Origin of the sequence: Coleofasciculus sp. G3-WIS-01, assembly GCF_040223135.1 — a bacterium.
In the GTDB taxonomy this organism is placed as follows: domain Bacteria; phylum Cyanobacteriota; class Cyanobacteriia; order Cyanobacteriales; family Coleofasciculaceae; genus Coleofasciculus.
On the sequence record NZ_JAVJZI010000188.1, the window covers coordinates 1 to 57671 of the forward strand.

At 45.1% G+C, this 57671-nt stretch carries 50 protein-coding genes, 1 other RNA gene and 1 pseudogene (1 of these 52 running past the window's edge); 26 read left to right on the forward strand and 26 right to left on the reverse strand.

Translation table 11 applies throughout. The features are described 5' to 3' along the window. Both RIM23_RS19350 and RIM23_RS19355 read left to right on the forward strand, forming a co-directional pair. On the forward strand, positions 1-515 hold a 515-nt coding region (locus RIM23_RS19350), incomplete at its 5' end, for an RNA-guided endonuclease InsQ/TnpB family protein (protein ID WP_446368760.1). Between the two features lie 325 nt (positions 516-840). Beyond that, on the forward strand, positions 841-2673 hold the full coding sequence (locus tag RIM23_RS19355; protein ID WP_446368761.1) for an aspartate kinase: 1833 nt from the start codon (positions 841-843) through the stop codon (positions 2671-2673). Between the two features lie 96 nt (positions 2674-2769). Here the strand turns inward: RIM23_RS19355 and RIM23_RS19360 are convergent, their stop codons facing one another. From RIM23_RS19360 to RIM23_RS19370, 3 genes are all read right to left on the reverse strand, one after another. After that, entirely contained in the window at positions 2770-3108 is a 339-nt protein-coding gene (locus RIM23_RS19360) for a type II toxin-antitoxin system PemK/MazF family toxin (RefSeq protein ID WP_446368762.1), read from the reverse strand. Next, positions 3095-3316: a toxin-antitoxin system, antitoxin component, Xre family protein gene (locus tag RIM23_RS19365; RefSeq protein WP_446358599.1), complete on the reverse strand. Its 222-nt coding sequence runs from the start codon at positions 3314-3316 to the stop codon at positions 3095-3097. The genes RIM23_RS19360 and RIM23_RS19365 overlap by 14 nt, the downstream gene beginning before the upstream one ends. A 182-nt stretch (positions 3317-3498) precedes the next feature. Then, entirely contained in the window at positions 3499-4788 is a 1290-nt protein-coding gene (locus tag RIM23_RS19370) for a TetR family transcriptional regulator (RefSeq protein WP_446368763.1), read from the reverse strand. Between the two features lie 106 nt (positions 4789-4894). Between RIM23_RS19370 and RIM23_RS19375 the strand changes: the two genes are divergently transcribed. Further along, complete coding sequence (locus tag RIM23_RS19375) at positions 4895-5743, forward strand: acyl-CoA desaturase (RefSeq protein WP_446368764.1); 849 nt, start codon at positions 4895-4897, stop codon at positions 5741-5743. Between the two features lie 383 nt (positions 5744-6126). Here the strand turns inward: RIM23_RS19375 and RIM23_RS19380 are convergent, their stop codons facing one another. After that, positions 6127-7605 (reverse strand): hypothetical protein, encoded by a 1479-nt coding sequence (locus RIM23_RS19380; RefSeq protein ID WP_446368765.1) that lies wholly within the window; start codon positions 7603-7605, stop codon positions 6127-6129. Between the two features lie 201 nt (positions 7606-7806). Further along, the gene (locus RIM23_RS19385; protein ID WP_446368766.1) at positions 7807-9444 is read right to left on the reverse strand and encodes an iron uptake porin; all 1638 of its coding nucleotides are present in this window, start codon (positions 9442-9444) and stop codon (positions 7807-7809) included. Between the two features lie 142 nt (positions 9445-9586). On the opposite strand from RIM23_RS19385, the gene RIM23_RS19390 reads away from it, so the two are divergent. The 5 genes from RIM23_RS19390 (at position 9587) to RIM23_RS19410 (ending at position 12998) form a co-directional block, all read left to right on the forward strand. Further along, positions 9587-10462 (forward strand): ABC transporter ATP-binding protein, encoded by an 876-nt coding sequence (locus RIM23_RS19390; protein WP_446368767.1) that lies wholly within the window; start codon positions 9587-9589, stop codon positions 10460-10462. A 182-nt stretch (positions 10463-10644) separates the two neighbouring features. Further along, entirely contained in the window at positions 10645-11136 is a 492-nt protein-coding gene (gene scpB / locus RIM23_RS19395) for an SMC-Scp complex subunit ScpB (RefSeq protein WP_446368768.1), read from the forward strand. Between the two features lie 148 nt (positions 11137-11284). Then, complete coding sequence (locus tag RIM23_RS19400; RefSeq protein ID WP_446335419.1) at positions 11285-11638, forward strand: DUF760 domain-containing protein; 354 nt, start codon at positions 11285-11287, stop codon at positions 11636-11638. 181 nt (positions 11639-11819) lie between these two features. Further along, positions 11820-12164, forward strand: coding sequence for a TMEM14 family protein (locus RIM23_RS19405; RefSeq protein WP_446368769.1), 345 nt, complete (start codon positions 11820-11822; stop codon positions 12162-12164). A 54-nt stretch (positions 12165-12218) separates the two neighbouring features. Beyond that, positions 12219-12998, forward strand: a complete 780-nt coding sequence (locus RIM23_RS19410; RefSeq protein ID WP_446368770.1) for a hypothetical protein — start codon at positions 12219-12221, stop codon at positions 12996-12998. 153 nt (positions 12999-13151) lie between these two features. On the opposite strand, the gene RIM23_RS19415 is transcribed toward RIM23_RS19410, so the two are convergent. From RIM23_RS19415 to ssrS, 3 genes are all read right to left on the reverse strand, one after another. Then, positions 13152-13358, reverse strand: coding sequence for a hypothetical protein (locus RIM23_RS19415; RefSeq protein WP_446358613.1), 207 nt, complete (start codon positions 13356-13358; stop codon positions 13152-13154). Between the two features lie 221 nt (positions 13359-13579). Next, positions 13580-14896, reverse strand: coding sequence for a DNA cytosine methyltransferase (locus RIM23_RS19420; RefSeq protein ID WP_446368771.1), 1317 nt, complete (start codon positions 14894-14896; stop codon positions 13580-13582). A 149-nt stretch (positions 14897-15045) separates the two neighbouring features. Continuing rightward, a non-coding RNA gene (gene ssrS / locus RIM23_RS19425) (6S RNA) lies at positions 15046-15228 on the reverse strand. 148 nt (positions 15229-15376) lie between these two features. Between ssrS and RIM23_RS19430 the strand changes: the two genes are divergently transcribed. Then, on the forward strand, positions 15377-16279 hold the full coding sequence (locus RIM23_RS19430) for a pentapeptide repeat-containing protein (protein ID WP_446368772.1): 903 nt from the start codon (positions 15377-15379) through the stop codon (positions 16277-16279). On the opposite strand, the gene RIM23_RS19435 is transcribed toward RIM23_RS19430, so the two are convergent. Beyond that, the gene (locus RIM23_RS19435) at positions 16271-17416 is read right to left on the reverse strand and encodes a 5-(carboxyamino)imidazole ribonucleotide synthase (protein WP_446368773.1); all 1146 of its coding nucleotides are present in this window, start codon (positions 17414-17416) and stop codon (positions 16271-16273) included. The two genes, RIM23_RS19430 and RIM23_RS19435, sit on opposite strands and share 9 nt — an antisense overlap. A gap of 103 nt (positions 17417-17519) precedes the next feature. Here RIM23_RS19435 and RIM23_RS19440 point away from each other — a divergent pair, with 103 nt between their 5' ends. From RIM23_RS19440 to hisS, 4 genes are all read left to right on the forward strand, one after another. Next, positions 17520-18344, forward strand: coding sequence for an inositol monophosphatase family protein (locus RIM23_RS19440; RefSeq protein ID WP_446368774.1), 825 nt, complete (start codon positions 17520-17522; stop codon positions 18342-18344). Positions 18345-18623: 279 nt separating this feature from the next. Beyond that, positions 18624-19577, forward strand: a complete 954-nt coding sequence (locus RIM23_RS19445) for a J domain-containing protein (RefSeq protein WP_446368775.1) — start codon at positions 18624-18626, stop codon at positions 19575-19577. Between the two features lie 290 nt (positions 19578-19867). Then, positions 19868-20833 carry an L-histidine N(alpha)-methyltransferase gene (gene egtD / locus RIM23_RS19450; RefSeq protein ID WP_446368776.1) on the forward strand — a complete coding sequence of 322 codons (966 nt, stop codon included), beginning with the start codon at positions 19868-19870 and terminating at the stop codon, positions 20831-20833. 130 nt (positions 20834-20963) lie between these two features. Beyond that, the gene (gene hisS, locus RIM23_RS19455) at positions 20964-22352 is read left to right on the forward strand and encodes a histidine--tRNA ligase (RefSeq protein WP_446368777.1); all 1389 of its coding nucleotides are present in this window, start codon (positions 20964-20966) and stop codon (positions 22350-22352) included. Positions 22353-22504: 152 nt separating this feature from the next. On the opposite strand, the gene RIM23_RS19460 is transcribed toward hisS, so the two are convergent. Further along, positions 22505-23041: a peptidoglycan-binding domain-containing protein gene (locus tag RIM23_RS19460; RefSeq protein ID WP_446368778.1), complete on the reverse strand. Its 537-nt coding sequence runs from the start codon at positions 23039-23041 to the stop codon at positions 22505-22507. Between the two features lie 564 nt (positions 23042-23605). On the opposite strand from RIM23_RS19460, the gene RIM23_RS19465 reads away from it, so the two are divergent. The 4 genes from RIM23_RS19465 (at position 23606) to RIM23_RS19480 (ending at position 29490) form a co-directional block, all read left to right on the forward strand. Further along, positions 23606-24535, forward strand: a complete 930-nt coding sequence (locus tag RIM23_RS19465) for a hypothetical protein (protein WP_446368779.1) — start codon at positions 23606-23608, stop codon at positions 24533-24535. Positions 24536-24556: 21 nt separating this feature from the next. After that, positions 24557-25477, forward strand: a complete 921-nt coding sequence (locus RIM23_RS19470; protein WP_446368780.1) for a DUF1822 family protein — start codon at positions 24557-24559, stop codon at positions 25475-25477. Between the two features lie 24 nt (positions 25478-25501). Further along, positions 25502-27742 carry a substrate-binding domain-containing protein gene (locus tag RIM23_RS19475; protein ID WP_446368781.1) on the forward strand — a complete coding sequence of 747 codons (2241 nt, stop codon included), beginning with the start codon at positions 25502-25504 and terminating at the stop codon, positions 27740-27742. A 416-nt stretch (positions 27743-28158) separates the two neighbouring features. Continuing rightward, a complete protein-coding gene (locus tag RIM23_RS19480; protein ID WP_446368782.1) occupies positions 28159-29490 on the forward strand; it encodes an RNA-guided endonuclease InsQ/TnpB family protein in 1332 nt (443 codons plus the stop codon). On the opposite strand, the gene RIM23_RS19485 is transcribed toward RIM23_RS19480, so the two are convergent. The 8 genes from RIM23_RS19485 to RIM23_RS19520 form a co-directional block, all read right to left on the reverse strand. After that, positions 29430-29915: a chemotaxis protein CheW gene (locus RIM23_RS19485; protein WP_446368783.1), complete on the reverse strand. Its 486-nt coding sequence runs from the start codon at positions 29913-29915 to the stop codon at positions 29430-29432. The two genes, RIM23_RS19480 and RIM23_RS19485, sit on opposite strands and share 61 nt — an antisense overlap. A 341-nt stretch (positions 29916-30256) precedes the next feature. Then, positions 30257-33691 carry a response regulator gene (locus RIM23_RS19490; RefSeq protein ID WP_446368784.1) on the reverse strand — a complete coding sequence of 1145 codons (3435 nt, stop codon included), beginning with the start codon at positions 33689-33691 and terminating at the stop codon, positions 30257-30259. Positions 33692-33894: 203 nt separating this feature from the next. Next, complete coding sequence (locus tag RIM23_RS19495; protein WP_446368785.1) at positions 33895-36765, reverse strand: methyl-accepting chemotaxis protein; 2871 nt, start codon at positions 36763-36765, stop codon at positions 33895-33897. 241 nt (positions 36766-37006) lie between these two features. Further along, positions 37007-37579, reverse strand: coding sequence for a chemotaxis protein CheW (locus RIM23_RS19500; RefSeq protein ID WP_446368786.1), 573 nt, complete (start codon positions 37577-37579; stop codon positions 37007-37009). A 110-nt stretch (positions 37580-37689) separates the two neighbouring features. Next, entirely contained in the window at positions 37690-38055 is a 366-nt protein-coding gene (locus tag RIM23_RS19505; protein WP_446368787.1) for a response regulator transcription factor, read from the reverse strand. Positions 38056-38158: 103 nt separating this feature from the next. Beyond that, positions 38159-39523 carry a response regulator gene (locus RIM23_RS19510; RefSeq protein ID WP_446368788.1) on the reverse strand — a complete coding sequence of 455 codons (1365 nt, stop codon included), beginning with the start codon at positions 39521-39523 and terminating at the stop codon, positions 38159-38161. 734 nt (positions 39524-40257) lie between these two features. Next, positions 40258-40878: a 4Fe-4S single cluster domain-containing protein gene (locus tag RIM23_RS19515; protein ID WP_446368789.1), complete on the reverse strand. Its 621-nt coding sequence runs from the start codon at positions 40876-40878 to the stop codon at positions 40258-40260. 341 nt (positions 40879-41219) lie between these two features. Further along, positions 41220-42020 (reverse strand): radical SAM protein, encoded by an 801-nt coding sequence (locus tag RIM23_RS19520; RefSeq protein WP_446368790.1) that lies wholly within the window; start codon positions 42018-42020, stop codon positions 41220-41222. A 165-nt stretch (positions 42021-42185) separates the two neighbouring features. On the opposite strand from RIM23_RS19520, the gene infC (RIM23_RS19525) reads away from it, so the two are divergent. Together infC (RIM23_RS19525) and infC (RIM23_RS19530) are read left to right on the forward strand one after the other, a co-directional pair. Then, complete coding sequence (gene infC, locus RIM23_RS19525; RefSeq protein WP_446368806.1) at positions 42186-42677, forward strand: translation initiation factor IF-3; 492 nt, start codon at positions 42186-42188, stop codon at positions 42675-42677. Between the two features lie 191 nt (positions 42678-42868). After that, complete coding sequence (gene infC, locus RIM23_RS19530) at positions 42869-43360, forward strand: translation initiation factor IF-3 (RefSeq protein ID WP_446368807.1); 492 nt, start codon at positions 42869-42871, stop codon at positions 43358-43360. Between the two features lie 563 nt (positions 43361-43923). On the opposite strand, the pseudogene RIM23_RS19535 reads toward infC (RIM23_RS19530), so the two are convergent. From RIM23_RS19535 to RIM23_RS19550, 4 genes and pseudogenes are all read right to left on the reverse strand, one after another. After that, positions 43924-43989, reverse strand: a pseudogene (locus RIM23_RS19535) (ParA family protein); the annotation flags it as partial. A 225-nt stretch (positions 43990-44214) separates the two neighbouring features. Next, a complete protein-coding gene (locus tag RIM23_RS19540) occupies positions 44215-44592 on the reverse strand; it encodes a hypothetical protein (protein ID WP_446358656.1) in 378 nt (125 codons plus the stop codon). Further along, entirely contained in the window at positions 44564-45151 is a 588-nt protein-coding gene (locus RIM23_RS19545) for a Panacea domain-containing protein (RefSeq protein WP_446358658.1), read from the reverse strand. The genes RIM23_RS19540 and RIM23_RS19545 overlap by 29 nt, the downstream gene beginning before the upstream one ends. A 217-nt stretch (positions 45152-45368) precedes the next feature. Next, positions 45369-46679 carry an NAD(P)/FAD-dependent oxidoreductase gene (locus RIM23_RS19550; RefSeq protein ID WP_446368791.1) on the reverse strand — a complete coding sequence of 437 codons (1311 nt, stop codon included), beginning with the start codon at positions 46677-46679 and terminating at the stop codon, positions 45369-45371. 354 nt (positions 46680-47033) lie between these two features. Here RIM23_RS19550 and petC point away from each other — a divergent pair, with 354 nt between their 5' ends. The 6 genes from petC to RIM23_RS19580 all read left to right on the forward strand — a co-directional run bounded on the left by petC (position 47034) and on the right by RIM23_RS19580 (position 52005). Further along, positions 47034-47567: a cytochrome b6-f complex iron-sulfur subunit gene (petC, locus tag RIM23_RS19555; RefSeq protein ID WP_446368792.1), complete on the forward strand. Its 534-nt coding sequence runs from the start codon at positions 47034-47036 to the stop codon at positions 47565-47567. A 236-nt stretch (positions 47568-47803) separates the two neighbouring features. Beyond that, positions 47804-48181, forward strand: coding sequence for a rhodanese-like domain-containing protein (locus tag RIM23_RS19560; RefSeq protein WP_446368793.1), 378 nt, complete (start codon positions 47804-47806; stop codon positions 48179-48181). 77 nt (positions 48182-48258) lie between these two features. Beyond that, complete coding sequence (locus RIM23_RS19565; protein ID WP_446368794.1) at positions 48259-48945, forward strand: class I SAM-dependent methyltransferase; 687 nt, start codon at positions 48259-48261, stop codon at positions 48943-48945. Positions 48946-49104: 159 nt separating this feature from the next. Then, positions 49105-50103 carry an NAD(P)/FAD-dependent oxidoreductase gene (locus tag RIM23_RS19570; RefSeq protein ID WP_446368795.1) on the forward strand — a complete coding sequence of 333 codons (999 nt, stop codon included), beginning with the start codon at positions 49105-49107 and terminating at the stop codon, positions 50101-50103. A 348-nt stretch (positions 50104-50451) separates the two neighbouring features. Then, entirely contained in the window at positions 50452-50946 is a 495-nt protein-coding gene (locus RIM23_RS19575; protein WP_446338550.1) for a rhodanese-like domain-containing protein, read from the forward strand. A gap of 216 nt (positions 50947-51162) precedes the next feature. After that, positions 51163-52005 carry a fatty acid desaturase gene (locus RIM23_RS19580; protein WP_446368796.1) on the forward strand — a complete coding sequence of 281 codons (843 nt, stop codon included), beginning with the start codon at positions 51163-51165 and terminating at the stop codon, positions 52003-52005. Between the two features lie 139 nt (positions 52006-52144). On the opposite strand, the gene ureG is transcribed toward RIM23_RS19580, so the two are convergent. Further along, on the reverse strand, positions 52145-52747 hold the full coding sequence (ureG, locus tag RIM23_RS19585; RefSeq protein WP_446368797.1) for an urease accessory protein UreG: 603 nt from the start codon (positions 52745-52747) through the stop codon (positions 52145-52147). 78 nt (positions 52748-52825) lie between these two features. Here ureG and RIM23_RS19590 point away from each other — a divergent pair, with 78 nt between their 5' ends. Continuing rightward, positions 52826-53329, forward strand: coding sequence for a DUF29 domain-containing protein (locus tag RIM23_RS19590; protein WP_446368798.1), 504 nt, complete (start codon positions 52826-52828; stop codon positions 53327-53329). 139 nt (positions 53330-53468) lie between these two features. On the opposite strand, the gene RIM23_RS19595 is transcribed toward RIM23_RS19590, so the two are convergent. The 3 genes from RIM23_RS19595 to RIM23_RS19605 form a co-directional block, all read right to left on the reverse strand. After that, positions 53469-54365: an ion channel gene (locus tag RIM23_RS19595; RefSeq protein ID WP_446368799.1), complete on the reverse strand. Its 897-nt coding sequence runs from the start codon at positions 54363-54365 to the stop codon at positions 53469-53471. 467 nt (positions 54366-54832) lie between these two features. Next, positions 54833-57292 carry a glucosylglycerol hydrolase gene (gene gghA, locus RIM23_RS19600; RefSeq protein WP_446368800.1) on the reverse strand — a complete coding sequence of 820 codons (2460 nt, stop codon included), beginning with the start codon at positions 57290-57292 and terminating at the stop codon, positions 54833-54835. Positions 57293-57469: 177 nt separating this feature from the next. Further along, on the reverse strand, positions 57470-57671 hold the final stretch of the coding sequence (locus tag RIM23_RS19605) for an LmeA family phospholipid-binding protein (RefSeq protein ID WP_446368801.1). 629 nt of this gene lie beyond the right edge of the window; only the last 202 of its 831 coding nucleotides appear in the window; the start codon falls outside the window, past its right edge; it ends in the stop codon at positions 57470-57472.

Sequence of the window (57671 nt, forward strand, 5' to 3'; positions counted from 1 at the left end):
AGAAGAAAGGGTCTAAAAATTGGCGCAAACTTAACCAAAAGATTGCTAGATTACACCAAGGAATTCACGACACTCGAAAAGACTTTCATTTTAAACTAGCTCATCACCTAGTCCAAAATGCCGGAATGGTATTTGTTGAAGATCTTAAATTCAAGACTTGGGCGAAAGGGATGCTAGGAAAACATACCTTGGATGCTGGCTTTGGTCAGTTTATTAATATTTTGCAATGGGTTTGTTGGAAAGAACAAGTTTACTTTGCCAAGGTAAACGCTGATTATACGTCGCAGCAATGTCCTCGTTGTAAAACACACACAGGCAAGAAGGATTTATCAGTAAGAATTCACAGTTGCCATGAGTGCGGATATACAACGGATAGAGATGTAGCTGCGGCACAAGTTGTGATGATTCGAGGTGTAGGTGCGACTGGGCAAGCCGTACCTGAAATTGCCTGGCCAGACGTCCTGCCGGGGGTCATTGACCTAGGTAAGTGTCCGCGAACCAGGAAATCTCCGTAGCGATACTGGGAATCCCCAACTTCAACGAAGTAAGTTGGGGAGGATGTCAAAAACCCGCTTATGTAACCGTCGCTACAGAAGGCGAGGGATTTTGTGAGTTAGTAGAGTACCTGAACCAGTTCATGTAGAGACGTGCCATGGCACGTCTGGGTGTAGGGAAAGCAGGGGCAGCAACAAAGAAATGACCAATGACGAATGACCAATGACGAATGTCTGCTAATGTAGTTACTTGATTAATAATTGATGCCTTTTAGCGACCTGGCTCAAATTCACGCCTCAAGGGTTGACAACAAAGGCGTCGAAAAAAGGTGTAGGAGTAACATCTATGGTGCTGGTTGTCCAAAAATATGGTGGAACCTCGGTTGGCTCAGTTGAGCGGATTCAAACCGTTGCCCAACGACTCTTAAACACAGTTCAAGCGGGTAACTCGTTAGTCGTCGTCGTGTCAGCGATGGGTAAAACGACTGATGGGTTAGTTAAACTGGCTCACGAAATTTCAGCCAATCCCAGCCGTCGGGAAATGGATATGTTACTCTCCACCGGTGAACAAGTCTCCATCGCGCTGCTAGCGATGGCGTTGCAGGAATTAGGACAACCCGCGATTTCTCTGACTGGCGCACAAGTGGGCATTGTCACGGAAGCCCAATATAGCCGCGCCCGTATCTTTAGTATCCACACCGAACGAATTTCTCGACATCTAGACGAAGGTAAAGTCGTTGTGGTAGCGGGGTTTCAAGGGATCAGTAGTCTGAATGACTTGGAAATTACCACCTTGGGACGCGGGGGTTCAGATACCTCAGCCGTGGCGTTAGCCGCATCATTAGGGGCGGCTCGGTGTGAGATTTACACCGATGTCCCTGGTATTTTAACAGCTGATCCGCGCCTCGTCCCAGATGCCCAACTCATGGACGAGATTACCTGCGATGAGATGCTGGAATTGGCAAGCTTAGGGGCAAAGGTACTGCATCCCCGTGCGGTAGAAATTGCTCGGAATTACGGTGTACCATTGGTTGTGCTATCTAGTTGGACAGATGCTCCGGGAACAAAGGTGATTTCTCCCACGCCACAACCCCGTTCTTTAGATGATTTAGAAATAGCTCGCTCGGTCGATGCTGTAGAATTTGATACGGATCAGGCAAAAGTGGCAATGCTGCGGGTTCCGGATCATCCCGGTGTCGCGGCACAATTGTTTGGTGAGATTGCGGGTCAAGATTTAGATGTGGATTTAATTATCCAGTCGATTCACGAGGGGAATACGAATGATATTGCCTTTAGTGTAAGTAAGGGTATTCTCAAACGGGCTGAAGCCGTTGCCGAAGCCATTGCACCCGCTTTCCGTAGCCCCACTAATCCCAGTGCTGATGAGGCGGAAGTCTTAGTGGAATCGAATATCGCCAAAATCGCGATCGCGGGGGCGGGAATGATTGGACACCCCGGTATTGCGGCTCAAATGTTCACCACCCTGGCAAATGCGGGAATCAATATTCTGATGATTTCCACCTCCGAGGTGAAAGTAAGCTGTGTGATTGATGCGGCTGATTGTAATCGTGCGATCGCAGTTTTGTGTGACCAGTTTAATATTAAGAGTTCCCCCGCCCGTCTACCGATTTCTGAGCATGTAGAGACGTTCCATAGCGCGTCTCTACATGCAAACCCTGTCCGAGGTGTTGCCCTTGACCAAAATCAAGCCCGTTTAGCGATTCGCTATGTTCCTGATCGTCCGGGTATGGCAGCTCGGATATTTAGTATTTTAGCCGAGCAAGCAATCAGCGTGGATATGATTATTCAATCTCAGCGCTGTCGAGTGATTGATGGAATTCCCACACGCGATATTGCTTTCACCGTCGCCCAAGCTGAGGCGGAAAATGCCCAGAAAATTCTCCAGGAGGCTGCACCTATTTTAGGCTACGGAGAGGTTCTCCTTGATGCCGATATTGCTAAAGTCAGTATTGTTGGTGCAGGAATGATTGGACAACCCGGTGTAGCTGCACAGATGTTTGCTGCTCTTTCTCAGCACAAAATTAATATTCAAATGATTACTACTTCGGAAATAAGGATTAGTTGTGTAGTGAATAAAGAGCAAGGGGTGACAGCATTACAAGCCATTCACCAGGCATTTGGGTTGGCGGGAAATCAGCAAATTGAAGTTCCAGCTTAGGAGTTATATCAAGTTCGGTTGAATACTCTGCTCTGCCACCCTTGTGCAAAAGGTGTGATCGCCTTTTTGATATCTGGAATTGTGGGCAGCAAGCTACTAGCCGATAAGTCTTACTAATGATTCTCTTAATACGTCGATATCGTAGGCTTGGAGTTGTCCAAGTTTCCTCAAAACCAGGGTTTTCTCAACTGTTGTAACGATCGCTTTAATAATAGATGGCTTGAGTAACCCAGCTTCTTGCCAGTTTGTTATTGTTACATCACCAAACATCAGTATCTGCCGACTTTGACTGGTAATCGCCATCAAAATCAAGTCAGGATGTTCTTGGTTGTAGGTATCAGAACTAATGACAACGGCTGGACGTTTCTTACTCGTTGTTTGATTAGTAAAAGGAAATGGAACCAGGATAACATCGCCAAAATTATAGCTGGTCATATTCAGCATCATCTGGATTATCCCAGACCTTCGCAAATGTCTTTTCCGAAAGTTTAGCGGCTTCTCGAACCATCGTCTGATGCTGTTGACTGCGTCCTAGTAAAAAATCGACAAAATCGGCTACTTCTTCAAGTTTACCAGGAGGTAAGTCGCGGATTTTTTCAATTAGCGTATGTTCAAAAGGATTGAGGATAACTGTATTATTCATATTTTAATATATTTTTCGTCGCTTATTTAGCATAAGTCAATTTTGTCCACTAAATTAGCATATTTTGGATAGGCTGGCAACTGCGATTCTGGATCATTGGCAACCGCTGTTATTAAAAATGCGATCACTAATCTCTAGATCGCCAAAGGAATACTGGCTCGACGGGTAAAAAAGCTGACTACTTAAGGCTTTTGATCTAAACGAATCGCCCGATCCAACGCCGTTTTTTCCCGTGCCCTACGAACATAAGGCTCTAATTGTTTCACATCCAAACCGCTTAAAATACTCAAATCCTCCACATTCATCCCTCTCATTAGCATTTCCACACACCATGTCTGTCGCGCTTGCTCAATTGAGGGAGATGGCGTTTCCAACCCAGAGGTAAAGTCACGCCATGCGGATCTTAATTCTGGCACAGACATCCGTTCCAAGGCTTCATTGACAAACAAGGGTGAGCGATCATCTTTACGATTTTTGAGCCATTGGTTTAAGGGATTGCGGGTGTAAGAACCATAGCGCTTGCCCATAATCCGCTGATTCACAGGGACTTGGCGCAGGTTACCTTGAGTCACTTGCAACAAGTGTCTGTGGGTGTCACTAATTTGGTGCGATCGCTCTAAGGCAATAATTTCTTCTATCCGCAACCCCGCACCAAAGAGGACATAGGCGAGAGCATAATCCCGGAATCCGCTTTTTTTGGCTTGTTGCAAAATGGCATGAACTAAGGATGGGGGTAAATCGGCTACCGTCTCAGAGGAGATGGCTGGAGAGGGCAAGTTCGGGGAAGAATCGGGTACAAGCTGGCGCACTATCTCCCCTGTATCGCCGCTTCCTGGTTCTTCCTCCGCCTCTTCCCGTCTCTGTAGCTCTGCGTCGGCAAAAGCTCCGTGTAAGATAAGTTCGACTAAACTTTGCAAAAAATCCTCCTGATTCTGCCAAAGCCTGTGGAACTCGCTGGTTAGTTCAATCACCAAATACCCAAATAACATCCCATTAACCAAACTGGCTAATTTTTCCGCTGATAAACGCAAATGTAAGCGATCGCGTTGAATCACGGTGGTAAGATAATTAGCAAAGTCCAGGTTGGCTTGAGTAACACCTTCTCCTAACGCCTGACGATGCTCAACGGTGTATTTTCCTGACTCCCCAACCACAGAGCGCAATAATTCGGGCATTTGCGTGAGAACCTGAAGGCGATCGCGTCCATAGTTGGTCAACGCCTGCTCAAACGTCGTTGTCTGATCAACTTGGGCTCTGAGGGATTCACCCAGACGGGTAAACACCCCAGAGTCTTCGATCACGGCTAAGAGTAATCCTTGTTTGTTACCAAAGTGACGGAACAGGGTGACTTCATTAACCTGGGCTAATTCAGCAATCTGACGTGTGGTCGTCTCGGTAACCCCCTGAACGGTAAACAACTCAAGCGCTGCTTGAATTAAACGCGCTCGTGTTGTAGAACTGGTACGAGACATAGTTTAGTAATGTAAGTAACACTTGCATTTTGATGGATAAATCGTTAAGCTGATGATAGAAGTGTAAGTAACACTTGCACCTCAATTCCTACTGTAACGATTCTCAATGACTAATCCCTCCATCTCCGCGCTTCCTCAAAGTCGCGCTAATCTACCCTTTCATTGGCCCAGTCTGCTATTTTTTGGCACGATTCACGCTTTGGCACTGCTGGCGCCCTGGTTTTTTTCATGGTCAGCCTTGGGAGTAATGATACTTCTCCACTGGCTCTTTGGCAGTATTGGCATCTGCTTATCCTATCACCGACTTTTGACTCATCGGAGTTTTCAAGTGCCTAAGTGGTTAGAATATATCCTTACCACCATTGGGGCTTTAGCTCTCCAAGGGGGACCAATTTTCTGGGTAGCAGGACACCGTCAGCACCATGCTCACCCCGATGATGCAAACAAAGACCCTTACTCAGCACGACATGGGTTTTGGTGGAGTCACATGCTTTGGCTGTTCTATCACAAACCCGAATTTTTTGATTATCAAGTTTATCAAAAATTTGCTCCTGATATTGCCAGAGATCCCTATTATCGCTGGTTAGATCGCTATTTCTTATCGCTACAAATTCCTCTGGGTCTATTGCTTTACCTAGTAGGGGGATGGCAATTTGTATTCTGGGGTGTCTTTGTGCGAGCTGTCTTACTGTGGCACAGCACCTGGTTAATTAATTCTGCCACTCACCTGCGCGGTTATCAGACTTATGAAGTTAATGATGGTTCTCGCAATCTCTGGTGGGCAGCTATCTTAACCTACGGAGAAGGTTGGCACAACAATCACCATGCTCAACCCAATGTTGCTCCGGCTGGACGTAAATGGTGGGAAATAGATATGACGTGGTGGGTAATTCAAATACTCCAAGGAGTAGGTTTAGCAAAGAAAGTCGTCCTACCACCCAAAAAGGCAGCATAGTACAGTTCCCTTGGAATTCAAAAGTATGCCCTTGAGCAAGGGCGTTGGCTTAAAAGCTTGTTTTCATCAGATGTTCAGATTGTTTGAAGAGTTGGTAAATGTACGCATTGCTAAACTCTAGATTTTAGAGGAGAGTAGGTCTTGAGTTAAATACTGTTTGGTACTAACTCAATTAATAAGTCAATATAACTGATCAGTAGTTTAATTGAACCATATAACCAGACAAGCTGATGTTATGTGGTTTTTTGCTTTAATATCATGTCCGGTTTTATCAGACTTGTATGAGCCTGTTCGTAGTCAGCACTTTAGTGCTTGGAAATAAGCCATTTTAAGGCACTAAAGTGCCTACTACAAACAGGAAAATTCGTGAATAACCGTAATGTCTACTCTAAATCAACGTATTCGGCTAAGTTTTCAATCTGGGGATCAGGAAACTGATAAAGTAGACGCCACAGTACGGTATAACTCCCATCTAAACGCTGGTGAACGGGTTGAAAAGCAACAATAACATCGCTGCTCGGTGTGTTGAGGATTTCTGGTAAATAACGGCGCTGCGATCGGGAAATTGGTTCTCCTTTCAGTACGGCTTCAGGTAACTGGAATTGGATTAATCTGACTAAATAGGTATTATTTAACGCAATCTCTGAACCTGTAGCCGCAGGTGGACTTAAAGGCGGGACAAACCCGATACCATCCTTACCCGTGTAAAAGCGCCTTTGATCTATTTGTAAGGCTTCTACTGCATTAGGCGGACGATAATTCAGGAATAAATCCCGTTGTTCGGGTGTCAGGGTGGGAATCGTTTTTAGGTTGGCGTCGAGTTGTGCTAAAGAAACGTCGCCTAAATTTACGATAAAACCATAATCCAGCCCCTGCAATGGAATGGTAAAGTTTCCATTTTCAATCTCCAGCGCCAAGCTAGGAACGTAATCCGTAGTCGGTTCTACCCCAGCAGTTAAGGGAAAGGGTTGGGGGAGGGGAGATATCAGGCGGTTTTGCAGCTTATTGGGATCAGGTTGATAGCTTTCGGCGAGAAAGATACGAGCAATCCCGGTGTTGGGTTGGGCAAGAAATTCGGCATATCGCTGTGGTTCTAAAGGCAAAAGACCCAAAGTACTTTGAGTTGGAATGACCGAATAGACACCGGGGTCAATTATACGAGCAGACTCAGGAAATGCGGGTAATATGGGTAGTAGTTGTTCCCGTGCGGCTAGAAGAGTTCGGGTAATAGCTTCTGGAGGCGCGATCGCAGGTTGTAGAGGTGGTGCCTGATAATCTGTAGTCGGGCGCTTTGTCGGCATACCCAAGACGGGTGGTTCCGGTTTTGGGAAGTCAGGTACAGGCGAAAATCTTGGACGCAGTGGCGTGGCTAAATTCAGCCGCAATCCTAGGCGTTGCTCATCGGGTAAGAGACTGGGTGCAGCTACCCCAGCTAGCATCGGTAACCGCATATCCAACAGCTCAACCATTGGTTTCAGCTTTTGGGTAGACACATAAAGATTGCAATACACCTGTCGCTGGGGTAATGTCAACGGTGCAGGAAAATCGGGATCAGGGGTTCCGTTATTACAGAGAAACTGGGGAATTTGATACTGACTCTTCAAAAAGCGTTCTACTTTACCTAGATGTAAGAACAGTTGCGATCGCGTCGCTTCTACTTGATATACATTAGGACTGTAAAATGCCCCCTCAATCCGATTAATTAAATTCAGTTGTTCTTGCACCAGTTGTTCGGCGGGACGCCAAAATCCTTGGGCAAACCTAGGTTCTTCTGTTGTATCTTGGGCATTTGCCGGGGACAGGGAAAGTAGCGGGAACGATAGTGATAAGGATAGTAATACAAATAAAGGCGAGTAGTGCATAAGTAGTCGGACAGGAAACTTTAGGGGCGCAAAGGAGGGTTCTCAATGTAACCGTAAAATCTATTCCTCTATTTTATCTCACTGCCCTGCAAGGACAGTGATTTCCTACCAGTCGAACAGAGTTACAGCGCGATGGCGTGTAAGTGAGGTACACAAACAGATCCCCGACTTATTGAAAAAGTAGGGCATCTTGCTTAGTTGTTAAAATCGTAATGTGGTTCGTATTGTGCCAATGAATGTATCATCATTATCGCTATTATGATCAGGTGCAGTGAGCCAAATTATCCCTGGTGTAATTGTAATATTATCGGTTAATTGATACTGGTAGAATGCCTCTAGATGTAGGGATGTACTCGGATCATCAATGCCCAAATTTTTCAGGCTATCGCTCCTGTTGGTGACTTTGGGTTCCATACCGACGATAAACCCCGCTAGATTGCCTGTTTTGCCTAAATCGGGTAAGGCTAATGTTACCGCCCAATACCAAAGATTAGCATCCCCTTCATCAATCACCTGCGCTGTGGTATAACCTGCCCATCCCCCGACAACAAATCGTGGATTAATTTGTACTGAAGCGGCGATACCAAAGGAATTTGTGACTACGGGCAAGTCTAATTGATTGACTAAATTAGTATCTTGACTCCCGACTTGCCAGTCTTGATTGTAAGCATTAACATAAGTCAAGCCAATCGTGGCGCGATCGCTAGGCTTGTATGTGACTTGGGCTAATGCGCCATAAGCCCCATCAAATAAACCGTTACCGGGTTGCGGATTTCCCCCATTCCCAGCTAAATACCCTAAGCTGACCTCTAAGGTGTCACTCACTGCATGTCTTACCCCCAAACCCGCCCCCCTGACTAAATAATAAATGGGCGCACGAGTGGCAAAACGAGACACCGCCCCACTAGCACCATCCCCATCTAGATAAGGATTAATCGTATCGGTAAAGTCATCAGCATCTCCAGCATTCGCCGCGATAACGACTTGCGTCTGATTCCCGATGGGGAAACGGTACAATAGAGCATCAATCTCTAGGTCACTATCCCTAGCCCCAGTAAAGGCTAATTCCCCTTCTGGCGTACCTGTACGACGTTCCAGACGCCTTAACCCTTCGGCTTGCAGTCGGGTTATTAGTACATCTTGACCTGTAAAACTGGTTTCTAAATTTAAGCGGGTACGATGTCCCAATGTGGTTACATGATCATCCTCACTGACAATCCCCGCCGCCCCAATAATCACTTCCCCCTCCAGTTGGGTTGTCGTCGAAAATTGCGTCAGTTCCAGTTCCCGAGTCCGGGCGGTTAGGGCGTCTACATCTGCTCTTAGCAGGGAGAGTTCTAAGACAAATTCATTGGTTAACTGTTCGAGTGTCGCCAAGTCTGTTGGAGGAACATCGCGTCCTCTGGCAATTAGTAATTGTATCTGATCCAAAGCCTGACGTAATCCAGCGGCGAACTCATGGCGAGTCATAGCTTGATTGCCCCGGAACGTGCGATCAGGATACCCTGTGAGTATGCCATATCGTTCGATCAGTGAGCGCAAGGCTGTATACGCCCAATCACTGGGTTGTACATCCCGCAACTGGGAAACATTCGTTACTTGACCCAAGCTATTATTATCGCTGTACTGATTAATTTGCTCTAAACGTTTCTCGGTGGGATCACTCGACTCATTCTCTGATATTTCTTTTCTCTCTAAGGTTTCTCCAAAGAAACAAAACTCCCCTACACTCCCACACCACTGCACCTCTACCTCTTGTGCTGTAAGGGCTCCAGCCAAAAATAGCCAAAACGCGATCGCAGGACTTATCCGCAGCAATTTCTGCCAAAGTTGATACATTTTTCGGTTTTTCCTCACACTCCTTTCCCATTCTTAATCCCTGACACGCCTAAACGCCAAGAGAGTTGAGGAAGATAGATCAGGAAGAGGGAGATGACAAATGACTAAAATATAAGATTGTTCTATTATAAATTTAGACAGGATGCCCCCTGCTGTTTGTGTCCAACACGTCAACAAAACCTACGATAAAGTCCCTGTAGTTAAGGACCTCTCCTTCACTATCGAATCGGGAGAGATATTCGGTCTACTCGGTCCCAACGGGGCGGGGAAATCGACAACAATTCGCATGTTAACCACCCTAACCCGACCCACCGAAGGGCAAATTGAGATTGCGGGTTATGATGTGGTGCGTCAACCGGCTGAGGTAAAGCAAAATATCGGCGTCGTGTTGCAACAAACCAGCGTTGACAACGACCTAACCGTCTGGGAAAATATGGAACTCCACGGACGCTTGCACCACATTCCTAATCCCCGACGGCAAACCCTGATTAACCAGTGGTTAGAGTATGTAGAATTATCCCAACGGCGGGATTCGCCAGTGAAAACCCTATCCGGTGGGATGAAGCGTCGCCTGCAAATCGCTAGGGCGCTACTCCACCAACCCAAAATTCTATTTTTAGATGAACCCACGGTGGGACTTGATCCCCAAACCCGTCGCCGCCTGTGGGAAATTATTCGGGATTTAAACCGCCAAGGGATGACAATGCTGCTAACGACTCATTACATGGACGAGGTGGAGGTGTTGTGTGATCAGTATGGGACAAGTCAGCCAGGACGCATCGGTATTATGGACTGTGGTAAGCTAATTGAACTGGGAACCCTGCAACAACTCAAAGCTAACCATGGTGAAGGGTTGCTGATGAAACAAATCGGCGATCGCTTTGAGTATAAATTCTTTCCCACTCTAGACGATGCCAATGCCTACCTTGACAGCTTACCGGATAAAACAGGTATGATGGTTCGTCCCTCGAATTTAGAAGATATCTTTGTGGAATTGACGGGACGACAACTCGATTAAGGAGCGTATCGGTACTTACTAACCCCCAATCCATAATCACTCACGCACCATGTCCGACTAGGGAAGCGAAGGCTCAAAACTCGGTAAGGGCGGGTTTTAAACCAAAGTTATCGTCAACAGCTTGAGCGAATTCCCTAAAAGAGCCCCTACACATTCAACACTCAAAACATCCCCAATCCCCAATGCCTCGTCTAGCGACCCAAATTGAAGCAATTCTATACTTAAAGGGCAAACCCTTGTCCCTGGAGGAAATTGCTGATTGTGCAGGGTGCGATCGCGTTGCGGCAGAAGATGCTTTAATTGAACTGATGTCAGACTATGCCTATCGAGACAGCGCCCTAGAAGTCGTCGAGACACCAAAGGGTTATAGCTTGCAGTTACGAGCTTCATTTGCTACGTTAATGCAAAGTCTAGTGCCTGCTGAATTAGGTGTAGGAGCATTGAGAACCCTAGCCGCGATCGCACTCAAACAACCTATTGCTCAAACTCAACTGATCGACTTACGTGGTAGTGGTGCTTATCAACATGTTCAAGAACTGATTTCCCTGGGATTTGTCAGCAGACGCCGACAAAGTGATGGTCGTTCTTACTGGTTGCAAGTTACGAATAAATTTCATCAACACTTTGAACTCGATAACCTCCTACCGTCCCTACAGACACCCTCTCAATCCTAAGCACCACCTCATCTCATTCTCATCCTTACGCCTGAATAACATCCTGAATTTCTTCCTTAAGAACTAGGGCTGTTGCACCAAAGCACCAAGTCGGTAGGCAGCACAATCGTTTAGAGTAGAAACAAGTAAGTCACGTCTTTTGATTCTAATGGTATTTAACTCTGACTTCCTCAATTCTCCCCCTGAAGATGACGCATCCAACCAATTACTGAACTATCTACAACACCAATCCCCAGATGTACTGTCCCAGGTTGCCAAATCTGCCAGCCCGGAAATTCAGCAAATCATTTCCCAGAATGTCCAGGGACTGGTGGGTATGCTTCCTTCTGAGAGTTTCAATGTCCAAATTACCACAGATCGCGAAAATTTAGCTGGATTGCTGGCTTCGGCGATGATGACGGGCTATTTTCTGCGTCGCATGGAACAACGCATGGAACTAGAAGATAATATGACTGACACTATGAGTTGGCATAGGCAATCCCATCATAACGATCACTCTTAGGATTCTTCTATCTAAACCGATTCCTGTAAGATCCTAAGAGAGTCATGGGAAAGCTATTCCCCCGTTTAATCAAGACGGGTGGCGGGGGATTGGGCTGCCGTAAAGGGCAGTCGTTTTTGTTCGACTAAAGAGAGTATAATTCATTATAGCCAATCTTTAAATCCACAATATTTTTCCTAACATGAACAACTTATTGCCAATTATTACCGGATTTGTTTTAATCTACGCCTTACTTGTCTTGGTGGGTGGCATAATTGGATATGTAAAAGCCAAAAGCCAAAAATCTCTAATTTCGGGTATCAGTAGTGGTCTGGGACTGTTGGTCGCTTGGTGGCTTTGTCGGGTAATCCCAATTATGGGACTGGGACTAGCCACACTAATTTCCCTGCTGTTATTTATTGTCTTTGTTATTCGTCTTTTCCGCACCCGCGCCTTTATGCCTTCGGGAATGATGATGGTTTTTTCGCTAATGGCTACCTTACTCTTTTCGGTAGGATTATTAGCAGCAGAAGGTTTATTGCAATAAATTACTTTATTTTACCGATGATCCGGATGCTCAAGCAAAATAGCAGGCGATAAGATGAGAAGTTCTTTAAAAACCCCTTATGTATTACTTCCTGTCTTATTGGGCTGCTGCTTTTTTGTTTATTTCATCAGTTCGGGTCAATATCCTTGGCTCAAATCCTTTTCCTTAGATATTGCCTCAGAAATTACTGGCATTATCATCGTTGTCTTTTCAATTGATCGAGTTATGGCTATCGATCAAGAAAATCAACGAATAAAACTCGAATCTGTGGCATTCCTACAGCTCAGGAGACCACTTCAACGTCACTTTTATTTGTTTTTCAATATGTTTAAGGCGGCTATTGCCGAAAAACCAGATAAAAATTATCAAACAGTCGTTGATTTATTTGACCATACATTTTTTGAAGAATTAGCGTTTCTTGATTTTTCCAAGCCAGCCCCGGTATTGGGCGCAATTGAAGCAGATTGGTCTGAATATTTGTTACGGGAATGCTCGCAGTTTAAAGATTCCTTAAACCGCACCATGGAAAAATATTGTTTATTTTTACAACCTGAACTTATTGAATTGATGGAAGAAATGATCAATTCTCCATTTCTGTGGATTGTCTTCAATGCGCCCATCATTCGCCAGTTTAGCGTAAACAATAACACCTCTAATTCTTATAATTTATTAGCCCGACAAGAAATTCGGGATTTACTGAAAGAGTATATTCAACTCATTACAGCGTTATTAGAGCAATATAATCAAAGAGTTCCAGAAGACAAACAAATTAAAATTTCTGATGAATTGTGGGAAAACGGAGTTCTGCCAAAAATTGGTAGCGGTAGAATCTAGAGATTTAAGGGAAGTAATAAGCCTGCCCGAAAAGCGTTGCGAAAGGTCAATTGTAGGGATGGGCATGAGCCGTTTAATTTTGATACCTACTGATAAGCTCTCCACAAAACCCGCCCTTATTCATAAATCATAAGTCATAAGTTATAATGTATTCTATTCAACGACTCGAATCCATCCCCGATTTAAACCTTCATAAATCTTTTCAACTAGGTTTTGCTCTTCCCTAGAAAGTGACTGCTTCGATAAAAGTGCTGACATGAACAGTTGTTGGTCAATTCGGCTAATTTGGCGCATATCAATAATGCGATTGGCAATTTGCCGGACAGGAAATTTGGGAAAACAAACTTGAGCAGATTTCATTGGGTCTTTAGCAACGTGGTGTATCTCTCCTTAAGATATATTAAAGAACTTATCAATTCTCGAACGTGATCAAATTACCGCATTGTCAGTGATTCTGACTCGACAGAAATTGTGATAAGTGTTTGATTAGCCAAGTGATGAGTCCTCAAGAAAGCTTATGATAAATTTGTCTTCATCAGGTGATCTAAATCACAAAAGAATAGGGATAAGTATGTGAATTTTCAACATCCTAACCCACTAAAATCCCCTTGTCTTTTCTTTTGTTTCCAATACTCAGATGCTTTGACCTGTCCTAATTCTAAGAGGTACGGGTCTTTTAGGGTAAGGGTTGACGTTGGCTGCGAGGGTGCAACTCCCAAGGCGGCGATAACTTGATGACCTAAGACTCGTCCGAGTCGTGGCGGTACAGCATTTCCCACCTGTCGAAATCCATGCCATTTCGTAGCATGAAAGCGGAACCAGTCCGGAAACGAATGTAAACGTGCGGCTTCTCGTACTGAAATGACCCGTGGATATTTAGGATGAATGGGACGGGGGGAGGTATAGCTACCGTGTTCGGGTCCAGTACCTGCGCGTAAGGTGTAGCAGGGTTTGTCCCAGTCTAGGCGTTGTAGGCGACTAATCGATTCCAATTGACCGGGTGGTGTTTGATTAAACCGTTCAATCGAGGCGAGATTGTGTCGCGTTCGCTTGGAACTGGTTAAGAGGAACGGATTCCATTGGCGGGGATAGGCAAAATTAAAGGGATCGCTGATTATACCTCGTAGCTTTTCCACGTAAGGCATGGCTAATGCTTGAAGTAATTGTAACTGGGGGAGTGTCAGTTCTACCGAGTCTGAGGTTTGAAGTTCGGTAAAATCATCTAAATTGGGTAAATCCGCGATCGCATCCCGAACCGTACAAAACTCAGAGGGTGATTGCAATTGAGGTTGAGGATAGGTTAAGGGTTTCACTCCCACCTGATTCCCCAAGACAAATAACCGTTGTCGCTGCTGCGGTACACCGAAATTAACCGCGCTTAGTACCTGTATCGGTTGAATTATCTCATACCCGGCTGCTTGAAACTCGCACTGCAACCGATTCAGTAGGTTTTGGTATTTTTTCAGACCTAAACCCGGAACATTTTCCATAACAAAATAACGAGGCTGGAGTTCTTTGACCAAGCGACAGAATTCAAAGACTAAAAGGTTACGTTTGTCACAAACCTGACGTTTCCCCATCACTGAAAATCCCTGACAGGGAGGTCCCCCAAATACCAAGTCAATGTCAATCCTGTCGCGATCGCTAACTAGAACAGGACTCCTTTGGCGATCGCACCAATCCCGCAAGGCTTGCTGGATATGTGTTCCCGTCAAGTCAGATACATCAGCGCACAAGACATGAGTCTGGGGAAAGTTAAACCCATAGACAGCCGCGTGAATCGGGTCTTTTTCCACTGCGATCGCCACATCCAACCCCGCCTGTTCGATCCCCAGGGAAAACCCACCAACTCCTGCAAATAAATCAATGGCGACAGGTCGATACCCCAAATTTGCCATCCCCTCATCCATTGCTTTAGCTTATCGGCGATTCATCTCACGGTCAATCAGAGATTCGACCGTGATCTGTTCCCTGTTTTGTCTAATTCGGTTACCACGCAAAATCCCCCAGTCACTTAAGACAGGGGGAAATTTTTGCGAATTATTGCAGGTTCACCGAAACGCCGTCTTGCCTCAGCTTATGACCTGGAAAACCAGGTGGGCATCGTGGACGCTCGTTTTAAGTTTCCGGGTTCATGCCCGGTCTACTGCCACAAGGTCTCTCGATTCCCTTTGCTATACGGACAAAGATCAAAAAACACTATTGGCAGTCACCAACGTTCCAGTGGAACCTGTCCTTCTATTCTAACGATTTATTTCCAGATGTCCACTGTCTAGTATTCGCCATCTAATGAGCTAATTATACGCTGTTCTAGACACTCTAGGCTAAACTGATGAGTGTCATCGATCGCAAACCATGATGTTCGGGGTTATTGGTAGATGGTGTACAGCGAACCCCACTCCTATCTTGTCAAACTGGGGTTATTCCACTGGAACAGTTGGCGACAGAAACATCCTGATGTTACTCCCATGCTGGAAGGTGCCAACCTAAATTTATTGGATCTGAGTGGATTTAACCTCCGAGGGGCTAATATTCAAGGTGCTAACCTCTTTGGCACAGATTTGCTTGATGCTGACTTGACGGATGCCAATCTCACAAAAGCTGATTTTACAGGTGCCGATTTGAGGAATGCTTTTCTTTGCGGCGCTGATTTATCGGAAGCACGGTTGATTAGAACCCAAGCTTTAGGTACAAACTTTGAGAGAGCCATATTCACAGGAGTCTGCTTAGAAGACTGGAATATTGATAGTAAAACTAACTTGATTGGAGTTATCTGCGACTACGTTTATCTTAAATCCAGATATTCTCCTCAGAATAAACGATATGTACTGCAAGAACGCCGTCCTCATAGTGGCAGATTTGAACCGGGTGAGTTTACCAAGCTTTTCCAAACAACTCTAGAAACGGTTGAGTTAATCTTTCGCAACGGGATTGATTGGCAAGCCTTTTTGGTTGCTTTTCAAAATTTGGAGAAAGAACAGGGTGATTTGCCTGTCTCTATTCAATCCATTGAAACGAAGCATCGAGGCACTGTAGTCATCCACCTAAATGTTCTGCCAGAGCAGGATAAGGCAAAAATTGAGCAATCCTTTAAACAGTGTTATAAACAGGAACTTCAATGCATTGAGGCTGATTATCAAGAAAAGTTTGGTACTAGAGTTCAGTCAGAGGAATTAATTACTAAGTATCGCCAACGAAATTCAGATTTTAAAGCCATGATTCAGGTTATGGCTAAAGATCAAAGTGACTTTGTTTTAAATATGTTGCTACAATTAGAGTGATTTTTTATTGTACCACAGGGTTTCTATGGATTGTGCGATCGCCTGGGGGTTTCTCTCTGGGCTAGAATCCAACAGGACTGTGACATGTCCGAGTTTGCGCCCAGGGCGCGATTGTTTTTTCCCATACCAATGCAGATATGTTTGGGGCTGACGGGCTAGTTTTTGCCGTTTTTCGAGATAGTCGTTCTGGGAATATTCGTAACCTAATAGGTTAACCATGACGGCTCTATTACACCTAAGTGTCGGTTTTGTCAATTCTAATCCAGCGACTGCCCGTAAATGCATTTCAAACTGCGAAGTTTCACAAGCATCTAAACTAAAATGCCCAGAATTGTGGGTACGGGGGGAGACTTCGTTGACAAATATCTGATTATTGGCGGTGAGAAACAGTTCAATGCCAAACACGCCCACGGCTTGTAGACTATTGAGTAAGGTACGTGCGATCGCGTCAATTTCTTTTTCTGTCTCTGTGCTAATCGGGGCGGGAATGATCACCCGACGGCACACTTGCTTTTCCTGCTGGGTTTCAACAACGGGGTAAACCACTACCTCACCGCTTAAAGAACGGGCAGCGATTACAGCTAATTCTCGTTCAAAGGGTATAAATTCCTCGACGAGGAGGGGTGTATCGGCAAGTTTTGAATGGAGTTCCTGAAAACTCTCTCTCTCCTTAAAAATAAACGTGCCTTGACCATCATAGCCGTGGCGTCGCGCTTTGAGAACGACAGGAAAATCCATCCTATCTGGGTTGAGGGGTGTCTGTAGTAAGTTAAAAGCTGGTTGGGGTAAACCAATATCGCGTAAATAGCAGCGTTGGTGATACTTATCCAGTAGGGGGGCTAAAGCCTCTAGGCGGGGGCGAAAACAGACACCTTGGTTTGCCAAGGGGAACAACCCATCCAAATTAATAAATTCATTCTCAAAGGTGATCACATCACAATGGGCGGCTAACTTAGCCGTCGCGGCGGCGTCATCAATCGGGGCAAAGATGGTATCGGAGGCGACAGTAACGGCTGGATCATTAGGATGGGGTGTTTGAATGACTAAATCCAATCCCAATGATTTAGCCCCATCTCCCATCATCCAAGCCAGTTGTCCGCCACCAATTACCCCTACTCGTTTCACAGTCTTAGGCATCAATAGGTTTGAGTCACTCGTTTGTCATGTTAGCGGATTTTGGTGTCACATACATTGCTATACTTCCCTGAAAAACTCAAAACTCTCATCACCAACCACAACCATGAGCCAACCCACATCCAATCAACTGCAAATCTTTCTCGACATCGCCACAGAAGCCGCGATGACAGCCGGGGCAATCTTGCAAACCTACTGGGGTAAACTAGATGGGGTAGAAGAGAAAGGGCGTCCGGGTGATTTAGTCACAGTCGCTGATAAAGAAGCAGAAGCCGCCATTGTAAAAGTCTTAGGGCGTCATCTTCCCCATCATGCTATTTTGGCAGAAGAATCGGGTCAAAGGGGAGACCAGAAGAGTGAATATCTTTGGGCAATTGATCCCCTCGACGGCACCACCAATTATGCTCATCAGTACCCCATCGCCGCTACGTCTGTGGGACTGCTCGTTAACGGAATACCGCAAGTGGGAGTTATCTATAATCCCTTTCACAATGAACTATTTCGGGCAGCTAAAGGATTGGGAGCAACTTGCAACCGCCGTCCGATTCGAGTGTCTGGCACCTCTACTCTCCATCAAAGCTTACTAGTAACTGGCTTTGCTTATGACCGCCACCAAACCCCAGACAACAACTATGCCGAGTTTTGTCACCTAACTCACCTCACCCAAGGCGTTCGCCGCAGTGGTTCAGCCTCTCTCGATTTGGCATCTGTGGCTTATGGACGCTTAGATGGGTATTGGGAACGGGGAATTTCACCCTGGGATATTACGGCTGGTGTAGTATTAGTGCAAGAAGCAGGTGGTACAGTTACAGCTTATGATGGTAGCCCCCTCGTCCTAAAATCTGGACGAATTCTCGCCACCAATGGTCAAATTCACAACAAACTCAGTCAGGAACTGTTACAGACACCACCCTTGTCGAGTTGGACGTGACACTTCCTCTAGACGGATCAAAGAGTTTAGTGCTGCTTGGCGGCAAATACCCACCCATTAACAATAGACGAAAAAGCAGATACCATAAACCTGACTGCCTTAGAGTCCTGGAGCCTTGGAGACTGGGAGCCTGGGAAAGACAATCCTGCCCAACAGTCAGTTTACCCCTATCTTGGGAACTATATTTTCTACAATAGCTATGAGGATGTCAAGGGGGACTTTCATCTCTGAGACAGACTATAACACTATTCTTTCGTCACAGCAATTGGACAGCACCCTATGGCTTTTGAAATTGAACGCGGACTTTTTAAGTATGATTTCACGGATTATTATGCCATTTTAGGCGTTCCCGTCGATGCGGATGAGAAGACAGTCCGGAAGCAGTATCTCAAAGTAACTCGCCGTCTCCATCCTGACAGCAGCAAATTCAAAACGGATGCGGAAAAACAGCAAGCCAATGAACTGTTAACAAAACTCGTCAATCCTGCCAAAGAACAACTGTTTCGTGGCAGTCGTGACTATAAAGTCAGTCTAGGACACATGGGTAAGCGTCTAGCCGCAGAAGGGGGCAAAATTTCGATTTCTAGCGACACGGCAAAAGAATTGGCAAGAGCTGGTGCAAATGTCGATGCTGTTTATCGGAATTCATTGAAATTTCTAGCCTCCCAGCAATACGAATCTCTTGATCAAGTAGTGGACAGAATTGGCGAAATCAGTGAACTCAATTTAGTTTACTTGATGCTCAAAGAAAAAACATCTAAATCCGGCATCAGCAAAACCTCTTCAGGAACAGCCGTTTCTAAAACGGCTGGAACTGGCGCGGCGGTCAAGAAAACGACGGCTGGCGCAGCGACTAGTGGTGCATCAACTAAGGGGGGTGGGACTCAGGAAGTCTCAAAAGTTAATGCCTATCTCAGCCGCGCCGACAGCTATATGAAGAAAAACAATTTTGCGGGCGCTGTTTTAGAATTACGAGAAGCTCTCAAATTAGAGCAAACCAATAGTAAAAGCCATGGCTTATTGGGGTTAGCTTACTTAAAGCAAAATCAAGTATCCATGGCTAAGGTTCATATTAACAAAGCCTTGCAATTGAATCCCCAGGAAGAAAACGCCTTGAAAGGAAAGCAATATATCGACAAATTAACCGAGAAAACAGGTTCAGGCAGCAAGTCGAAAGATCAATCGAGTGGCGGTGGTTTGTTTGGAGGATTGTTTGGCGGCAAGAAAAAGTAAAAGAATCAGGGACAAAGGATGAAAATTGAAACCGTTTTCAGGTTTTCCGATTGTTGGGGCGGGTTTCACCCGGATGTCCCTAAATCCGCCCTAACTGAGTGCGATAATTTTTTGACAGATGAGGGAGGCTGAATGTAAACGTGCAGCAGCTTTTGCAGCCTAGTGGGCTAAATGTTTGGACTTCACCGGCATTTGCTCACTCACCCTCACTTGCAAAAAGGATCATTGGCAGTAGATGATAGGAGAGGAATCCACCCTTCAGGGTGGCTAGCATATTGAACGATAGGTGGATGAGTAATCTAGAGTTTTACGACTACAAGCCGCACCTGAGCAGCTTGCGCGAGGAGATATTCCAGGGTTTGGCTCAACCCCAAAAAGCGATCGCGCCCAAGTTCTTTTATGATAAACGGGGTTCGGAACTGTTTGATCACATCTGTGAGTTGGAGGAATACTATCCCACCCGCACAGAAATTCATCTGTTAAAAACCTATTGCTGGGATATTGCCCAACTTGTGGGTCAAGATTGCTTGCTGATCGAGTATGGTAGTGGCAGTAGTGCCAAAGTCCGCCTTCTGTTGGATGCCTTGCCGCACCTAGCCGGCTATATGCCCATCGATATCTCCCAAGAACACATGCTGCAAGCGTCAGCCGAACTAGCACAATCCTATCCTGACTTGGATGTGATTGCTGTTTGTGCGGATTATACTCAGGATTTTCAACTGCCACCCTACAGCAAAAAACCCGTCAATCATAAGCTAATTTTCTTTCCGGGTTCCACGATTGGTAGTCTTCATCCCCCTGAGGCACTCCATCTGCTCAAACAGTCGCGTTGTCTTTTGGATAAAGGCGATGGCATGTTAATTGGTGTTGATCTCAAAAAAGACTCAACTATTTTAAACGCCGCCTATAATGATGCCGAGGGAGTCACGGCTGAATTTAATCTACACCTATTGGAGCGGATTAATCAGGAGTTAAACGCTAATTTTGATTTATCCAATTTTCGCCACTGGGCTTTTTATAATCCAGATCAAAGCCGCATTGAGATGCACTTAGTCAGTCTCAAGGAACAAACTGTGATCATAGATAGGACACCGTTTCACTTTCGTCAAGATGAAACGATTCATACAGAAAATTCTTATAAATACAGCGTTGAAGAGTTCCAGGATATGGCAACTTATGCTGGATTCGAGGCTCAACAGCTATGGATAGATACTAACCATCTCTTCAGCATCCATTACCTAACAATTAGGAATTAGGGATTTTAATTGCTTGTTTCCCTAGAAGGGCGGGTTTAGTATAGTTATTGGTTTGTCGCTCTCATTTTATCGATAAAACCCGCCCCTACACCCCCGCTTCCCCTGTTCCCTGTTCTCTGTTCCCTGACAAATGACAAAAACTGACAAAATAAATTTTTCTTGTCCGAGTGGTTTTCCCGAATTTCTCCCAGGTGAAAAGCGTCTGGAGATGTATTTGATAGATACCATCCGCCAGGTGTTTGAGCGGTATGGATTCACACCCATCGAAACCCCTGCAGTTGAGCGGTTGGAAGTGCTGCAAGCCAAAGGAAATCAAGGGGATAATATTATTTACGGGCTACAACCCATTTTGCCCCCGAATCGCCAAGCAGAAAAAGAACAGGCGGGAGAAAGTGGTTCAGAGGAGAGAGCATTAAAGTTTGATCAGACGGTTCCCCTAGCCGCTTATATTGCCCGTCACCTGAATGAACTTCAGTTTCCCTTTGCTCGCTATCAGATGGATATTGTATTTCGGGGAGAACGGGCAAAAGCTGGACGCTATCGCCAATTTCGTCAATGTGATATTGATGTAGTGGGTCGTAATAAACTTAGTTTGCTCTATGATGCCCAAATTCCCGCGATTATTGCCGAGATTTTTACGGCGATTAATATCGGAGACTTTTTGATCCGGATTAACAATCGCAAAGTTCTCAGTGGGTTTTTTGAGTCGATTGGTTTGGATGAGAGCAAAATTATGCCCTCTATCCGCATTGTGGATGCCGCCGAGAAAATTGGCGAAGCTAAGGTTAAAAAAGCGCTCTTGGCTGAAGGGTTATCTGATGAACAAGTCGAGCAAATTCTTGCCTTTACTAAGATTCAGGGTTCGGTGGATGAAGTGTTGGCGCAATTGAACGCCATGCTTGAGGATAAAGCCGATGCTCAGGTATTGAAAACGGGCATTGCTGAACTGGAAACGGTGATTACAGGGGTACGGAATTTGGGGGTGAGCGATCGCGTGTTTTGCCTTGACCTCTCAATTGCCCGTGGATTAGACTATTACACGGGAACGGTGTATGAAACAACACTCGTTGGTCATGAAGCCTTGGGCAGTATTTGTTCAGGGGGACGGTATGAAGAACTTGTGGGAATGTTTGTTGGGGATAAAATGCCAGGAGTGGGCATTTCCATCGGTTTAACTCGGTTGATGAGTCGGCTGATTCAAGCCGGGATGCTGGAGTCTTTCTCATCCACACCCGCTCAAGTGCTGGTGGTGAATATGCAAAGTGACTTGATGCCCCTGTATTTAGACGTATCTCAGAAACTGCGTCAGGCGGGAATTAGTACAATAACCAGTTTTGACGAGCGTTCTGTGGGCAAACAGTTACAGCAAGCTGATAAACGGGGAATTCCCTTGTGTGTCATTATTGGCTCTGAAGAAGCAGCCGCTCAACAATGCGGTTTGAAAAACCTGACAACCGGGGAGCAAATTGCTGTCAATATAGAGCAGCTAGCTGATGAGGTGAGCAAGCAATTAGCCTAAGCATTCCTGTAGAGACGCGCCATGGCGCGTCTCTACAGTGGCGCGTCTCTTTGTAGCATAAATTACAGACAATTTGCTAATCATCCGAATTAGGTGTGATTACTGGATTACTGTTGCTAGCGATCGCGTATTTCCGAAAAATGAACCATGAACTACACTGCCACCAAAGCGTCTTGATAACGGTTATGGAGTAAACTGACATGAGCCTGACTAAGAGCATACCAGGTTTGCTCACCGACCACTCCATCTACCAGTAAGCCATGACGTTTCTGGAATAATCGCACAGCGTGTTCTGTTTGTTCGCCAAAGTCACCATCAATTGGCGCTGAATAATCCTGAGTCAGATGCAGCACCCACTGTAAAGGAATCACCATATCATGTCTGCTACCTCGATTGAGTACAGGCATATTAACCGGGGCGCCGTGATAAAGGGCTTGCCATGTTAGGGAATCGACAATACCATCAGCTTTGAGGAACATACTTTGCTGAAATTCCATCACAGCATCATGGACTGAGCGATCAAAATACCCCCCCATGGGACCGGTGTAGGTGCCGCAATGAGCCAGAAGCTTTTGCAGTTCTAAAACCTCAGCTCCCACCGAACCCAGTTGCAGTATGGGTTTGCGAACCGATGATTTAGCGGTGAGTCTAACCTTTGATGTCGTTTCCGGATTAAAAAGCGCTTGCATAGTACAGTCCTCATAAGTTTAAGTACTGGACGCCAGGAAATAAATTTCCGGCTTAAAGCTAAAGTAAGCTAAAGCTTACTTCTCAACTTAATCCTACAGTAGGTTTAACGGAAGGGAAATTACACAAAAGCGATCGCGCCTGAGTGGGAAGGTTCAAGTACGCGATCGCTTAATCAAATTTAACGGATTTTATCTGTGTAGCTGCGGTTACTCAAACAGAAACTCTACAACCCTAGTCATTTGCCTAAATCCAATTGTAAATGTAAAGATTTTTAACAAAAACTGACCTATTGCGTAAAATCTTCCCCCTCAGCCAGAGTGATCAGGTGAACGGTTAAACTGTTGCGATTCGCCGACGCCGGTTTAGTCTTTATTATCAGGAAATGAAGTAATCAAATTTATTTTACAGGTTGAGTTGATGAGGCACTAGATAATTCAGTTGGCTCAGGACATTGAAGAGAGTAAACTTAGATAATCATGAGGGATAAAAATGTATGAGATCGTCAGATTGAAGCGAACAAAAGAACGGATGAATAAAAAGCACTTAGAAAAGGAGATTAATAGATGTCTAATACATCTCAAAAAAATGAATTACTTAATTTACTTCTTGACGCGAAACAAACTGTCCCAGGAAGTATAGAGCGAAGGCAAACTGTAACCAAACTGGTTGATCGAATCCTGCGATCGCGCCCAATATGCCGTCCGCTAAAAGACCAACCCCTATCTAATGCTTGCCAAGACATTTATCAAGCCGCACGCCAGCAAATTTTGGGTACTCTGTACTCAGATATTGACTGTTACAATCCTGAAAATGAATCCCTAAGACAATGGGCAAATATAAGGATGCGGGAAGCCTTTCAAGAAATACTCACTGACAATCGTCTGAAACAGCTAGCTCTAGAAGCAAAACAATATCAAACCCAAACACAGCAACGCCAATATCTCTTAACTGAACTGGTTAATGCGATTCAACTATCTCGGAGACTTATCCGTCCTCATCGAGGTGAACTAAACAGTGATTTTTATAACATAATTTATGATGATGCCGTCAATCGAACCTTGCTTTATGTTTTCCAAAAAATTGACTTATATGACCCGGAACGAGGGAATGGGGTATTTATGAATTGGGTTAACTTTAGACTGGATAGAACATTAAGAGATATTCGAGCATCTTACCAGATTACCCAAGACGAGCCGATTGCGATCGAAGAAATAGATAATCTGGGAACAACTGAGGTGGCTCCCACGACATTTGAAATCATCATGCATTATATAGAACGTGATCCCGATGAAATTTTTCAACGGGAATTGATTCAAAAATATCCCAACGCCAGCTTTCAAGCTATATTTTTAGCGAAACGCATTCAGGGTAAAAGCTGGAAAGAGATTTCACAAGACTTGGGAATTCCTGTGACAACCTTAAGTAGTTTCTATTGGCGCTGTATTCAACGGTTTGCCCCAAAAATTAGACAGTACGTCCAAGACTGCGCGTAAACCTAAAAAGGAGAAAAAGCCATGATTACTATTAATAATAAAGTTAAGCTAGGTTGGCAAGTTCATCAAAAAGCCAAACAGTTTCGTCAACACCAATCCACGCCGTTCAATTTTGTCAACGCCCAGCAGGTTTATCTGAATACCTTAGCCGTGTATGCGGTGAATGACTACCTCAAGCGCCAAGGAATAGAGACAGACTTGACGGAAAGTGATAGCTGGGACCCATTAATGCAGTCTTTAGTCAATATTGCCGATTTAAAGGTTAAACGGCAAGGTCAATGGGTAAAATTAGAATGCCGTCCTGTATTCTCGGATACAAACTTTGTTTACATTCCAGCAGAAGTTTGGGAAGATAGGATTGGCTATGTTGCAGTAGGGATAAATGAATCCCTCACAGAAGCAACATTACTCGGTTTTACTCCAACCGTGACAACGGAGGAGTTATCCCTTAGCCAGTTCCAATCTCTGAATGATTTGCTCAAGTGTCTTACACCCAAAAGTGAATCATTACCTCTAGTTAACTTAAGTCGATGGTTTGATAATATCGTGGCAGAGGGTTGGCAAACTGTTGAAGCTTTACTCGGTACACCAGACGTTAGTCTAGCATTCAGAAGTATCAATCCGGCGACGGTTAAGCGGGGGAAAACAATTCAACTGAAAGACCACAGTCTAGCACTTATACTCGACCTGAATCAAGACAATGAACAAAATATTCGCATCCGTGTCAAGGTTCGTTCCTTAGGGAGTAACACCTCTTTACCCGAAGGGATCACCCTCAGGGTACTGGATGAAACAGGAGAACCTTTTCTAGAAACTCAAGCTGGAAAGGCGGATAGTTCCATTCAAACTAAACCCTTTCAGTTTATTGAACAACCTGAAGAAAAATTTACGGTTAAAGTGGTGCTAGGGGAGGAAAGTATAACGGAGAATTTTTTAATTTAAACTGAGGGAAGCAGGAACATAACTATGGGTAAAGTCGTTAAACTTAATCTAGAACATGGGGATTTTAGCCAAGGGTTTCAGATTACCCTAGAAATTAGCGACGATAGTTTTCCGCACCGTCAAATCCGAACGGGTGGTAGTTTACCCGCTAATTTACAGGTTTGGGCAAACTATGATAATTGGCAGAAAACTTATCGCCGCTTAGAAACAGCGTTCAGACGCCCGGTTATTTTAGATGATGAAACTGAATTACTTCCCCCTGTTTCTGCTGACGAATGTCAAGTTTTATTTGAAACCCTAAAAGGCAGTATTAATCATTGGCTTAGCGCTGAAGAGTTTCGCCGTGTCAAAGAGCAATTACTTAGAGAGTTAGACGAAGAAGAAGAAATTCGCGTCATTGTCCGCACCAGTGAATATAACTTACGGAAATTACCCTGGGATGCGTGGGAGTTTTTGGATGAGTTTCCCAATGCGGCTGTGGCGATTAGTCCGACAGAACATGATGTAGGAAATCCGGTTAAACCGAAAAGTAAAGTCAGAATTTTGGCAATTTTAGGCAATAGCCAGGGAATTAATATTGCCAGAGACAGAGGTTTACTGGAAAATTTACCCCAGGCGGATGTCCGCTTTCTGGTTGAACCGCAACGTCAAGAATTTGAAACTCTGTGGAGTGAAGAATGGGATATTCTTTTCTTTGCGGGACATAGTTACTCTCAAGGAGATGGCGATTGCGGTTATATTTATATCAATCAAACCGAGAAGCTAGCCATTAGCGAGTTGAAAAATACCCTAAAAAGAGCGATAAAGAAAGGGTTACAACTGGCGATTTTTAATTCCTGTGATGGCTTAGGATTAGCGAATGAGTTGCAGCGGCTGAATATCCCGCAAATGATTGTCATGCGGGAACCTGTACCGGATAAGTTTGCTCAGGAATTTTTGAAATATTTTCTGGAATCGTTTTCTAGTGGCAAATCGTTATATAGTTCAGTACGAGAAGCACGGGAAAAACTCCATGACTTATCGGATATTGAGAGAAGGTTTCCGGGTGCAAGTTTGTTACCTGTAATTTGCCAAAATCCCACAGTTTTACCAGTAAAATGGGAGAATTTTTTGGCAAAGGCAAAGCCTGAGACTGAATCAGGGGAGTCGATTGAACCTCCAGTTTTATCTGAAGATAAAGAGACATTAGCCAAACAGATTTCTCTGAAAAAGTCAGCGAATGGAGATAAATCTCTTAAGGTTTCACCCCCAGCAAAAAAGCCAATGGGTAAACTCATAGCTATTGGACTTTTGGGGGGGGCGATTTGTCTTTCAGCCATCAGTGGTTGGTTATGGTGGAAACGCCCTATTTGTTCATTGAGCGATAGTCGGATACCCTTAATGATTAATATTCCCCAAGGACAACTCTTTAACTATGGGGGAAGTACAACTTGGGTTCCTATTGCTCAACCCTTTCACGAACAGCTCAAGACAGCCTTGCCCGATTTTAACCTCAATCCACCTAAGTATAGTGGTTCAGTTGAGGGAATTCAACAGGTATTGGGAGGCTATTTTGCGTTCAGTTTATCCTCTATCCATCTGCAAAAAAAAGATTTAGCAGAGGCTAGACAGCAAGGCTATGAACTGATTCAGAAGTCGGTAGGGATTGACGCGATCGCAGTCGGGGTAAATCCTCAACTCAATGTTCCTAGCTTAACCCTAACCCAGCTTAAAGATATTTATATCGGAAAAATTCGTAACTGGCAACAAGTGGGGGGTTCAGATTTGCCAATTACTCCCTACTCCCGCCAATCTGATCAAGGTGGAACAGTGCGATTTTTTACCGATGCGGTTTTAGGAGGACAACCGTTTAATACCCAAATTGTCCAATTTGTTAGTTCGACAACCACGGGAATCGGTAAAGTTAGTAATGATCCAGGGGGTATTTACTACGCCTCAGCACCGGAACTTGTCTCTCAATGTGGAATTCGTCCTTTACCTTTGGGACTTCCGGGAAAGGCTCCAATTGCTCCCTATCAGGGTGACTTAGTTCCACTGGAGTCTTGTCCTCAGCAGCGCAATGAGATTAATTTCGCCGGATTCAAAAGTGGAGAGTATCCCTTAACTCGAAACTTATTTGTGATTATCAAAGATTTTCCCGGCGAGAATAATACTCAAGAACAAGCGGGGAGAGCGTATACTAATTTGATATTAACGGGTAAGGGTCAAGGGATGGTAAAAGAACCTGGATATGTTCCTATTGTTCAGGCTTGTCCGTCGCCCTAGGGGAGCAGGGGTTGTAGAGACGTAGCATGCTACGTCTGGGAGCTGGGGGAGATGTTAGCTGTTCAGTTATTTCTGCATTCTTGCACTAGAATGCAGATGGCAGATAACAGAAGCTTCCAGGGGGTAAAATGAAAAAGTCCTCAAGTAATCTATTTTAATCGCCTGAGCTATAACTGCAAGCAGCCCTGCGCTCTACCGAAGGTGAGCGTCAGGAACAATTGCGGGTTTGTCGATGGGGTTCAATACCCCGCAGACAAACAAACTCCGAATGTATTGACGGAGTACATCGCTCCCTTGTTCTTTCGGTAATACGGCAGAATTCATCGAGGTGTTGCTTTTCAATGTCAGAGATTCGTAGAGAGATGTTCTTCATGTGTTGCATATAGATAGGATTGATTTCGCGATACAATTATCCCATGAGAACCGCCTACCAGTACCGATTAAGATTGACGAAACAGCAACAAGCCACGGTTGATAAGTGGATCGAACTTTGCCGTAGTCAATACAACTATCGGCTGGCAGAGCGGTTTAATTGGTGGGAACAAAATCGTTGTGATGTTAATGCCTGTCCCCTGGTTTGCCATCTACCAGAACTAAAAGACCGACCCGATTTCTACTCACAGAAACGGGATTTGGTTAATACCAAAAAGTTGTTTCCTCAATATAAAGAAATCCCCTCTCACAGTCTACAAGATGTAATTGCGCGAGTGGAGAAGTCATTTGAGCGATGGCTCAAGGGAGACGGTAATGGCAAAAGAAGTGGCAAGCCTAGATTCAAGGGAGTTGGGCGTTATCGTTCAATCACCTTTCCTGATCCAGTTAAGTCACAACACATCAAAGGTCGGTTTATTCAACTTCCGAAGATTGGCGAGTTGAAAATGATTTTGCATCGTCCCTTGCCGGATGGGTTCAAGGTCAAAACATCTACCATCGTCAAGAAAGTTGATGGGTATTACATCACACTGTCACTACAAGATGATTCCGTTCCTGATGTAACTCCCGAAACTCCAACCTGGGAAAATACTATCGGGATTGATATGGGGCTGAAGTCTTTCTTGGTGACGGATTCCGGGGAAGAGGTGGAGATTCCGCAGCCTTACCGGAAAGCGGAAAAGCGTCTGAAAAAGTTGCAACGTTCCCTATCTCGCAAAAAGAAAGGTTCTAATCGTCGAAAGCAGGGGATTAAACGAGTTGCCAAGGCACATTTAAAGGTTGCCAATCAGCGCAAAGATTTTCACTATAAAACGGTTAAAAAGCTTTTATCTCAAGGAAAGAATGTTGCTCATGAAAAGTTAAATATCAGAGGTATTGCCAGAACAAGATTAGCAAAATCAACTCATGATGCTGGATGGGGTCAATTCCTGCAAATTCTTTCAATCAAGGCTGAAAGAGCCGGATTGTTAGCAATCGCAGTGAATCCAAACGGCACGTCTCAAAACTGTTCAGGTTGTGGGGTTAAGGTGACAAAAACATTATCAGACAGGATTCACTCTTGCTGTGAATGTGGGTTAACGATTGACCGTGACCATAACGCAGCAATAAACATCAAGTATTTGGCGGTAGGGCATTCCGTCAATAAAGCTCAGGTAACGTCCTATGGGATACCAGGAGTCACTGAGAAGCCCGCGCTCTATGCTTGCCGCATGAGCGTCGGGAGTATGTCACTAGAAAGGAGCTTACATTTCACTCAGGTTGGCAACAGCAACTCAATATCTAATAAAAAGATGGTTTTTGTTCCCGAATCTTGAGGAATCACCGCCACATGACGGGCAATATTAACCGTATCAGAACGACGATATGATTCCGGTAAAAGCCGAATTGCTGAAAGTGGCACATCTATTAAAATAGGCGCTTCAGCGACGGGAATACCATAGAGTTCACCGATTTGATTTTGCATAGTTACCAGATATCCTCCTCCTTTGGCGGCTTCCGGTAAGCTCTCTTTGAAAAAACGCTGATATAAATCAATTACCGTAATGTCTTCTTCGCCAGAATGAGTAACTCCCACCTGATTCATCCCACTCCCATGAACAGGGGCGCGATTCAAAATTTTGTAGACGGATTCAATGGGTAAGGCTAGATACAGTTTCCCTAGAGTAAAATGAATTAATTTTAATACCTTTGTCGTCTTTTGTGAAAGAGCAGGTTGCTTTTCGTTCGATTGATTGTTCATTACATTACTCTTCATAACCAAAACCCTTCTTTAGACAATAAAAATTACAGTGGGTGGATAAGCTGCAATGCATTTACAGCACTTTCCGCTCTTATGGGATACCTTTGATCCCCCTCGCATCCCCCTTAAAAAGGGGGACTTTAACGTGTCGTAAACTCGGACGCCAGGAAATAAATTTCTTACCTTTAAGCTCAAGTAAGCTCTAGCTTACTAAAATCAAGGATTTTAACCCGTTTTAACAGGTTTAAGCTTTTAGCCCGTAGACGCGGAGCGGCTTCTCTTCGAGTACTTTAGTTCAGGACTTAAGTCAGCGCTAATCACAAAGGACAAAGAACGAATGACTAATGACAAACAAGACTATTTTCGTGGATAATATCTTTGAGCGAGCCGACAAACTCTTGTTCTAAATAAGGCTTAGTGAAATACCCACTCGCCCCCAACTGCATCGCTAACCAGCGATGTTTTTGACTGCTGCGAGAGGTTAGCATAGCAACGGGAACCCTCGACAACTTCGGATCTTGACGCCGTTGACTGAGAAACTCAAACCCATTCATATTCGGCATCTCAATATCACAAACCACCAACTGCACCGATGCACTTTGCTGCAACTGGTTGATCGCCTCTCGACCATCCCGCGCCTGTAACACCCGAAAACCCGCCCGTTCTAGAGTTAGCGCTAAGGTTTGCCGCAAAGCCACCGCATCATCGACAATCAAAATTGTCGGTACTTGTACCATTGTGATGGGAGTGGTGGTATCCCCTGAACTAATCACCGTACCTGGAGAAGCATCCTGACGCACAGGAGTCGCCGTTGGCGTCGTCGCTCCATGGACAAATTCCAACAGTGCAATACCATCAACCACCGGAATTACCGTCCCATCCCCCAAAATCGTACAACCGTAGGTATAACTAGGAGGAGAAATCGCCCCACCAAAAGGTTTAATCACCAATTCTTGTTCCGTCACCAGACGCTCAACTTCCACAGCAAACACCTGCTGATCCTGACGCAGTATCAGCATAGGTAACTCCCACGTCTTTGGCGCCGCCACTGAACTTAAGGTTTGACTCGTCAAGCTATCGGGTAAGGGACGCTGATATTCCAACAGTTCACCTAATCGATAGGTTGTTATCAATTCTCCCCGCCAATGAAGAAACCGTTGCGCCCCGGATTTTTTAACTTGGTTGGCTTTAGGAATAATAATCTCTTCGATACTGTCAGAGGGTAACGCCAGCACCGTCGAACCGACGAAACAGACTAATAATTTAGCGATGGTTAGGGTTAAAGGTAGACGTAAGGTAAACGTCGTACCGCCTCCCGGCGTCGAAGTTACAGAAATTTTACCTTTAAGCGATCGCAGCTGGGTTCGTACCACATCTAAACCAACCCCTCGTCCCGATAACTCACTCACTTGCTGGGCGGTAGAAAATCCTGGCTCAAAAATATATCCCCACAAACTCCCCTGGGACGTCGTCGCCAATTGTTCACTAGATAACAATCCCAACTCCACCGCCCGACGCCCAATCCGTTCTGCATTTAAGCCTTGACCATCATCCCGAACTTCAATAATTGTTTGACTCCCCTTGTGATAAGCGCGAATTTCAATCTGTCCCGATTCCGGTTTCCCCCCTTGACGCCGGATCTCAGGAGACTCAATTCCATGATCAAAGGCATTTCGGAGTAAATGCAGCAACGGATCAGAGAGTTTTTCCAACACCGCTTTATCAACCAAAACACCTGTTCCGGTTAATTTCAAATTCACCCGTTTGTGATATGTATTAGACAGTTCCCGTAATACTCTAGGAAACCGATTCAACACCTCCCCAATCGGTAACATCCGCGCCCACATCAGCTCATCCCGCAAGTAGTTGATCACCTTCAGCTGCTGTTGGGTGGTTTGATCAGATTTCTTAGCAAACAGGGCGATATCGTCAACGGCTTCTTCAAGCTGCACCATTTCTTCTAAGATCCCTTGGATTTGGGAATAGAGAACGCCGTAGCTATCCATTTCCAAGGAGTCAAAGTCTGCTAATGTCTTTAGCGTTACATCCGTGGAGTGATCAGAATGGTGAAGTCCGAGCGATCGCACATCACCACTTTTAGGAACGCGACGATCCATTTGAGCATAACCCGACATCATCCCATAACTGTACCGTTCTGGCGCGACCAGTATTTTATCCGATACATGCTGCAATTTATTCACAATCTGCCCAAATCGAGCAAATCGATCTAGCAATGCTCGCGCGGCTACCTGTAATTGCTGATTCTGGAGTGATAAACCATTGCGGTTAATCGCTAATTCCCCAACCAAGTTATTCATCCGTTCGAGTCGATCTAAATCCACCCGCACGGATAGATTAGGCGTGGGTGATGGTGAACGAGGGCGCGTGGATTCAACGGGATTGAAACTCGTATTCGGTTCGGGTATCAAAGAGGGAGACTGGGCGATATGACGTTCACCCGATTGGCTCTTAACTAACGGATTCCCCTGAAATAGGGTTAATTGTGACGCCTCTTCCAGGGAGGGAAGTTGATCAAAAACTTGCTCAATCGATTGAATGGCAAAATCCAGGTTGAGCGGTGCGGCGGGAACTAATGCAGAGGTTTCAGGTACGACATCCGGTTCGACTTCCGTAATGGTTTCGGGAGTAGCCAGGGAGTGATCCTCAGTTTGGTTGAACAAAGATGTCGCTTGCTCAACCCATTCTGTATCTAAAATCTCCTGAGAATCAGGATTACCAAAAATATCCTCTAAAGAAGGAACTGATAATGTAGATTCTGCTGTGGCTGGCAGGGTATAATGTTCAGTCTCTTGAGAAAAGAGTTCAGCCAGCAATGGAAGCGTTTCGGGTGAAGATGCGATCGCATCGTCTTCTGTAAATGCTTCAATCGGTTGCACGGCGAACTCTGGAGCTTCAACGGAAACGTCTGTGAAGGGCAATCCTAATCCCCAATCACTCTCCTCCCACTCACCCGAAGCCGTTGCTGGAGATTTAGCGAGGGCGACTAATGCTTCACCAGGATTTCCTCCCGTCGTCTGTTCACCGGAGAGAACAGCTTGACGGCTGAGTTCAAAATCAGCCAGTGCCAATTTTGTAATCTCTACAGCCCTTTGGGGGTGAGCCTCTAACGCCTGTTGTGCCGTTTGTGCGATCGCGCCAAATCCGGGCAGGTTTAAGAACTCAGCAAATCCAGCAAAAACGTCAAGTTGGGCGCGTAATTCTCCCGCCACTTCATAGTCTTGAGGATTTTCCACCACCGTAGCCAGGCGTTCCAATCCTTCGGCGACATCGACTTCAAAAATAGATACCGCCATATTGATCCCCAATTCGGCGGAACTGGGCATATAATAATTATCCGCCTGCGTCAGGGCATCTCCCAATCGTGCCTCAATTTGGTCAAAAATGGGAGTCCCTGTGGCTAAAGCTGCTTGAGGATCAAAGTAACCCGTGGTAATTTGCGATTTCAGGGGCAAACTCAGGCAGTCATAAGCTTGCAGCAGTTTATTTTCTAGCTCAATGTCAATCTCTACGGTATCACTATAGAGTGCCTTGAAGATATTTTCCAAGCGGTGAGCTAGAGTCGCGATCGCCTCTAATTCTACACTGGCTGCGCCCCCTTTTAGCGAGTGGGCGGCTCGCATTAATTCGTGAACTTGGGCAGTAGTGCGCTCATCTTTTAGATTTAATAACCCGGTTTCAATGATCTGTAAAAGTTCCGGGGCTTCGGCAATAAAAAACTGATAGGCTTGGTCACGAATATCGGGATTGATTGCCATGGTTTTTCCTGGTTTATTGGTTATTTATGAACGGTGTGTTGGGCTCTCGCATTCGCGTTGTAATTTCGACAGAAAACCGATCAATCTAGGCGCGAATGCGAGAGCCCCTACGAAACGAAACGAAACGAAACGAAACGTCGCGAATATCGGGATTAATTGGCGATCACCCTAAATTCAATCAACAAATGACAAATGACAAATGATTAACTCAATTTAAACTGACCCACTTCTTCTTGTAACGCTTGCGCGACTTGTCGGAGTTGTTCAAATGAGTAAGATACGTCACTGGCTCCTGTGGATGTGTGTGCAGCAATGTTTGCTACTTTTGTCATGGTTTCAGTTACAGATTCAGCGGCTTGTGTCTGAATGAATGTGGCATCTGTAATGGCTTCAACGAGTTTACTAATCTTGGCGGATACGGTGGTAATTTGGTTCAGGGAGGCGCGGGTTTCATCTACGAGTTTTGTACCCATAACTACCTGTTCTGTACCTGCTTCCATTGCGGTTACCACCTCGTTAGTTTCCGCTTGAATCGCCGCCACAAGCTTTTCAATTTCACTCGTCGCATCGGCTGACTGTTGTGCCAGCGATCGCACTTCGTCGGCAACCACCGCAAACCCTCGTCCTTCTTCCCCGGCGCGGGCTGCCTCAATGGAGGCGTTGAGGGCGAGCAAGTTGGTTTGGGCGGCAAAGGTGCTAATCAGGTTAACGACGGTGGAAATCTTTTGTGAGGATTCACCCAAGTGTTTGACTTTTTTCGCCGTTTCTGCTACTGTTTCGCGGATAGCGAGAATCCCGTCAACAGTACGGTTCATCGCCACGTCTCCTGCTTGTACCATTTGAGACGCTTCTTGCACAGCAGTTAAGGCTTGTTCAGCGTTATTCGCGACCATTCGCACCGACTGAGCCATTTCCTGGGCGCGGTCAAGAGCGACGGAAATTTCTTCGGCTTGGTGCAGCGCTTCTTCTGCCAAGGATTGAACCGCAACTTCATTAAAGCTCGTGGTTTCAGCCACTTGACCCGCCGCCGCTTGCACCTGGTTAACGATTTTCCGCAGGTTAGCAACGGTAGCATTATAGGAGTCCGCGATCGTACCAATTTCATCTTCCGTGACTCGTGCGCGAATGGTTAGGTCACCTTTACTAATCGGGTCTACTTCCTTGAGCAGTTCCAAGGCTCGGTGTTGCAAACCTTCTTTCAATTGACGCTGTTCTTCCGCCAGGTTTCGCGTTTGGTCAAGTAGAGTAAGTCGGTCAAGAGACAGTCGCATTTGGTCGGCTAAGCGTTGGAGGAAATCGATTTCCTCTGGCTGCCATGGGTGGGAGTTCTGGCAGTGGTGAACGCTGAGCAAGGCAAAGGGTTGACCTTGAGAGAGCAGTAAAACATCTAGGGTAGACTTGACTTCTAGATGTTCCATAAACTTTAACTGTTCAGCCGATAACCCAGCGGCGGTAATATTGGTGATTGCCACAATACCGTCATCGCTGTGAGTGGCAAGCTGTTTTGGCGACAGGGGGGGATGTTTGATATTGCTATTAAACGCATGAAACTGACCCGGCGTCACGGATTCAGCCATAACTTCGCCACTGCCGTCAGGATTGAGACGATAGACAATCACCCGATCCGCTTTATAGATTTTGCGAGCATTAATCACCGCGATATCAAAGATATCTTGGATCGCTTGGGCGTCAAAGGAACGGACACTGGTAATTTCTGCCAATAAGTTTGCCTTTTCTGCTGCCAAGGTTTGTTGCTGCACCAAAGTTCCGAGCTGTTGAGCCATGTCGTTGATGTTTTTACCCAAGACAGCCAGTTCGTCTTCCCCAGCCACGTTTAAACGGGTATCCAAGTCTCCCTGACCAATTTTGGTTACCGCGTCGGCGGCACTCACAATTGGAGTTGTAGCGCGGTTGGCAATGGCGGCGGCTACCGCTGACACCAGCAAAGCGGTGAGCGCTGTACCACTAGCTAGAGCGAGAAGTAACTGTCGCTGCGGTTCAAACGCAATCTTGGTTGGCGTGGCTACAGCCGCACTCCAGGGAAGTTTTGGCACACCTTCAAGTTCGTGTAAGGGAGCATAAGCTAACAAGTCTTGACTGTTATCAATCGTGTCAGTTGTCACCGTACTTCCTGGCTTGCCTGCAGTTTTCAATTGCTCAAAGTGAGCAAACACTTCTGCGGCATTCTTTTGCTGCTTATCCGGCTGGTTGGATACGAAAATTTCAGGCGTTTCTTCAGACAAGTCAATTAGGTGGTATTGGTCACCGCCAGCGCCGAAATTGGAAACCAAGTCATCAAGAGCTTCCACAGGCATACGAGATCGAATAGTGCCAATGGTTTTACCCGTGACTTGATCTTTAACGGGTGCAGCAATGTGGATCACAAACTTCCCACTGGAATCAGAGATCCCAGGGTTGCCAATATAGGGTTGATCCAGTTTGAGGGCGGCTTGAATGTAATCGCGATCGCTGTGGTTACCTAAAGGCTCTCCCTGAGACTGTACAATCACATTGCCATTGAGATCAAACACGGCAATGCTGTCATAGATTTTGTAAAATTCGATGTAGTTGTCCAGAGTGGTTTGTTTTTGAGCCAGGGTTGTTGATTCAACCAGTTTGGGATCAGTGAGAACTTGCAGACTCGCCATAACCTGAATATCCCCGTAACGTTCCCGCATGAAGCGAATCACCTTATCTTCCATCCCTTCAGCCCGGGCGATTTTCGCTTCGGCAATTTCTGTAACAACCGCTCGGTCAGCAAAATAGTAGGCGGTGATTCCAGTCACCAGTACGGGAAGCGTACCAATCAGGATTGCCACAGCCGTGGCTTTATTTCGCAGATTCAGCCGTTGCCACCAAGAGGTTGATGAATGTTGTGTGGGAATAGTTTGATTCTTTGCCTTATAGCCTCCCCCATCAGGTTCTAGTCGTTTGAGAGCGTTTGGGGTTGGAGTCGAGAGGCTGTGAGCAGAAAGGGGATAATCCATGAGTGCTGCGCCATCATCACTAGATGTCAGCTTGGAAATAGCACCGTTATTCTTGGCGGAATTTGTGTTGGGTGATGTTTGAGTCATGATATGAACCTCATCGTTGAACATCAATAGGGTAGAAAGGATAGTACTCAACTGATCCGCAAGCCAAAATAAAGCCTTGCGTTTGGTTAAGCAATACCGGATAGGTTATGAAATTAAGCAGAATTTTTTTGGGCGATAGTTGTCAGCCGTCTTCAATTGGCTGCTTTTGAGAGATTTTTGATAGACGCCAATCGTAGTTAAAACATGCTTCTCGAATAGCAAGTAACACAAATGACAAAATCTACTGAGTTTTGGGCATCGCTTCGGTAATGGCTGTACCATCGAGAACGGCTAACATCTCACCCGTGGATTTCACCCAATATCCCCGCAAAAATGGAGCAAGTTCGGGAGTAACGGGAGCAGAGGGTGGGGATTGAATCCCATCGGGGTTGCACCACTCCATATCTTCGACACGGTTTACCACAAGTCCTAGTATCTGACTTTTGACTTGGGTAGAGGTTTGTGACGGGGAAGGAGTATGTAACACAATTGCCGTGTAATTTGAAGCACCGGTTATCTGCTGATACCACGGCGTGAGTCCGACTAAATGTCCGATATCCACCATCCAAAGAATCTCACCCCGCCAGTTATAAACACCCATAACCCAAGGGGGTGTATGAGGGATGGGGACAATCTGACCCATGGGAATATTCAACACCTCAGTTAACTGACGAACGGACAACAAAGCGGTTGTATCCGGTAGCAGATGAAACCGCAAAAACTGTTCTGTTTCACTCGCTACAGACGCAGGCGATCGCAGCTGGATCTGCATGGACGATGAGAAGAGGTTTTGGGTTGATAAAGTGTCAGACATGGTCAGGAACCGTTTTGTTTGTAGTAGGCACTTTAGTGTTTGTAGTAGGCACGCTTCGTGCCTTATGCTTGACTTACCAGCACTAAAGTGCTGACTACGAACCGTTTTAATTAGGTGCGAATGAGCTGTTTAACAGTGCGGACGAGTTCGTTTTGATCAACGGGTTTAGCTAGGTAAGCATCTGCTCCCTGTTTCATTCCCCAAAACTTATCCATTTCACCTCCTTTTGTCGAACAAATAACGACAGGAATATTGCTGGTTTCAGCCGCCGTTTTTAATTCGCGACAAACTTCAAAACCACTGCGACCCGGTAGCACGATGTCTAAAATAATCACATCCGGTTTTTGCGTGCTAATTTTAGTCAGAGCCTCTTCGCCACTATAAGCGACCAAGACATTGATCCCACCTTGCTGTAAGCAACTGGTGATAATTTGCATATCCGTTGAGGAATCTTCAACAACTAGAGCTGTTCCCATGGTAATTACCTAATGAATACAAAAGAAATTGGTCAATGATAGTTAGTTTCAGACTCACGTCAATTCATCGCATTACTAACCCTGAACGATGAACAAGCAACAATCAATAAACACCCTGTTTTATATGCTTGTGGAGTACAGTGAGCAAATCTCTAGAACTTAAAGGTTTGCTCAAGAAATCCGATGCACCAACAAACTTAGCGTGAAGTCTATCCGCTGCCCCATCTTTTCCGGTCAAAAAAACAATCGGCGTTTTTTGGAAACAGGACAGTTTGCGTAATTGAGTGCAAAGCTCATATCCATTTACATTTGGCATCACCAAGTCTAAAAAGATTAGATCCGGTTTTCGTGCCAAAAGAGTTGGAATGGCTCGCAGGGCATTTTCCACACCAATAAATCGGTAACCTGCCGCCCCGATTACTTTTTCCATGGTGTGAATCACCCAACGACTGTCATCTACACAAGCAACCAGGGATTTAGTTGCATCTACGTTTGCGCTTTTGAGTGGTATTTTCGGCAGGTTGGCTTTCCCAGAGGTGGGGGCAATACCCGTGGGATAAGCTTTAACCTTCTCTTTCCCTGGCTCTGCGAGGTGGCGTGGCGAGACGTGCCGTGGCGAGACGTGCCTTGGCTCGTCTCTACATTTTTCTCGGCTTTCTTGCTTGTCAGCACCAACATTTTCTCTATGCCTTGCCGTATTGGGGGTGGGTGCTGTTAAATCGGGAATGTTACTTAGTTCTACCCAGCCTAATTCCAAGTAAGGGATTAACGCTTGGGCAATATCCACAACATGCCGACGCTGTTTTACCGCTAAGTCAAGCAATGTATGTTGTCCGTCGAGTAGGTTAGTTAATGTTTGGTAAACCTCGACGGAACGGTTTTTGCGTAACTGTTCCGGTTGTTTGATCACGGGGGCTTGATTAGGAGAATAATCCGCAAGCTGGGCATTCTGCCAAGTCTGCCACAAAGATTGTACCTGTGCGATCGCTTGATCAATTTCAATCAAAACCAGTTTCGTGGGTAACGAATAATTATGCTGGATTTGATGGGTTACTTGCTTCGCTTGCACGAGATCGAACACAACCTCAGTAAGCACAGCACGAATCATGTTGGCAGCTTGTTCTGGAGTGATTCGTCCCTGCTTGACCCATAGAGACAATAGCTGATAGTCCCAGCATATTTTGGAATTAATACTGGCTAAATCACGCCGAATTGTATCAGGATGAGTCAAAATTTGAGGACAGTGAATGGCTAAATTGCGTTGCCACCGTCTCACAGGATGAACTCCTCCTGTGGCATAAAGGATACCGCCCAGGTACAAAAAAAAGATCCATTGGTGTCCCTTTGGATCGTTCAACACCAGTTCACCACTAAACTGAAATCGCTGCAAGGTTCTAAGAGACCGAACTTGCTCTAGGGAAGAGAGCGTTGGAGTTGAGATTACAGAGGGAATTTGTCTAGCCGTCATCGGTTTCTTGCTATGACTAAGGGATTAACAAAAGCCGGAAATGTCTAATAGTGTCGGTGTTTTATACCCGCGTTAGACTTCAGCCGCTTTTGCAGGGAACAATTAAGCTTGGAGTCCTTCAGCGTTGTGCCACAAATTATTTGGCGCATTCAGTTATCCAAAACTTTAGAGATTCAAAATTAGTCAATCGCGAGTGGTAGAGGTCCCTACGTGGGTCAACTCTTTTCGGGGAGAATAAGATGTGCAGTTGTTTGGTCTGCGACTGGTCACTCCTGATCGGCTAAGAGTTGAGGTTTTAGATATTGTCTTACACGTTAGACAATCTGTCATACAGACTAACTTACTTTCCCATGTTTGTCTAGAGGAATCGGAGCTGAAGTGACTATTTGAGGTAAGTTTTAGACAAAGCTTTACAAAAGACTCCGTTTCCTAAAGTTCCGGTTAATCCTTCGTCAGAATTTATTGAAAATAATAGGTAAATTAACTCAGTCTATAATTCTCCTTAACCTCGACACTTGATTTCAATGGGGTGCAAGTTCAAGGATTTAAAATAGTAAAAATTTTATCTATTCAAGAGATTATTTATAATTCAACAAATTAAATTTTTTCGGGGTATTATTAATATATCTTTACATCAAAAGTATTGGCTTGGCGGTTAAAACCGCAGCTACACAAACTTGCACCCGCCGACGCGGGTTTCAAAATCCTTGATCTTCCGTTATGACAAATGACATCTAGCCTTCGCTCAAATTCATCTGACCTCGAAATCCTGTAACAATGCGGCTACCATCTTTGAGGATATGAATCTCCATTTGATCAGAAGCCCAGGTAATTTGGTCTTTTAATGCGGGATTAAATACACGGACGCGCTGATTTCGAGATGAGACGGGTGAATCGGGGGAATTAATCGCTAAGGATTCGACAAAGGGACCATCGACTAAAATATCGAGTTGTCCTAATAACTCTTGTGCGCCTGGAGGTGCATCAGGTGATTGCAGTTCTCCTAAAGTAAATCCACTAAATGACATAACATTTAACCCCGCCGCTTTGAGTTTCTTAGCTAACTGCGCTAGGGCTGGCGCTTGCCAAAAAGGTTCTCCACCAGAAAAGGTGACTCCTTGATTACGGCGATTGGATAAAATTTTATCCGCTAATTCATCAACACCGATTAACTGATTAATTTCAAATGACCAGGATGCTGGATTGAAACAGCTAGGACATTCTCGGTTACACCCTTGCACCCAAACAACAGCGCGACAGCCAGGACCATTCACTTCTGACTCGTCAACGTACCCCATAATATTTAGATATCCAGGGGGAATATCATTGGTCATTCGTTCTTTGTCATTGGTCATTGGTCTTTTGTCCTTTGTCAAAGATTTCCACAACGCTTTAACTCAATCGGGGCGGGTTTAGTTGCATCTCTTGTGAGGTCAGAAACGATAATAGTGAAAAGAGCCCCTACACCCTTCAGGGCGGGTTTTGAACAAAATGTTATCATTAACAGTCCCTAAACCCGCCCCTACACCCTTCAGGGCGGGTTTTGAATAAAATGTTATCATTAACAGCGAGACGAAAGTCCCTAAACCCGCCCCTACACCCTTCAGGGCTGGTTTTGCACAAAATGTTATCATTAACAACGAGACGAAAGTCCCTAAACCCACCCCTACAGACGTGCCATGGCACACCTCTACACTCAACGGGGAGCGCATCGAACCGGGATATTGGTCTCATCTTGTATTTTAGTGGCAAAGGCTTGTAAGACATCCCCACTAACTCGCTTGAGTTGTTGTACAGGATAGGAACGTGATGCAGTGGGGGTGTGATTACCACGTCCATCGAGTTGATGAGTTAAGGGTTTAGGACGGGTGGGGGTGTTGAGTTGAATTTCATCGGGATGTAGCGATCGCACTAACTGCATGTAAGTTTCTTGACTGGGCTGATTTGGTGGGGTTAACAGCATCGTTTGTATTCCTATATGTCCTGGATACCCCTGACGAAATTCCTGGATACCTGTCCAGATTTTGAGCCAATCAAGTTCCACTACAGGACGATTGACACGCCGTAGTTGATCTTGATTCACAGCATCTAGTTTAACTGAGACTTTATCCGCCAAAGATAACGCCGCCTGCACGTCTGGATTACCTAAAAGTGTGCCATTTGTCAAGACCAAGACAGGTTTGTGAGTAATTTCCTTAACCTGGGAAATAATCTCAGCCAGGTTGAGGGCTAGAGTTGGTTCACCATTACCACTGAGGGTTACCACATCTACATCCCAAGGGGCAAAAGCTTGTAAATCTTGGATAATTTTTTCGGTAGGGACAAAAACTTGACCTTGGCTGGTGCGGACTTGAATTTCTCCTAACTGACAATAGACGCAGTTAAATGAGCAAGTTGATTTGAGTCCAATGGGATCAATCCCTAGCGATCGCCCGTAGCGCCAAGAGTCCACTGGACCATAGACGGAGGTAAATGTGGCGGTTGATTGAGTGGTCATAATTTTTCCTCCTGTATTAGACGAGGATTCCTCACATCGGTTGCGAGGAGATGTTTTCTCTATTGTCCCCTATTCACCACCGGACATGGTGTGAGTTGGTTTGGGTTGCGCTATCCTAAAAGAGGAGTTAGCTAGCCGCAAATGGAGTTGTAGGAGGAAGGTATTATAACTAGCAAAGACAAGCAACGAATCAACCGTCAAATCAAGTCTCCTCAGGTTCTGTTGATTGATCACGAGAATAACAATCGCGGTTTGATCGATACTCGTGAGGCTTTACAACTGGCTAAAGATGTAGGTCTGGATTTGGTGGTAGTCTCTGAGCGTAAAGAGGCTCCCGTGGCAAAAATATTGGACTACGGTAAGCATCAGTACCAACAGAAGAAACGCCAGCGCCAGAGTTCCAAGCCAACGCTCAAGGAAGTGAAACTGCGTCCAAATGTGGGCGAGTCCGATTACAGCTTACGCATCAACAGAGCTGTTGAGTGGTTGAAAAAAGGCGATTCCGTGAAGTTTCAGGTGCGTCTGCGGGGTCGGGAACATCAACATCGCGATCGCGCCACAGAACTGCTGGAGCGGGTGGTGACTGATCTGGGTGAAGTTGGCAAAGTTCAGTCTTTTGATCGGCGGGCGCTGGTGCTTCAGATTGTTCCATCCTAGATTAGTGTTACCGTGTGGGTAACGCTGTTGCAAAAAAAGCCCCCGCGTTTTAACCGGGGGAATGTCAATGCTGAGGTCTAATCGACCATCACCTTTGTCAAACCTTAGCGGGATGTGAGGTGATCAGGATTGGGTTACCCTTGTAGGAGTTAGCCCATAGGATATTCTATTGAACTTAGGAGGAAAGTCTTATCGCTAAGAAACAGAAACAACTGATGAACCATAAAATCAGATCACCTCAGGTTTTGTTGATTGACCATGAAAATAACAATCGTGGTTTGACTGATACCCGTGAGGCTCTACAAGTCGCTAAGGATGCAGGACTTGATTTAGTAGTCGTCTCTGAAACTAAAGACGGTCCCGTGGCGAAGGTTTTGGACTACGGGAAACATCAGTACCAGCAGAAAAAGCGTCAACGCCAAAGTTCTAAACCAACGCTTAAGGAAGTGAAATTGCGTCCGAATGTTGGTGAATCCGATTACGGCTTACGCATCAAAAGAGCGCTAGACTGGTTGGATAAAGGTAATTTAGTTAAGTTTCAGGTGCGTCTGAGAGGTCGAGAACATCAGCATCGCGATCGCGCAAACGAACTGCTAGAGCGTGTGATTGCAGATCTCGGCGAAGCGGGGAAAGTCCAGTCTTTTGATAAGCGATCGCTGATTGTTCAGGTGGCTCCCGGCTAGATTAGCCTTTCACTCACAGATAATATCATTTAGATTATTATAGAGACGTTGCATGCAACGTCTCTATAATTGTTTGGTTGTCTGGTTGAGGATGTGCGTAAATACTCACGCGCTGACCGAGAACTAGGGATACAAGCCTCGTCCTTTTATGTCAAACTAACTTATGATCAAGTACAGATAGCTTAATGACCAGAAGTCCACGATATGATCCAGCACAGAAGCAACTCACTTAGGTGAACAGGTTTTTCCCGAAGCATGTCCTTACACTCCAGAACAAATCATGAATCCTGAATTCCTACCGGAGCCGAATCAGGTTGATGGTCAAGGGGAGTAAATGAGCCACCGACAATAAGAAGATTTCACGTTTCATTTCGCCAAACTATAAATACGGTTCTTCCGGACTTATTATGCTGGCATTGCCTCAGACGACGCCCAAAAACCTTGTTAAGGGTTTTTGGGCGTTATTTTGAGTTAAATTAGACTGTTGAGGCATAAAATCACGGTATAACTAGATCTGGAGCCATTTTAACTAACAGTTTGGCATAGTAAGTCCGGAAGAGCCGATTAAATGTGGTTGTAGTCTTACTGACTCCACCTTTGTGATTAAAGAAGGCAATTTTTTGAACCATTGCACTTACCGTCTCTTAGTTGTCCAGCTTTAGACTTTAGTATAGCTTAAGCCTGACTCTTCCGGACTTACTCTGCAAAATGGTTAGTTTCAAGGACTCCCATGCTAGCTCTACCTAGGTTTTATGCCCCAATAGTAACCTAATCAGCACAGAATTGAGATACAAAGCCCTGCTAAAATGGAATTAATGGCGAAGTAAAGAAAAAAGCAGAAGAATATTCAAAAGTTAACAGTCTAGAATTTCCTTAATAACACTTTGTATATCTCGGTCGCCAGGACGTTTGGTAAACTGCTCATGACTATAAATCCAAACAGGTTTGACTATGCAGGTAGTCGTATTGACTAAATACATCAATCTGATTTGTCCGGAAGCCCCTTTGGAAATCCTAAACTCTAACTTGTGAAATGTCCATCCTTCTGTTAATTTAATCTTTCCCGGCAACGGTTCATTTCGGGAGTTTCTGGGATACTGATCTTCAGTTAAATCTTCTAAGATGTCGGCGACAAGCTCAACAAAACTAGCGCCATGAACTTTGGCAAGTTTCTTGAAAGAACGTTTGAAATTATCGGATTCTTCAATCAAGAATTGACTTGAGCCAGTCACGCACTTCTCCTTTCTGAATGCGATTTGGGCATTGTGAAGTCTGAACATCCGTCAGAATTTTGGACATTACCGACTCATACGCAGGATTGTCACGTTCTATGACATCGAGCTTTTGATGACCGAGTTCTTTCATATCCTCTCGCAGAATGGGTTCAGTTGAACTTGCTTCAGGTGGTAATCCCCTGCGAGCTTTGCGCCAAGGAAACTCGAAGTGAGTCATGCCACTCAGTCGATAGGCATGATAGCTACCGAAATATTCCCACGTTTCTTTTAATAGCTCTTGCTTGTCATCAGGTATCTGTAACAAGAATTCTTGGGTAGGAATGGGTAATTGTTCAGCTTCAAATTTACTATAAAATCTATAAGCAGGAGGACAAACAGGACCGTACCGCCATGCTTGGATTTCCTCATCAAACAATGGCTCATCGTACAAGGCTAAATGTAGACTTTGTGCATAATACAGAAGCTTTTGAACCTTCATATTGGTCATTTCAGCTTCTATACCGTCCTCGTATGCTCTGACAATGAAGTAGCGAGCTGCATTGAGACAATCGATCATAGCCCAGACCCGCAAATTAAAACAATCTTAAAGCAAACATACATACTTAGTATTATAGTCGAAGTCTATGTTTATGTAGTACATAATTACTATTTTATTGACAGTGGCAATATAGGGTTCAGGTTTCAAGTTGTATAAATTTTACCTCCCTTACATCCAATCGGCTGATTGAGGATGATGCAGGATGTAACTTGAAACGAATATCCGCTTGAATCGCTTATCTCGTCTGTAGACTTGACTCAATTGGATAATCCTTTGATAGTGGAATTGGTTCCACTAGCGACAAACCCAATAAACGCAGACCCCAACGCTCAAACCAAGGTACAGATAACCCCCATCGCATCTTAGTTAGGAAGAATCGCTCAAAGGCAATCTTCAACCAGCTTACCCAAGGACCCCGTTTTGCGATCGCACGTCGCCGTTGACCCGTTTTCGGATCAGGTAAAACGGGATCAGCTAAGAATACAATTCCCGTATCACCAAAATCCGCCATACAAATTGCTGCCAAAGTTGGCGTCATCGGTGCAGCTTGAATCACACCCAACTCTCTAGCAATGTTGTGCGCCACCGCCATACCCATCGCCTCCGCCATTTGCCCTGTTTTTGGCACACCGATAGGCAAAGGAGTCTTTTCCGGTGGCGATAACTGCACCACCACCCCCGCACTATAGATAGAGGGAAATGAGGGATGCTGATACGTTGGTAATACAGGTAGAAAACCCTTCTCATCACTCAACCCCGGAACATCTCGGACAAAGCGCGGTCCCCGGAACGGCGGTAGCAGCATGGCATAGTGGAATGGTAGCGTATGACCTTCTGCCAAAGTGATCTGCTGCGGATGAATGGCAGTAATTTCAGCATTCTCAATCACCTCAATCTGCCGTTGACGCATTAATTCAGTTACCAACTCCGCCGAATGTGCCATACCCCCAATTCCCAAATGACCCGCATAAGGTTCTGGGGTAACAAACGTAATCGGTACTTGTTCTCGCAATCCCTGTCGCCGCAATATCCAATCGGCTAATAGGGCAAACTCATAAGCCGGTCCCATACAACTCGCACCCGGAACCGCCCCCACAACCAAGAGTCCGGGATTTTCCAGAAATTTTGCCCACGCTTGTTTTGCCATCAAAGCATGGTGAGGATTGCACACCGATTGGGTGTAACCGCGATCGGGTCCTAACCCTGGTATGGTATCTAGGGCTAATTCTGCCCCGGTAGCAATCACTACATAGTCATAATCAATTGACCGATCTCCCACCCTTAACCATTGAGCGTGGGGGTCAATACCAGTTACCTTACCTTGAACAAACTCAATTTGACGGGATTTCACCACAGAAGCAATATCTACTTGAATTCGCTGGAGTGGAGTCAAATTGAACGCAACCCACGGGAGAGAGGGAATAAACGTAAATTTAGGTTTGTCACAAATTAACGTAATTCGGTGGACGTGAGGCAGGAGATGCCGCAGTTCGTAAGCGGTGGGTAGTCCGCCAATACCCGCACCGATTACCACAATATGAGCCATGATTACACCACGGTTTATTAAAACTATACAACTTTGTAACTATATTTGCATTCTATATGAACTGAGCTATGCCCCACAACGAAACACCTGTAGGAAGTGTGTAAAAATCACTCCCTTGCCATCCGTGTCAACTTAAGCCACAACCCTCGCACTCGTTTTCAGGGGAGGCAGAGCCTCAAAAGGAGCATTCCTAGGCAGAGCCTAGGAACGAGGGTAACGAGGGTACTACGAAAAAATTACCCACACCTGAAGCAGATCATCTCTCCCAAAAATTATTACTTGACTAAATAGTAAAATAGTTATTAAACTAGGTAACAAGTCGTAAATCTTTTTTACACAAATCGGAGGATATCCATGGAAGACAGTCTATCGATGCAAAGTCCCTCAATGTCTCGGCGACAGCTTCTCAACTTCCTCACCGGGGCTACTATCGCCGCCACAACTAGCGCCGCCCTCTATCCAGCCGCTAAATTCTTTGTCCCACCCCAAGAAGGGGGCGCAGATGGTTCGATTATCGCCAAAGATAAATTAGGGAATTTCATCCCAGTGTCCCAAATCGTCGCCCAAGGTGCAGGCGCCCGTGCTTTGGTTGCGGGTTTAGCAGGTGAACCGACGTATTTAACCGTTACCGACGATAACAGCTTAAACTCAATCGGAATTGTCGATAACTGCACCCACTTAGGTTGTACCTTTCCTTGGAACAATATCGACCAACAATTTCAATGTCCCTGTCACGGGTCTCGTTATAGTCCAGATGGTTCGGTTGTCCGAGGTCCGGCTGACCGTCCCCTGAAGCTGGTGCAGGTTAACATCGAAGGTGACTACATCCGCATAGCGCCTTGGACGGAAACTGATCCCCGCACTGGAGAAACACCGTGGTGGGTGTAAACTTTAATCATTTTGTCTGATACCAATTCTGTATGACGTTGTACTTTTACCCCACCGCCTACGGCACCTCCCCCTAGTAAGGGGAGGTTGGGAGGGGTGAATGAATCAGTGCCATGTTACGAAGAAATGGTATGAGATTTTGTTGCATTTTCCACGTTACTATAGACTTTCGGTCAAAAATGTCTATGGAAACAGCAATGCTATTGAGTTTTAACATTTTGAATTGGCAATAACCTATGAACTCTGTCTCCTCTTTCTCGCCCTCTGTCAAAGACTGTTCTCCCCACGAATTTATCCAATCTCCAAATCAGCCTTTACTCATTGATGTCCGCAGTGGGTTTGAATATGCTATGGGTCACGCTACCAGCGCAATTAACCTCAGTTTACCCCGCATTCTTATCGGCATGATCCCGATATTTCGCCGCTGGGTTTTACCACCATGGTTCCAAGATTTGCCCAAAGATAAACCCATTGCCGTTATTTGTTTAACCGCCCATCGCAGTCCTATTGCTGCCAAACAACTGGCTAAAGCGGGTTTTGCTAAAGTGTTTAACATCACGGGCGGTATGGTGGAATGGCGACGGTTAGGCTTAGAGATTGAAACCAATTCGTAAGTGAATCGCTGATAGGAAACAACCTTGATGTTGACTTGCTACCATGAAAGTTCCCTGATTGTGAATGGTGAATCATTATGGTACTGAAAATACAACCCTGCTCAAACTGGTACAAACAGTTATTTGCTTGGGGAATGGCGAAAGCAAACACGGCGGATGAAAATGCCATTCAATTGGTAAATTGCGGTGACCATTCTACCCTAGCTCAACTCAAGCAGGCTTTATTTGCCGATTTACAGGGTAAGATTGTAGAAATTGGACCGGGGGCTGGGGTTAATTTAGAGTATTATCCCACTGACATTCATTGGATAGGCGTTGAACCGAATCCCTTTATGCATTCCTACCTGGAACAGGAAGCCCAACAGGTTGGGTTGGACAGGATTGATATAAAAAGTGGGTCGGCTGAACGGATTGATGTTGATGATAATAGTGTGGATGCTGTTGTCAGTACCTACGTCCTCTGTTCCGTCAGCAATCTTCCTGCAACGGTACAAGAAATCCGGCGAGTTCTTAAGCCAGGGGGTCGCTTTTTGTTTGTTGAACATGTGGCGGCTGAATCTGGCAGTTGGCAACGGCGGATTCAAGGTAGCATTGAGCCGATTTGGAAAACAGTGTTTGATGGGTGTCATCCAAATCGGGAAACCTGGATGGCGTTAGAAAAGGCTGGATTTGAAAACCTAAATTATCAACAGTTTCAGGTTTCTTTTCCAATTGTTAGCCCTCATATTTCTGGAGTGGCTACTAAAAGTAGAGATGTGTCATAACAGAATTTTTGCAAAAGTCAGTCTTGTTAGCTTATTGCCAAATAGGGGTGGAAGCGAGAATTGGGAGCCAACAAATAAATAAATTTCTGGAACCCAAAGCTCAAGTAAGCTAAAGCTTACTGAATAAGTCTTTCTCAGTTTTCTAGAACCATTAAAATCATGCAACTCACGAAAAAAAATCTACCTGAACGTCTGAATCACATTTACGATGCGATTGTCGTTGGCGGCGGCGCGGGTGGACTTTCTGCTGGAATCTATCTGCAACGATTTCGCCTTTCAAGCTTAATTATTGATAAAGGCAAAGCTCGCTCATTCTGGATGCAGGAATTGCACAATTATTTAGGCTTACCACCGGATACTCCGGGTCGTGTCCTGCTGCAACAAGGGAAACAGCATTATACATCTTTAAATGGCGATATGCTGAATGGTTATGTTGAGGAAGTGGTGGATGAGGGAGATAGGTTTGCCGTGCGGGTGAAAGTGGGTCGTAAAAATAGTATTTACCCCGTCTTACGCTCGAAATACTTAATTGCTGCGAGTGGCATTATCGACAATTTACCCCCTTTGGAGGATATGCAAAATGTCTTTGATTATGCAGGATATAACTTGCATGTCTGTATGGTTTGTGATGGCTACGAAATGACAGATAAACAATGTGGTTTCTTTGCGGGTAGTGAAGCTAGTATTGAGGAAATGGTGTTTAATCTCAGTTGGTTTACACCTTATATCACCGTGTTCACCCATGGAATGTTTGAGGTGAGTGACTCCATGGGTTCCCAACTGCAAAATCATGGTTATCGTTTGGTGGAAACCCCGATTAAGAAATTCTTGGGTAAAAATCACCAGATGACGGGAGTTGAGTTAGCGGATGGGTCAATTATTCCCTTAGAAACTGGATTGATTTCTATGGGGTCACGCTATCACAATACTTATCTCAAAGGATTCAATTTGGATGTCAAGGGTAGTAATCTGATTAGCGATAAAATGGGGCGGACGTCTCACCCGCGAATTTTTGCGATTGGAGACTTGAAGGTGGGGTTAAATCAAGTGGTTGTGGCGGCTGGAGATGGTGCTTTAGCAGCGACTCAGATTTGGCGAGATATTCGTCGGGAATCGGGTCCCCGCCCCTGGGAAGAAAATCGAGCGGTTTCTGTTTAGTGACAGGAGTGAATGGGTTATGAAATATGAGATGGGTAGGGAGAATAATCAAAGCAGTAATTGTGCCAAAGTTATCCAAATTTGGTTAGGTTTAATCTTGCCTTAAAGCCTAACCTTTCAGGGAATATGTTGCTGACGTTCACCAATTGACAATGGATAATGAACAATGGATAATGACCTCTCCTTAAAAGAAGAGGATTGAAATTAAGGAAAATATTTTTTAATTTCTTCGTAAACGAAGAGGTCTTAGACCCAATTAATCAATTGTCAATTATCAATTATTAATTATCCATTGATAAATTTTCGATACCAACAATGAATAAACAACTTTATCAAGGAAAAATAATGATGAAAACAAACAAAAAGATATCAGTAATGCTCCTGGGATGGTTACTGATTTTAACGCTATTGAGTGGTGTATTCTTTCCTAAATATGCCCTAGCCGCCGTAGAATCTAAGGTGATGCGTCCACCTAGCGCAGAAGTCTATACAGCAGTCGATCAGTTGCTGAATTCTCTACCACGAGATTACTATACGGTGATGCCAGTGAATCAGTTAAAAAACAAGCTAAAAAAGGAGGATAATCTAGTATTAGTTGATGTGCGAGAACCGTCAGAATATGCTTCAGGACACATTCCTGGCGCTATTAATGTTCCCGTGCGATCGCTGACTAAAAATTTAGATAAAATTCCCACGGATAAACCTGTTGTTTTATACTGTTCTAGTGGGCATCGCACGGCAATTGGCATGACGGCATTGCGGTTGTTAGGTTACACGAATGTTCGTAGTTTTCCTCCCAGTATTAATGGCTGGAAGGAGGCTGGTGAACCTTTAGAAAAGTAAGTCTGTTTAATTCCAGGAATACTCTTCTGGGATCATGTCAGTTTTGTAAGTAAGTGACATGCTCCCGTTGTACTCCTACAATTTACGTTGATTATGACAGGCTTACCCTCGAACAAAGACGTGGATGAGAATGATAATTATCTTGCCATCCATACAGAGCTTTGTGTAAAATACTAAAGTCAACCCAAACCCGATGAGAGAATGTTGAAAAACACGATGCAGCCAAGCACCAAATCTTGTCCAACCGAGTACATCGTTACCGATGAAGATGCCAGCCAATATATCCGTCATTGTGCTGTGGCTGCTCTGCTTTTGGTGGCAGGATATGTTTTGTTTATAGCTGAATTTATCTCTCCCTTGATTTTATTTGCCATTGTTGCTGTTACACTGCCTCGTTGGATTATTAATGTACATGAACTTTTCCACATCCGAAACGATAAACAGATAAACGGTGTTATCCGCTGTCTGGGAATGAGTCCTGTTCCACTATCGGTTTTGACACTAAGTTATACAGAAAAGCGTAAGATTCATCTGGAGCATCATCGGACTCCAGCCACCGAGTCAGACCCAGATAGTTACCATATCCGAGGAAATTTTTTCGTGGTTTTCATGAATGCCTTGACTGCACCCGAGCAAAGTTTTATTCGCTTTTTAGTCGTTAATGGATTCAATCTTCAACTCGGACTCCATTTAATCATTAAGCTATTGTTGTTAGGAATCTTAGTCGGGTTAGGAGGAGCAAAATTCTTTTGGTTTTGGTTATCCCTACGAATCGTTTACGGGGTTGGGGATCTAGTGTTCTTCCGTTTGGTGCATCACCAAAAAGGACAATATGGAACATTTGAGATGAAAATTTCCAATGCTCTCTCCAGATGGGCAGAGCGGATTTTTGGTGCAACGGTGATTCAAGCAACAGTCAATCACGATGTACACCATCTTCATTCTGGCATTGCTGTACGTTACTTAGCAATGGCAAGACCTTACGTGATGACTTTTCCCCAAAAACCTTATCCCCAAGGGAACGAAAATGAGCAAATCTATGCTAATCAAATGAATTAGTGTGAGCCCTTGAATCGGGAGCAAAGCGAAAGCGCCCCTAAAGTTTCCGGGCGTAAGGTAGGATAAGGACAGGTTAACTACTGAATGTTGTTGTCTCCGGCTCTCTCACCGGATTTGTTAGCCAATTAAACAGAGTTTGTCAAGTCTCCCCCATCTGGAGCTTGATAAAATCAATAACGGTTGTCAATCCGTTTTGAGTCTTTAAATTCGTAAATACAAATGGCTTATCGCCTCGCATCTTTTTGGCATCTCGTTCCATCACGCCCAAATCAGCCCCAACCATTGGCGCTAAATCTATTTTATTAATTACTAGCAAATCCGATTTGGTAATTCCGGGTCCACCTTTGCGGGGAATCTTGTCACCGGCGGCGACATCTATCACGTAAATAGTCAAATCGACGAGTTCCGGGCTGAAGGTGGCGGCTAGGTTATCTCCCCCACTTTCTAAGAAGACTAAATCTAATGGGGTGAACTTTTGTTCTAACTCTTCAATTGCTGCTAAATTCAGGGAGGCATCCTCTCGAATCGCCGTATGTGGGCAACCTCCCGTTTCCACACCCCGGATGCGATCGCGCTCTAATGCTTGAGAGTTTACCAAAAACTGGGCATCTTCCTGGGTGTAAATGTCATTGGTGACAACAGCAATTTGATAGGATGCTCGCATCGCCTTACACAAAGCATCCAATAAAGCAGTTTTTCCGGAACCCACTGGTCCTGCAATACCAACGCGGAATGTACTCATCAACCGTGTTTGGGATATGATTGATCAACTATAAACTAAAATTGACTTATAGAGAGACGTTGAGGTGGTAAAATCGTGATGCCAGCACCAGAAACGAACCAACAGACAGCAATCCCTACACCCAACCTCTACGAAACTGATTTCTATGCTTGGACACAGGAACAAGCGTCGTTACTCCGCCAACAGCAATGGAGTCAGCTTGATTTGGGGAATCTGATTGAGGAGATTGAATCTTTGGGGAAACAGCAACGCCAGGAATTGCGAAATCGGTTAACGGTGCTAATTGGACATTTGTTGAAATGGCAGTACCAACCGCAATTCCGGAGTCAGAGTTGGGTAGTGACAATTCGCGTACAGCGTCTAGATGTGTCTGAATTGCTGCAAGAGAATCCCAGTCTTAAACCTTATCTGGAAGAAGCACTCCAGAAAGCGTATACTAAAGGCGTTCTATTAGCTGTTGGAGAAACAAAACTCCCCAGACGTACTTTTCCAGCAGAGTGTCCTTACAGTTTGGCAGAAATTTTAGAGGATAGCTTTTATCCGGGTGAACCGAGTGACTTGGTCAATGAATTGGACAGATAAACGATAAACGGACTCCCCACCTGGCTTTCAATCTTACCTCCTTAGTTAGCTAAAGTGGTGCAATAGATTTTACTGGTTTTCTGGGCGCAAGCCTTCATTATCTATTTTACGAGTTTTCTAGTCTTAGATCTATTCTCACTCACATTGGCATTACATCATGAAAGCGGCGATAGTCAATAATTCGCCGTCCATCTCGACCTCTTGATAAGATATCCACAAACCGCTGATTCCAGATAATTTCCTCAGCAATGTACGAGTGACGGGCATGAATAGTTTGGGAAACAGTTTCATCTAACCCCGTAAACGTTACCACAATTTCCACCTCGGCTTCAGCTAGCAACTCTGGCGTCATCCCAAACAAAGAACTACTCTGATCAATAGGATGCATCGCCGTCCAAGTTAACGTAAAAATAGGCGTCTGACTACGAACCAATTTTAGGTCATGAAACCGACGCATAAATTCCCCTTCTGCTGTGATCTCATTACGCAGCAAACTCACCGTTAACTGCGCTTCCAAAATTTGGTTATAGCGCTCATTCGCCATCCGAAACATTAACGTTGGCACACCATTCTGAACAGTAATAACCGCCACACGACTGAACAGAACTCTGGCGGTAGGACGAGAAAAACGGGCAAACATTAATCCTGTCGCCGTGGTGAGTCCCATTAAACCAGTTAGGGATTCAATGGTGACTAAGATATTTGTGTAGGTACAGTCTGGGCGGGGATACATCGCACCGTAGCCAATCGATGCCATGGTTTGAACACTGAAGAAAAAAGCGTCCCAGAACGAACCCGGACGGGCATTTTCTATGCAATCACCGCCTGCCAAATACAAAACAGCAAATACAACATTAATGAGTATATAACCCCCCCCAATCAGCACGAAGAACCAAGACCAATCCAGCGTCAAAAGTAAATGGTAAGGATCACGCCAATGGCTGTGGGATATTCCTTTTCGAGCGATATCAAACCGGCTGCGCTTATCCCGACTCACGATGCGGGATTGGGAAAACTGACGAGGTGTTTTGTTCATTGACGTTGGCGAAGGTATCCGGTGATAAGTAATCGGACAAAATTATAAGGTTTACGGTTTAGATTAGGGGAAAATTAATCGCGACGGTTATTTTTACAAGTCCAAAAAGTTAGATGTAGGGGCGGGTTTAGGTAATCAATCCAGCTAGTCACCGATAATGGAACAACTTGCACCCGCCCATTCCCCCACCGCAAGGCAATCAATTAATTCTAAACCGGACAACAAAACCCACCGGCTTCCCAACCGCGATCGCACCTCAAAAATGCCGGGATGAAAGGGTGGAGCAGGGCGGGTTTTGTCGAAAGATGATGGGTGACTTCATTAATTTTTTCCCTAAACCCGCCCCTACATTGGATTTTCTGTCCCGATACACGTTGTCCATTGATTAGGTTTTCTGAGAATGCGCTGAAATAGGGGCAATCCAGGAATTGCCCCTACCGAACCGTTAAGATGTCCAAAAACCGAGACTATTCGGGTTTACCCACTCGCTTTAACAGCACGGCTTGAGAATCAGCTAACTCGAAGCAGCGTAAATCTGCCAAGGGTTCACTATCCAAACCCGGAGACGCGATCGCGACTTGCCATTCACTCATATCCAATTGCAGCCAGTCTCCCACGGTAACCGTCACCGGTTCTCCACCCATCTGCGCTACCATGGCGATTTGTTCCTCATGATCATCAGGATTACTGCGAACCCCGTAATAAACCGTCCGTTCCTCATCAGAGATTTTATTGAATCGATCAATTCCGGCTAAATTGTGAGCTAACCAAGGATGAGCATGGCGGAAACGACGCAGGTTAAGGTTATACTCAGTTCTTGTTTGATCAAGCTTGTCCTCATAGTGGGAGACATTACACAGTTCATAACAGTCTTCCATAAACATCAAAGCAAATGCCTTGAGCTTGTCAATGGTTAACCCTTTCAAGAAACTCACCATTTCTGGTTTATTCAACTTTTTGAGCGGCTCAATATCACACTGCTCCGTATTTTCTCCCAAACAGAACTGGCAAGCTTGAACCACTTCGGCTAGATTGTAGTCCTTTTCAAGCATGGCAACTTGCAGCGCCCTGCCAAACTCCCGCAATTCCTCTAGCTGACTAAATCCCAAAGACTTCAACCGACTAAAACTCTCTGGTATCTCATAGAGTTCTGGCGTCACTTGCCAATCCAAGAAACCAATTTCCTCAGAAACCACCTTGACACCATAGCGTTCATCTGTATTGCGGAAAAACATCCAAGGGGCGTGCATTGTTGCATTGATAAAGTCCATGGGTAATCCCGGACTAAACCCATACACCCAAAGCGTTACCGCCGGGTTATCATATGCATTTTTTAACACCTCTGGCAGCGTAGTTCCCAAATTCCAATTAATCTGGGCATCGAGCGGGATTTGATTGCCTCGCCGCACGGTATCATGATTCCCACAACCGGTGATCCAATGGTCACCTTCAAAGATCACCTCACAAACCCGGCGCCATTTGCGATCCCAAAATTTTTCTAAGGCTGGGGTGTTATGGGCAAAAATCAGGGGTCCCCATTGGTAGGAGTCCGGTTTAAGATGAATTAATTCACGATAGGTCGAGATCTCTTCCCACCCTTCAGCGGGCCAGGGACGACCATCTTCAAAAATGGTGAATAATAGTCGTTGATTCCCCTCAATATCCTGAACCACATCACTCATCGCCAGCAGGTAGGCGTCATCATATTCCACCAGTCCAGACAAAGGATTAAAGAAGCGGAAATCCTGACCCCCATCAATGCGAATCCCATCGGCTCCCGTGTTAATTTTACGCCGCTGCATTTCCAAAAAGATCGCCCGTACTGTGGGTAACTGGTGGTTCAAGTCTTGACCGTACATATTCGGTCCTTTGAGAAACTGGCGATGCAGGAGTAACTCCGATTGGTTATCTGCATGACCATAAACGAGGTCATAGATAATTTGAATTGGACCTGTGGGAAAATTATGCAGGGTAGCGATAAAGTCTACCAATTCATCGGGACGCAAGCTACCCAAAAGCGCTGCGTTTGTAGCACTCGATCCCAAAATTGGTACGTCATAACCCCAATCCTGGGTATGGGGTTTTCTCAGCTTAATTTGCAGATCATCTCCCTCTTCCGCCGTACAGACAAAAAATTCACTTTCTGGACTGTATTCATCTCGATACTCAATCGTGGGTTCCAGGGGGAGTAGCTGAATGGCATCATAACCCACATAGTTTTCTTCGGCTGGGGTTAAGGGGAGATGTCCGGCTAATTTACTAGCAATTTGGCGATAAACACGGGTTAACCCTTCAACTGTTCCCTCTTTAGAGGCTGTGCCAACATGTAGCTGTAAAATGTTCTGAGGTGCTCGGACGCGAGGAAGCGCTAGGGGATCAGACTGGACACTGGTGGCTTTGAAGTAATCTAGATCGGCTCGTTGTTGCTGTAAACTTGCTATGTCATACAGTTCAGCCGGTCCGAACACGCCGTAGGGCATCGAATAGGGAATCGTATCCCGAATCGCTTGTAGTTTCCCTTGCTGATCGACAAAGCGCAGCCAGTAAAACGATCCCATTTGCTCCCGGTTTCCGGGGCGCATCCCGGCGACGACACCCCAATGGTATTCACCTTCTTGTTGTAAGAATAAGCGATCGCGGCGAAAGGTGACGGTTTGCTCAACCGCCCGACAATCAATCGGAGCCAGGGGGGTTAAGACTTCCAGATAGATTTCCATCTTCCGCATCACCTGCGCTAATAACCGGGGTGTCCAGAAGCCAATTTCGGTTAACCCATCGGGACGGTAATGCGCCCCCAAGCGTTTGGCGATGACTTGAGCTTTTTCAAAATAGGTGGCGTCTGAATGCTCAATAGTCGCCGCCCAATCTACTAGTTCTTTGGTGGCATCTTCAACCAATCGGATGGAAGGTTTTGTATCAACTTTCACAATAACTTTTCTCGCAACCACTACCCAATGCTGTACGGGTGACTGAATCCTGACTTTCGGGATCGATATACCTGTACGGCAATTCCTGTCAAGTTTAACAGCCCCATAGCTTATTTGAGAGTAAAACAATTTTCCAGTTGATCCCAACACTCTCAAGGATGAAATCGACTTCACCCATTAAGGTATGATTTTGATACAGCCGCGACAAATTAATTGTCCTGGAGTTAGAGTTAGTTCTTTTAGATCAACCTCTGACCCTAAATCAATCGTGAAATGTTCTAACGTTATCGGAGGCTGTTGAGTGTTAATTTGAATCTGGAGGGGGTGGAGTCGCAGTTGTTGAGGTGTCGCCAGTTGAATGCCCGCATCCATCACAATG

Coding starts and splice junctions, on each gene's coding strand:
- RIM23_RS19355 (WP_446368761.1), top strand. CDS start 841: ATGGTGCTGGTTGTCCAAAAATATGGTGGAACCTCGGTTGGCTCAGTT.
- RIM23_RS19360 (WP_446368762.1), bottom strand. CDS start 3,108: ATGACCAGCTATAATTTTGGCGATGTTATCCTGGTTCCATTTCCTTTT.
- RIM23_RS19365 (WP_446358599.1), bottom strand. CDS start 3,316: ATGAATAATACAGTTATCCTCAATCCTTTTGAACATACGCTAATTGAA.
- RIM23_RS19370 (WP_446368763.1), bottom strand. CDS start 4,788: ATGTCTCGTACCAGTTCTACAACACGAGCGCGTTTAATTCAAGCAGCG.
- RIM23_RS19375 (WP_446368764.1), top strand. CDS start 4,895: ATGACTAATCCCTCCATCTCCGCGCTTCCTCAAAGTCGCGCTAATCTA.
- RIM23_RS19380 (WP_446368765.1), bottom strand. CDS start 7,605: ATGCACTACTCGCCTTTATTTGTATTACTATCCTTATCACTATCGTTC.
- RIM23_RS19385 (WP_446368766.1), bottom strand. CDS start 9,444: ATGTATCAACTTTGGCAGAAATTGCTGCGGATAAGTCCTGCGATCGCG.
- RIM23_RS19390 (WP_446368767.1), top strand. CDS start 9,587: ATGCCCCCTGCTGTTTGTGTCCAACACGTCAACAAAACCTACGATAAA.
- scpB (WP_446368768.1), top strand. CDS start 10,645: ATGCCTCGTCTAGCGACCCAAATTGAAGCAATTCTATACTTAAAGGGC.
- RIM23_RS19400 (WP_446335419.1), top strand. CDS start 11,285: ATGGTATTTAACTCTGACTTCCTCAATTCTCCCCCTGAAGATGACGCA.
- RIM23_RS19405 (WP_446368769.1), top strand. CDS start 11,820: ATGAACAACTTATTGCCAATTATTACCGGATTTGTTTTAATCTACGCC.
- RIM23_RS19410 (WP_446368770.1), top strand. CDS start 12,219: ATGAGAAGTTCTTTAAAAACCCCTTATGTATTACTTCCTGTCTTATTG.
- RIM23_RS19415 (WP_446358613.1), bottom strand. CDS start 13,358: ATGAAATCTGCTCAAGTTTGTTTTCCCAAATTTCCTGTCCGGCAAATT.
- RIM23_RS19420 (WP_446368771.1), bottom strand. CDS start 14,896: ATGGCAAATTTGGGGTATCGACCTGTCGCCATTGATTTATTTGCAGGA.
- RIM23_RS19430 (WP_446368772.1), top strand. CDS start 15,377: ATGGTGTACAGCGAACCCCACTCCTATCTTGTCAAACTGGGGTTATTC.
- RIM23_RS19435 (WP_446368773.1), bottom strand. CDS start 17,416: ATGCCTAAGACTGTGAAACGAGTAGGGGTAATTGGTGGCGGACAACTG.
- RIM23_RS19440 (WP_446368774.1), top strand. CDS start 17,520: ATGAGCCAACCCACATCCAATCAACTGCAAATCTTTCTCGACATCGCC.
- RIM23_RS19445 (WP_446368775.1), top strand. CDS start 18,624: ATGGCTTTTGAAATTGAACGCGGACTTTTTAAGTATGATTTCACGGAT.
- egtD (WP_446368776.1), top strand. CDS start 19,868: ATGAGTAATCTAGAGTTTTACGACTACAAGCCGCACCTGAGCAGCTTG.
- hisS (WP_446368777.1), top strand. CDS start 20,964: ATGACAAAAACTGACAAAATAAATTTTTCTTGTCCGAGTGGTTTTCCC.
- RIM23_RS19460 (WP_446368778.1), bottom strand. CDS start 23,041: ATGCAAGCGCTTTTTAATCCGGAAACGACATCAAAGGTTAGACTCACC.
- RIM23_RS19465 (WP_446368779.1), top strand. CDS start 23,606: ATGTCTAATACATCTCAAAAAAATGAATTACTTAATTTACTTCTTGAC.
- RIM23_RS19470 (WP_446368780.1), top strand. CDS start 24,557: ATGATTACTATTAATAATAAAGTTAAGCTAGGTTGGCAAGTTCATCAA.
- RIM23_RS19475 (WP_446368781.1), top strand. CDS start 25,502: ATGGGTAAAGTCGTTAAACTTAATCTAGAACATGGGGATTTTAGCCAA.
- RIM23_RS19480 (WP_446368782.1), top strand. CDS start 28,159: ATGAGAACCGCCTACCAGTACCGATTAAGATTGACGAAACAGCAACAA.
- RIM23_RS19485 (WP_446368783.1), bottom strand. CDS start 29,915: ATGAACAATCAATCGAACGAAAAGCAACCTGCTCTTTCACAAAAGACG.
- RIM23_RS19490 (WP_446368784.1), bottom strand. CDS start 33,691: ATGGCAATCAATCCCGATATTCGTGACCAAGCCTATCAGTTTTTTATT.
- RIM23_RS19495 (WP_446368785.1), bottom strand. CDS start 36,765: ATGACTCAAACATCACCCAACACAAATTCCGCCAAGAATAACGGTGCT.
- RIM23_RS19500 (WP_446368786.1), bottom strand. CDS start 37,579: ATGTCTGACACTTTATCAACCCAAAACCTCTTCTCATCGTCCATGCAG.
- RIM23_RS19505 (WP_446368787.1), bottom strand. CDS start 38,055: ATGGGAACAGCTCTAGTTGTTGAAGATTCCTCAACGGATATGCAAATT.
- RIM23_RS19510 (WP_446368788.1), bottom strand. CDS start 39,523: ATGACGGCTAGACAAATTCCCTCTGTAATCTCAACTCCAACGCTCTCT.
- RIM23_RS19515 (WP_446368789.1), bottom strand. CDS start 40,878: ATGACCAATGACAAAGAACGAATGACCAATGATATTCCCCCTGGATAT.
- RIM23_RS19520 (WP_446368790.1), bottom strand. CDS start 42,020: ATGACCACTCAATCAACCGCCACATTTACCTCCGTCTATGGTCCAGTG.
- RIM23_RS19545 (WP_446358658.1), bottom strand. CDS start 45,151: ATGATCGATTGTCTCAATGCAGCTCGCTACTTCATTGTCAGAGCATAC.
- RIM23_RS19550 (WP_446368791.1), bottom strand. CDS start 46,679: ATGGCTCATATTGTGGTAATCGGTGCGGGTATTGGCGGACTACCCACC.
- petC (WP_446368792.1), top strand. CDS start 47,034: ATGGAAGACAGTCTATCGATGCAAAGTCCCTCAATGTCTCGGCGACAG.
- RIM23_RS19560 (WP_446368793.1), top strand. CDS start 47,804: ATGAACTCTGTCTCCTCTTTCTCGCCCTCTGTCAAAGACTGTTCTCCC.
- RIM23_RS19565 (WP_446368794.1), top strand. CDS start 48,259: ATGGTACTGAAAATACAACCCTGCTCAAACTGGTACAAACAGTTATTT.
- RIM23_RS19570 (WP_446368795.1), top strand. CDS start 49,105: ATGCAACTCACGAAAAAAAATCTACCTGAACGTCTGAATCACATTTAC.
- RIM23_RS19575 (WP_446338550.1), top strand. CDS start 50,452: ATGAAAACAAACAAAAAGATATCAGTAATGCTCCTGGGATGGTTACTG.
- RIM23_RS19580 (WP_446368796.1), top strand. CDS start 51,163: ATGCAGCCAAGCACCAAATCTTGTCCAACCGAGTACATCGTTACCGAT.
- ureG (WP_446368797.1), bottom strand. CDS start 52,747: ATGAGTACATTCCGCGTTGGTATTGCAGGACCAGTGGGTTCCGGAAAA.
- RIM23_RS19590 (WP_446368798.1), top strand. CDS start 52,826: ATGCCAGCACCAGAAACGAACCAACAGACAGCAATCCCTACACCCAAC.
- RIM23_RS19595 (WP_446368799.1), bottom strand. CDS start 54,365: ATGAACAAAACACCTCGTCAGTTTTCCCAATCCCGCATCGTGAGTCGG.